Here is a 55,281-nt window from a genome sequence, read left to right on the forward strand (position 1 = left end):
GGCAAATGTGCTTCGGCCCGAAGCCATTCGTTATCTTAATGAGTTGGCCTCCAGGGACCGAAACCTTGAGAGTGCTGCCAACAAGACAAAGGGCACCAAATCCCGTGGTGCTCGCCAGGACCGCGGCACGGTTGCGGGACTTGCCATTAAGGATCTTCGTGGAAACCGCGAAAAGGTATTGAAAAGGCTGTTAGACGCAACCGCTGAGGAACAAGCCCGATTCATTTCGAAAACCAAGTTATGGGAAGCTCCTGACTGGCAGTTTCTCCGAGCGCCATCGGAAGAAGATCGCAACAATGGCGAGCGACCCATGGACCCAGTGGTTGCCAGCTTTTTCAATGATCTTCGGAAAGCCATTTCACCCAAGCCGCCGGCCAATATCCCTGAGATCAATCAGCTTTATGCCCGGTTAGTGCTCGGGCTCCGTGATACGTTCAATGAAATCCGAAAGCAAGATGAGCTGGTAGCTTCTTTGAAAAAAGGCGGTGAGATCTATGAGCTGGTCAGCTCAATAAAGCAGGAATGTCATGCGCAAGGCTGGCGGGTTAATCTGATTTTTGGTGAGAGTCTTTGGCGTCTGTCTCAAGATTCGGCAGATGCCGCCAACATGGTATTCCGATACGAATTTGATAAGGCGTTCCGTGACACCAAACAAAACACGGAATGGACAATCAAAGAAGCCATTCCGAGAACTGGGCGCGGCCCAGTCAGCAATGCTGACGAGGACGAAAACGAAGCCCTCGAAGATGATTCTCGCAAGACTGGAGCCATGCCGATGCTATCCCGGTTGGTTCGGGAGAATGCTGAAGATTACAGGGGTGGGTTTGATGTGTCAGAGGAAGATGTGATCCAAACATTTGGCTTCTCTGGCATTGAATATGGCAAGAGCATGAATCAGGCGGATCGCACGGCGTACCTGAACCATGCTTACGACTCTTTCCTCGATCTGAGCAAACTACTGAATGTCCCGCCCAAAGCTCTCAGTTTGGGTGGAACATTGGGATTGGCATTCGGTTCCAGGGGGCGCGGTGGAAAACGGGCCGCAGTTGCTCACTTTGAACCCGCTAACAATGCGATCAACCTGACCAGGATGAAGGGTGCCGGCTCCATGGCACATGAGTATGGGCACGCTTTGGCCAACTATTTCTATCGGATCTCTCGTGGAGTGCAGGGTTCCCGGGCACCTGGCGACATCACGAAATTGTTGGATAGCCAATTGGCGACAGAAGCCGTGTCTGCGGGACAACTCAGAGAGCCAGTCGCACAGGCTGTTGTTGAAGTGCTCAAGAGTCTCAAATACCGCGAACCAGACGACATAAAAGAACTGCCGGATTCATGGTTCGCACAAGGTGCGGTGCAAGCAGACCTGAAGGACGGCCGAAAGCTGGATAATCCTTATTGGTCTTCCATTGAAGAAATGTTCGCCCGGGCATTTGAAACCTATGTCCAGATTGCTTTGGAAGAGAAGTTCCCAGGGTTCCGGAACGACTTTCTTGTTCGTAGCGACAAACTGAACCATTGGGGCGATCAGCCTTATCTGGCCAAAGAGAAGGCCGAAAAGCAGCTCAAAGAATCGTATGAAAAGTACGGTTATATGCTCAGCGATATTCGCCAGAAAGTGTCCGAAGAGCTCGGAGAATCATCGGCGGTAGATGACAGGGTTAGCGAGATTCTGAAAGAGCGGGAAGCAGCGCATAGCGCGAAACGCAGAAGACAGCTTTACCCAAGTGGCTTCGAACGAGAAAACATGAAAAAAGCGTTCGATCGGCTCTTCGAAACATTGAAGCTCAAAGACATTGAGGTGCATCACGAACATCTCGGCCGGCAAGATATGCCAGTCATGTACAGTTCTGCCAGTGGCCTTGTTGAACGAATTGACGAGAAAGACCACCAGATATTGGCCGCGTGCGTGTTTCAGGAAGTAGCGCGAATGTGCGGTGAAAAGGTGCGTGTCCGTTGGCGTGATGAAATCCGTGACGAAGTAGGCGCCTTGGCGGCCGGGCGCTACATTTCGCAAACGAAGGCGGCAGATACGGTTAAAGGCGTTATTGAGATTTCATTGAGTGCGGGCTTGCATACCGCACACCACGAGGCATTCCACTTTGCGCAGGATCACCTTTTGCTTCGTGAAGAACAAACGATGCTGGACCGGTTCTTCGCGCGCGATGCGGAGCTAACACATCGGCTTATAAACGTCCTGGCAGAGCAGGGGCGCAATGATGCAGTAGCTATTGTTCAATGCGATCCGCGTGAAGCTCAGGCGTATGCTTACGAAGAGTGGGTGAAAGGAAATCTTGATGTCCGAATTGAGGAGCCGCCGGTTGGCGTTTTTGGCCGTATCAACAGCATCTTCACTCGTACAGTGAACCTATGCAGGAAAACCGGGTTCCGGACCCCAGAGCAGCTTTTCAAAGCATTCTATTCAGGAATGCTCAGGGAGCGCGAAGAGGAGCTTGCGGCGAAGCATAATCAATCGGACAGCAACAAGCAGCAATGGATAGACGCGACCCAACACACGGTACTCAATTCATGTGAAGACATAGACGCACTTTCCTCTAATCGAGAACTTGATTGGCCACATTCGTCCGCTCAGCTGCACTGAGGGAAGAATGACATGAGGAATGAAAAGTACGTGAAACAGAGTAAGCGTCTCTCTGCCGGAATCCTAGATAGTAATGTCGAATACCCGGAAATCTACTTGGATTGTCATTCCGGGCACATAGTGCTGATGGAGTTTGAGCGACTGATCGAAATAGCGGATCAGCTTTCGCCGACACTGCTGCAGGAGTATCGCGGGCAGGTTGAAGCCGACATTTCCAAAGAGGTGTCGGCCTGGGCCACTACTGAATTGATTGTTGCGAAATCGGCATGGGTTACCACAAACATGCTGCTGATAGGGTTTACGAACCTGATGGTGCAGCATGAGTTCGCCAACCGGATACGTCGGCTTGCGGAGCTCCTTGGCAGGTCCCGAACATTCCCTGGGGACCGGAGTCAGCGATGTGAAGATTGCAGCATTTCACGTATCAAGATCAATTATGTCAGCGTTACCAGACCGCGGTTGCTCCCGGTAACCGAGATGTCGAAGATCTTGCTGAACAAGCTGCAAATGGAAAAAGTGAAAACCTGGCGACTCTCGCATAACTTTGCATATGGCAAGCCATCCGAGCAATGGGTTCCCGTAAGCGCTATAAACACTGGAATGAACGTAGGTGGCCAGCAGGACGGTGTATTGCCAAATTATGGTGAAGCAGCAAAACAAGCGTTACGTCGGGTTTTCCGGGACTTGAAATTGAGTCTGCGAGTTATTCCCACCATCAACCCGATCACTCAAGAGTGGGTTAGCGTTTGCGTCAAAGGTGTGACATCAGAAGCGTTTTTTGATGCCTATGACCGTAGTTGTAACGAGGACTTTCCTACAATCTGCCGGCAGCTGGATATGGCGTGGGAAATGGATGTTGCACTGATACACCAGGCTCTTCATGAGCTCAAGCACGCTGAGCGAGGCATCGGGCCGACAACGAATGGATTTGTCATCCCGGTACGGGTACCCGTGTCTTTTGACTCTCTCCTGAACTGGTCGTATTTCAGACAAGACCTTGAGAAGGTTCTCCGCAGTTACTCACGTCGATTCACGCAGCGGCTGGTCCTGGTTATCAAGTCCTTGGATTCTTTACATGATCAACTCAGCCCGGCAAATGTGAAACGCCTGGCGCAATGGATGCCTGAGCTCAATGCGCAGTTTGGGATTACGTTTATGGCGCACTTTGCAAAGCCGGAGTTGTTTCGGCCGCATGGTTTTCACGCCTGTCTGCCATTTGTCGGGTACGAATTCAGTGACGAGCACCAGCATTCAAGGCTTCATGATGCCATTCAAGCCGCAATTGCAAGAACAAGCTCAGAACCTGAGAGTGTGCCAGTCACATTGGATGCTTCGTTCTCAGAGGAAGCAATCGAGACGGCGAAACGAAGTGGTACCGTATTCGTTGATAATGTGATTGCCGGGGAGCCGGAAGGCTTACAGCTTCGGACCTTGCTGCTCTTGGCAAATCAGATAGGGGCCAGAAACAGCGATCATGAGGTCATCGATGCTCGATCGCTGTTCTGCTGCGACGAAAACCGGGCCACCAAAGCAATGAACGACAAAAGAGGCTAGGTAAGGTATGGCTGACGAAAAACAGAAAAACTCCGGGAACGAAAAAGATCAGGTAGACCTTTTTTCAGCGATTATCAAAGGTGCCGAGGACAACAACGACGAATTCCTGGAGCTCACAGAACTACCAGATGACGTGGTGTTCGGTGGGGCGTCCGGCGAAGAACCTGTCGCGGAGGAAAAACAGACCGAAGCCAGTGGCAAGAGTGTTGAGGCGCCGGCGCAGCGCGCAAACGACACAAAAGCCACTGGCGCGAGCGCAAGCTCCGATTCGGCGACCAAGCCCCAAAACAGCGACAATGTAGTGAAGTTCACCAAGCCCGGGAAGGGGGCGGGAACCGGCCTGGCAGATACGAAAGCCTCAGCAGAACAACCGAAAGTTACACAGAACTCTCAACCGAAAAGCCGGGTAAAGGCGGAAGTCGCAGAGAAGGCAGCGGCTTTTCGTGCGGCTGCAGCAAAAGCGCCCTTGATTCGCGGTTGGGATGCAGGCCTGGTGAAATATGATGCGGCGCAAAAAAGGTTGGTGCCGGCCAACAAAGAGGCAGCAGTGGAGCTGTTGAAGAAGGGCAGCACGGTAAACATCAATGTGTTATACCCAGGACAGGCACAATGGTTGCCGGTTAAATTCGGACAAGACCCCAAGACCGGTGAAATCCGAATTGAACCCAATCACGATGAGAAGCCGCAAAAGTATCAGCCACTGACCGAGCTCCCAGAGCCGGATCGATTTCGGCTTTCGCCGACGACGACACCCATGCAGAAGTTCAGCTTGTCACCGGAAGTGGAAAGCGAACTTGCCTCAAAAATCGAAGAGTCGAATCGCAATCAAGATCCGTCGGTGTCTCCCTCCGCCGAAAACAAGAAACAGCAGGCGCATGACCCAAGCCAGTACACGCCGGGTACCCTTCTTGTAGGTTCGGCAATGAACATGGTCAGCTCCCTGCTAAAAGGCATCGTCGATCTGATAAAACGGTTGTTCAACCTGGGGACAAAAGTCGTCTCGAACCTCAAGGATCAACTGAAAGATCTAAGCAATAAGCGGAAGACGGTATTCCGCAATCCGATGATGGGACGAAAGAAACTGTTAGCAGGCGCTTATGAATCAATCGAAGCCAAGTCTAAAGCCTCTGTTGACGCATCCGGCGTGGACGGTGTGGCCGAAAAACTCAAACACCGGATTCAGCATGCAAACCAAGCATTGGCACAAGAGACGGATCTGATTTTTCAAGAGTTTGGTGACGCCTATCAACGAAGCACACGCATCCTTCACGAAGGCCTGGGAACCAACGAGGCTGGTGCCTCATTAATTCAGTCAAACAGTGACTTCCTGGAACGGTATGAGTCACGGAGCGATACTGACAAAATGAACGTAGAGAGTGGCATACGGGGAATAAAGCAGGCCACAAAGGTGCTTTCCCGGGGAGTCGTTGCCCTCACCACGGATGACAGGTTGGATTTGTTGACGGCCGAGCGGCGACAAGAACTTCTCCAAACAATAAGCGCAAGAATGACCGAACGCCCCAAGAGTAACGCTCTTGAAGAGTCTGCCCTAAAACATGCTGTTGACCCCAACAACCAGGACGCAGGACCACTTCAGGAAGCTCTGGCGCAGGATATGAAACCAGCGCAGGAAAGTGTTGCTGCAAAAATGCAAGAAGCCAGTGCTGAGGTGCTCGAACAGACTCTGTTGCAACAGATGCAACAGAATCAAGGGACAGAACAAAACAATGCCAGATATGGCGACAGGTTCTTTGGAGAAGGATTGACACCGCGGCCCGTATAAACGGGCCGCCGTGTTCGGTGGTCAGCTCAGCCGCCGGAACTGATCTGAAACTACCGGAAATGCCTTGCGGGCTTGACTGAGAGTGGGTTCACGAAGATGCCAGCAGGGGAGCCAGAGGCCATCGCCGACCTTTGTTAACTCAACCACCTCGGCAGCCACAATTTCGTTTGTCAGCTGGGCGTGCTCAATTGTGAACTCGTCCAGCTCACGCCCCATGGTTCGGGCAATGAGTTCGACATAGGGCTCCATGTGCCAGATCACGAAATCAAAAGCCACCTCGGACTGATCGAGGATTTTGCCTGCGCCCATGCCTACCGTGTTCAAATGCGAGCGAATTTCCTGACGGCTCAAACCTTTGTCGAAAAGCAACTCCTCGATAGTTGCTATCATCTCCAGCGAGTCGTAAAGAAGCTCATTGAGCGACTTTTCGTCCGGGAGGTATGAAAAGCACTCTTGATACTCGTCATCCGTAACACCCAGCCGGTTCAAGAATTTCCGGCTCAACAGTATGGGACGCAAGGCACGTATGCGCTCCAGGCGCCGCTTCCGATCAACCAGCAGCTTTACGTATTCCTCACGGGGAATGTCTTTTCGGTTTTGAACCGACCGCTTAATGAGCTTCAGCTTACGCCGCGTATGCTTGGGGGTGTCGTACCCACAGGCTTCCCAGTCTTTGTAATCCTGCTCTCGCACCACGGTGCACAGGTTTGAATCCATAGCTTTCCCTCCGGCTTATTGCGGCTCCTGTAACGTCTTTCCATGAGTCTGAAACGTAACCGGGCTTCTGAGAAGTCGCAGAAGCCCGCATCAAAAAAATGAGCCAGCCATTAATTGCGAGGATTTAACTCGCTTCGGACCGAATCAGGCTTTCATAGCCCGGGTCCGGGATGCCGGCATTGATCGCCAACTCACCATCAACATTCTCGAAAATGACCAATGGTGTGGTTGCGCGAACCATCGCCATAATGGCGGTATTTTTTACCACCGGTTCAAGGAATGGAACCAGGCGATCAACATTGGGCGCATTGTCAATCCGCGAGGTATATTCCTTATCCGTCATGACCGCATGAAGCATCTCCAGTGGCTTGCCGTTGTCTCGTTGAGTTTCGGCCAGGAGTGCGGCGGAGGCGGTGAGGCTGGAGCGGTTGTCGCTCTTCACGATAGCCGGAATCCAGTGAACCTCTAGCACACCACTGCGAATGCTGGGCTGGAGATCCTGGTAGTAGCGGTGACAAAACTCGCAATTCGGATCGAACATCACGTAGATGGCTTTCGGTGCGTTGCCCTGTTTGATCGACGGCAGCGTCTTGACCAGTTTCAGGTATTCATCGGCCTGCTCTTTTTGGCCGGCGAGATTGCGCAAAGCGGCGATGTCTGAGTCATTCTTGAGCATAGTGCGAACAGCCCGACTAAAGGAGCCGGTTTCTGCGACATCATCAAGAGACTCGATCACAAGGTCCTCTTCATCGCCGGAAGGTGCAGATGTCCCAGAGGCTTTCTTCTCACTGACCGGTCCTGGCGAGGCCACTGCCGAGCCGGGCACTTCCGGCGCGCTATCTGCGCGGCCGGAAGTCTGAGCTTGTGACGCCGCGCCCACCTCCGGCGCAGGAACAAGATCACCACCTGCAGATATATTCCCATCCTTCGCTCCGCTGCGCGGTAGCGCAGGTACAGAGAAGTCATCGTTGGTACCGGCCCGGGCACCAACGTCAGGGCCAGCCACGCCGAGCACCTCATTCAAACGCTCTACACTGTCCCGCGGCGCACGAGGGTCAACGGAAGGCTGACCAGTTGGCAACGTAAGCTGAGATCCCGGAAATCCGTGTTTGATCGGCGGCACGATCACCCCTGAAATGACGGTTTTGCCATCGCTCAATACGTATACGGACTGCATGTTCAGCACGCCGGGCACTTGGATAAATACCTCAGTCGTCCCTGCTGGCCCCTCCTTTTGACCCAGTATGGCTACCGATGGAAGCGTTGCTTGCACCGCACGGATAGCCACCTCCGGGGCTGGTGATGACAGTTCTGGCTCTTCGGCGGCGGATACGGGCAATACAACAGCACTCATTGCACTGACAAGCAAACCAGCTTTGAGCGCCCGTACCAGGCGGGATGATGGGCAAATCGAGATGCACATAACCAACTCCAAGGTCTCGAAGGAATACCTGAAAACCCGGCCAGAATAGCATTGCGGCAACCCCATGTGGGGAAGGGCGCACATTCGTGGTGGAAAACAGGTAGTGGTAACCCTCGGCTATGAATGAACGCGAGACCCCAAAGCGTAATTGCGCATGGGGTATGATAGGCCGCATCGACAACGTGTTATCGGATTGCTATGGCAGAGAACACTGTGAAGCGTAATTCATCATCCAAAGGGGCGGCCGCAAGAATAAGTTCCACTTCGGCTTCCAGGCAGAAGAATGCGACCAGTCTGAAACGAGCTGGAACAAAGCCTACTGCAACAGCAGGGCAGCAAAAAGCGGCCTCCAAGGCTAACGTAAAGAAACCAACGCCTAAGACGGCAGGGAAGGCGCCTGAGCAGACATCCATGATCTACGGGGCTGAAGCGCTGGCGGCGTTGACGGTGGCGGAATCCAAGCTATCCCGGTTCCAAGGCCGGGTCATCCTGATCCTTGTCATCTTTGCATTGGGGTTACTCTTTTGGAATGTCACATTACACGCCACTAAGCCAGAGCCTCGCTTGCTTGCCGTAACAAAGGACGGGCGGTACCAACCACTTCCTTTGCTCGATGAGCCGCTGGAATCGCGGCAAGTTCTCATGGATTGGGTTCGCCGAAACATTCCGGATCTGTACGACTGGAATTACGCCAATTTTGGCGCTGAGTTGAACAAGATGCGTGATTACGTCCAGCAAATCACTCTGGAAGAGTTTGCGGATGATCTGGAAGCTAGCGGCATTCTCTCCAAAGTTCAAAGTGAGTTTTTGATTCTCCGGGCGTCTATCACCAACGAGCCTCTGATTGTGAACGAAACCGTTATCAATGGTCGTCGCGTGTATGTCGTTGAGATCCCGATGAGGCTTGTTTACGACTCCGGTGATGTGAGCGCCGGCAAGCGCCGACAGATCAATCAGGACATCCTGTTTACGGCCTGGATTGTCAGGGCATCAATCTTGGAATATGACGCTGGCCTTATGCTTGCCAAGTATTCGGTCAAACCGATGTGAAGCAGAGGAAGTTATGAAGCAGTGGGCTACTGGTAAATGCTGGAGCGCGCAGATTGCTGCGGTAATGTCATTGTTAGTTCTGAGTCGGGGCATAAGTGCATCCCAGCAGACTGCTGGGGTTACGAAAGGCGAGAATCCCGCTGTCGTATCAGAAGTGAACCTATACCAGAACTCGGAGCCAAATCTTGATCCCAATATTGATCTCCGAAAATTGCCATCGGATATGGATTACCTATTTCCGCTAAAGCCGGATGAAATAAGAACCATTCGAGAAGCCGAACTTGAGAAACAAGAGGCAACGTATCAGCCGTTGCGGTCAGTTAAGCCTATTAGGGATTTTTTACAGATTAGCCGCAATGCTGACCAAATGCCCGAAATAAAAGTAACTCCGGATTACCCGTCAAGCGTGGTGTTTACCGATATAACCGGTGCGCCATGGCCCATTGCATACGTGGGTCAAACGGGCTCTCTAGCAGATGTTGAGAGACCTGAAGGTATTGAGAACGCCCTTGTTTTGTATGCAAAGAATCCTGCAGGGCAAAAATCGATCAGTGTTTACCTGGAAGGCATAACCTTGCCAATTACGCTTACCGTGTCTGGTCAGTCGTCCGAATATCATGCGCTGAAACATATTCGCATCAATGAACGGGGTCCCAATTCACCGAATGAAGAATTGCTGTTGGCGGCCAGCTCTCAATCCGCACCACAACTTAATCCTTTTGGGAATGATGAGGAAAACAGCGGTGATAGCCTGGACGAAGTATTGAATAAGCTGGCTTACAAGGTCACGCCTGATGGTTTTACCAAACTAAAAGCCTCCGATCCGTCGGTGGATGCCTGGATTGAGGACAGCAATCCTGAATACCTCTATGTGATGACGGATTATCGATTGGTCGCTCCGGCACCGAGGGCTGGCGGTCGCAGTGTACTCCCTCTGCAGGATGGAGTTCGAATTTACATCATTCCCCGAATAAATCCGGTGATGGTGCTTGATAGTGATGGCAGCCGGGTGTACCTGACGTTCAAGGAGTAGCGCATGTCGGAAACAAAGCAATCGGCGTTTCAGTATCTCCGTTCAAAGGAAGGTCGGCCGGCGTTCATTGGTGTTTTGATCAGCGCCGTTTTGGTGCCAGTTATTTTCTTTTATGCCTTCGAATATCTCTATGGTGATGATGCTCAACCACGCGAAGTAACAGAGGAACAGCGCCAGGCGGCAGGATCATCGGCGGTAAATGCGACAGGAAAAAAAGCGGAAGGCAAGCTGACTTCGCCAGATTTGACGCCAGAAGCCCGTGCCGCCTTGGAAGAATACAACCGCAAGGCGTATGAAGAAGGGCGCATGGGACAGCCTACGCCAGACGATGTTGTATACATCGATGTGGATGAGAACGGATTGCCTGTTGATCGTCAAAAAGAGTCACAAGCGTCAGACGTGGCTCCTGAACAGAATCCGGAGAGCGAAAACACCATGCCGGATCTTCCTGGTAATGATAGTGCGAGCGCACTCACCATTGGCAGGCCAGACCCCGGTGTTCGCCGAACCGTGGGTGAAAACGGCATCGATACCCGGATGGACGGGTTGACCAGAGAGCAACAAGAACAACGTCTGAACATGACCCCTGATCGCCTCAAATTGGCCTTGGCGGAGCATAAAGAATATCGGACGCGCCGGATGGATGCAGCGGTGCAACTTATCGACACGATGGGGCAGCCGCCGGCGATAGCGAGTTTGTCTTTTGCACGGGATAAAGGTGAGGGACGGCTACCCGAACCTGCCCGTGTCGAGCGCGTTGGCGGAAACACAGGAAACGGGGATACCAGATTTGTTGAAAGCGAAAAGTCGGGTTCCCATGGCGGTGTTTGCACATATCCCCTCGTGAAAGGCGGCGAAATCCGGTACGCAGTGTCCGACATTGCTTTGAACACTGACTTTCAGGGACCGGTGCGTGTCACCTTTCTTGATGGAAACCTCGCCCAGTATATCGGGCTCGGGAGCTTTGAACTCAACGAGCTTGGGGCACGCATGAAACTCAAGATTGAACGGATCTTCGACCTTGATGGGAATTCATACAACGTCAGCGGCTACGTGCTTGATCCAGAGACAACCCTTTGGGCGCTGGCAAGCGATGTGGATTACCACATCATTTATCGCTACGGAGGCTTTGGCCTTGGCACCATTATGAGTGCATTCCAGGTGCTTGCAGAAAACCGCGCAACCGTGACCGAGGTCACCAACCCCGACGGCGGTACGGTGACTCAAAACCGCGATCCAGATGGCAAACAGATTACCTGGACAATGATTGGCGAGTTCTCGGAACTCTTTGAAGAGGCGTTTCGGGACAACATCAATCGGCCGATTACTGTGACGCTGGACCCCAATGAAGAAGTGGCGGTCCTGTTTGAGGACACTGTTTGTGAGCTTGAAAGTGCTGCCAAAAAACGGCTCGAAGCTCGGGATTTCAGGTACTCAAAAGGCATTGGTGACCCGATTTCCTCTTCACGTTTCCAGTAATGATGGATGAATGAAGCCAGTTCCCCAAACTGAATGGCGTACAGAGTATCCTATACCGAGTTAGTTAAGGGTAGATGAGTTATGGCCGATAGAGACGACGATTTTCTCGATCATGGCGGTGAGGAATTCAACGCTGAATCCGATGAGTTTTCTATCCCCGAAGATTCGGATGATTTTCTGAGCGTTAGTCACGACGACCAGGATTTTATTCTGAGTGAAGATGACGTGGTGGATGAATCGTTTGAGGTTGAAGACCTTTCGCTGGAAACGGGCGGTGCGATCGAAGCTTCAGACTCTGTGCATGAAGAGCATGAGAGCGAAGTCGCCGAACATTATGACGATGACGATGTTGGCGATACTGATAGCAACGAAGGTCTTGGCTGGAAAGTATACGCGGCAGCCGCTGCTGTAGCGGTTTCGATCATTGGGGGTGCCTCGTACTACGCATTTAACCTTATGCCCGGCGGGCAAGCATCGGGTCAAACAGCTAGCGCAAACATGGTGGATATGACGGCAACTCGGGTTGAGCGGCCTCCTGTGCAAAATCAGGCGCCCGGTGATATGGGATTCAATGGCCAGTCGGCGGCGAATGCACCGGTGCCCGTAACCGCATTTCCAGGAGTTGGCGATAACGCTGATCAGCAAAATCAAACAGGTGTGGTCGGGCAGGGCGCCGAATCCATCTCTGTGAATACGTCATCAAACCCGAACAATGCGCAGGCGCCACAGAATCCTGAAATTCATCCGGTTGGAATCGCCGGTGGTTCAGGTGATTCAGGTATCGGTCAGTATGGCGAGGGCGGAAAGGGAAATGGGTCTATTGAAGTGCCCCCCTTTGTGCTTGATGACTCTGAAGATGCGGGAGCCGTCATCCAGGCTCCAATCAAGCACGCGAAAGAGCAGGAAGCTCGATACGCAGCCCTGATTGAGGACCAGCGCCGGGCCTTCGCGCTGCTGATGGAGGCGACCAAAGGGAACGGGCGCCAGATCGAAGAAATGCAGAACAAGTTGGATGCCTACCAATCTGAAACTCGGCGTGACGTGGAAAATCTTGATCGCCGGGTGAAGAAACTAGAGGAAATGATTAAGCAAGGGCCTGCCGTGACAAAGAAAGGCGAAACAAACAGCTCAGAAACGCAAGGTGTATTTGCGTCGGTGCCCAAATCTCCCGATGAGATCAAGACACTTCAAAGAACGCTCAACAAGCACGGGTACCGTGCCGGTCCGGTGGACGGGTTGCTGGGCAAGCAGACCCGAGCGGCTATCAAGCGTTTGCAGAAAGAACACGGATTGCCTGTAAACGGGTGGCTCAACCCGAAAACGCTGGCTGCACTGGAAAGCCCCAAAGACTATAGCGGCACTTACCCCAAAGAAACCGAAAACAGCAGCAAGGCGGCTACTAAGACTACCTGGTTTGTGCGAGGCGTAACGCCAACCAAAGCAGTGGTGTATCGCCCCGACGGGTTGTCGTTTGCGGTCAAAGTGGGGTCCGAAATCCCGGGTATGGGGCAGGTCACCAAGCTCGACACTGAAAAAGTGCATGTGGTGACAGCAAAAGGCGTGATTACGCGCCGATAACGGATAGCTGAGGCACTGCTGTGGGCGAAAATACGGTAGTCAATGCAATCGAGGCGTTTGCAGGAACCTTTATCGGGATCTTTCAAAGCCTCGCGCTTGAATTTGGCATCATTAACCAGTTCGTCATCTTTTTCATCCAGATCATGGGCTTTGTGATTTCGATCACCGGAATCATGCACTTGATCAAGATGAAAAAACCTGAGTATTCACAGAAATACACAGCGGAAAGTGCAGTCAAACGGCTTGCTGTAGGGCCAATTACGATCCTGATCGAAGGATTGATGCTGGATTTTTCGGAATCGGTTTTTGGTGATAACTACAGCACAAATGCGATACCCAAAGCGATGACCTATTCCGCACAGATTCAATCGGGTGGCGATCCAATGGCCGGGCTCCTTCTAGCCATTGTAGCCTTCCTCGTCCTGGTTGGATGGATTGCTGCCGGGCGAGCAATGGCCGCGTTCGCTCGATCGAGCGACCCCGGGCAAGACGGCTATGCGCTTACTAAAAGCGGATTCAGCCGGCTATTTGCAGCAATCATTCTTTGTTCATTTCAACATGTTATGGATGACCTGCTTGAAAGTGCTACCGGGACAAAGGGCGCATTTTCAAGTCAGCTGAATCTGTAACTCCAAAGTGATGGTAAAACCAACGAAAATTTGCAGGTGGAGTATGAAACGGAAAATGTCGGTAAAACGCAATCACGGCCTGAAAGAGCGCATTTCAATGCGGTGTCTGCAGCTCTATGCGGCGGTCATGTGCACGCTGGTTGTCCCGGCAACCGCTCACGCAAAGCTGTCGGACTGGGTTAAAAGTGTGGGTGAAGAAATCGCGACTTCCGCCCCAATCCTTGTTCTTATACTTTCAACAGCTGGTGTGCTTATTGGTGGTGGAAGCTGGCTCAGTATCATCCTCGCGAAAAAGAACAACCGTCCCGTTGAGTGGCAGTGGTGGGGTGTTGGCGGCGGCGCTGTATTGTTGATCTTCGTGCCATTTGTTATCGCAATTGCCGAATCGTTCTCCGGACAAAGCGCCGAAGCGGCAATGAAATCGGTACTGGGATAATGAAAACTCCGGCGCTATTTTCTAACCGTTTGGTTGAATCGCTGTTGCCGGAAGTGCTGGGGCGACGCTACCAGAGGATGGCGTTCAAACTGGCTCGTAAAGCCGGTCACCGATGTGAGGTGACCGGTTATCCCTACCCCCCCATTCCACCCCGGCCAGGGCAGCCAGAACCTGTGACACCGCTCATGATGGAGCCACGGGATTCGGATGCTCGTGGTCGCCCGTTGTCACCAAAAGAGATCCGAGCCCGACTGACTGAAGAAGGCGTGACTCCCACGACGGTGCGGGTGCTATGTCCGCTTGTATTCTGGTCGAGGCATGTAGACCTGGCAATCAAGTATGGGCGCGGAGAATTGATTTTCGCTCCCTGGATGACCCAGGGCGAGACCATCACTGTATTTCGGACACTGATGATTGCAAGTGTCCAGGCTGAGCACGAGCCCGATCATCCGGTCTATGAACAAGCGTCAGAGCTTCTTGATGCCGTTCGAACTCAGATGGGGAACCATGGCGTCCTTACGGAGGTTCTGGCGTTACCTGATGACACTAATTGGGATGCAGACGCTTGGCTTAACGCGGTTCGTCAATTGCCCAGTCGGGAGCGGCGCCTCTATGTTGAGCGTTTCGCCCGGCATTTGCGCTTGTGGCCAAACAAGCAGACCTTCTCGGAACTCGCTGGATATTGGGCAAACAATGCCCATGCTCCGGAAGCGTCAACAGATCCAGACTCCCGTGACAATCAGCCGACGGGTCGCTGGGTGCGTCGGTATTACCCAATTCTTCAAAACAGCCTGGAACAACCGAAGGGAAAGGCACCCAACCATCATTGAAAAATCTCCGCCCGGAACGGCGGACTTTCGTGCGCCCGGCCAGTCTGGAAGGCCTTCAGCAAGATGCGGCCCCAGGGTGCCGCTCGATCAACGTACATCCCCACAAACTACACATCACCCGGTTATCATTGTCTTAGATATTGTCGCATTGGCATCTCTAAACTGAAAAACAACCGGAGGACTTTGATGGGTGTGAAACGGGTGGCCATGATTATGGCCATGTTTGCCATCCTTGTCGGGTGTGGCAGTGGTGATAGCAAGGAGCCGGATCTTGGTTCTTCGACGGAAGCGCCTGTGCCGGAACCCGTGCCGGAACCACGGTTATTCAGCAATGGTCAACTGGCTGTCGAACCCACACTGGGAAGTGAAATCCCGGTTGGGACTTACCAGTACACCTCGATCAACCCTGATGGTGGCGATGAAACCATTGGCATTGCGCTGGTTAGCGATTCCGGCCGGATGGCTTTGGCCCTCACCAATCGCTTATCGTTCGCCCGGATTGCACTGGATGAGTCCAATCGGTTCGAGTCCCCGCTGGAAGATACGGACACGGCAATTGCCGAGAGTGGACTGACAATCAGCGGGCGCCGCGATAATGGTGTCCCGGAAGGCCAGAATCCTCGTATTTCCGGCACGTTTGTGAACAACGATTCACAGACAATCAGCCGCAATTATAAACTCGATCTGCAGGAGCCGGATTCCGATATTTTGGATCTGGATACGCTGGCAGGCACATTCTCAGGAACCGACAAAACCGGAATTGGAACGGTCTTCAGCATCGGCTCTGATGGCAGCCTGATCGGCTCTGGGACTGCGGGATGCGATTACGCCGGACAGATTCGGATTCCGGACGCCGGCCGGGATGTGTTTGAGGCATCCTTCGTAGCCAGCAATTGTGGGCCGACCGACTCCATTCCTGGCGCCTCCCGTGATGGGGCTTACTTCGCGCTGGGACGGCTGAACAATGCGACGAGAAGCATCACCCTGTTTGCCACCAACGGAAGCGTAGCGCTGAGGTTCACTGGCAACAGTACCGCCAGCGAGGATCAGGTTGTTGATGAAGAGGTTCCGCCTTATACGGCTGATGATTTCGATGTGGAGCCGACAATCGCAGCCAAGCTGGAATCGGGGGTGTATAGCTACGAGGACGTTCCCCTTGATACTGCTCCGGCCGTACTTGAAAGCGGTTTGCTGTTCGTCAGTGACACGGGCCGACTGGCGTTGGTTACGAACACCCGCCTGGCGGTTGCCCGGATTCGGGTCAACGATGTGGATACGTTTACGGATGATCTGATTCAGAGCCGGAATCCAGAAAGCACAGAGTCGCCCTCGGAAGCGGCCACGATTTTTGGCACGCCAAATAACAATGGTTCGAGCAGCAACTTCACGATTGCCGGTTCTTTGTTGAATGCCGAGGAAAAACTGGAAAACCGGTACCGTGCGGAACGTGATACAACCAACGATGCGACCTACAACAGCTCGCCTTTGACCGTTGCCGGGATCGCGGGCACCTACAGCGGCACCCGGAACCCTGGCGCAATCACCACGACGATTACCATCTCCACGACCGGCGAGGTTACCGGCTCGGACACCACAGGCTGCGCCTTCGTCGGGAACACAAACATCAATGATGGCAGAACCGGCATTGTGGAAATGCGGTTGACCGTCAGTAACTGCTCCGCCAGCACGATAAAGACCGGTGCTGAACGGAACGGAACCTATAACGGTGTTGGCGATGTCGTGCCTGGACTTCCGTCCACCTTGCGATTGGTGCTGGGCTCAACAACGAATGTTGAGTACCTGGAGTTGACTGAACAGTAATCACGAAGCAAACGAAACGAGGTGCAGATCATGCTGAAAAAGGGAGCAATCACCACATCCATCATTATCGCTGGAGCATTGGCGTCCTCGAACGCCGTGGCAGCTGAACCGGTCTTTTATACCGGACTGAATGCTGGCTGGAATGCAACAGAGTTTGAAGCCATGTACGAGGGAACAATCGGCGGAAACGGCGTCGTGACCAAGGAGACGGTCAGTGGTTCTGGTGCGGCATACAGTGGCGTAGTGGGTGTGAAATTCCCTATATCCACGGGCTACCTGGGCATGGAAGTGAACATCTCAGATAGCGGGGCAGAGTACGAGGCATCCGAGCATGTCAACGGCACCAAAACGCTTGATCAGACCATTTCGAGCGATCTGAGCTATGGCGTTTCCGGTATCCTTGCGTTCAATCTGAATGCACACAGCCAGCTCTATGGCATCGTGGGCTACCAACTGACCGATGTCGAGTCCAAGATTGCCTCTCGTGACCTGGGCACAGGCCAGGTAACAACCGATTCCAACAGCGACACCTTTGGCGGGGTACGTGTTGGCATTGGCCTGGAAACTGCCATTACCAGTAGCGTCAGTGCACGCCTGGAGTGGAAGCATACCCTGTATGACAGTGAAGAATTTGAGGTGGCCACGGCAGATGGCACTCTCGATGCGGAGCTTGAAGGGAACAGCAACCTGATCACGCTCGGCTTCATTGGTCACTTCTGATCGCGTAAACCCGATTGCACAATGCCAGGGGTGCGTTCGCGCCCCTGGCGTTCAGACACGAATCACATTCGGAATGCGGGTTCCTGGGAATCGCCCGGGAACAGATGGTCTTCCACCTCCGTTAATAGATCTGTGACTCTGCTCACCAGGTACGAATGGAACTTTGGCTGCGCCAACGTGCGCTGGTGGACATTGGCAGGCAAGAATCTCCCCATTTCGTCATGAAACGGTTTGCCGGCGATGATCTCTGGCAGCCGTGAAATCATGGCATCGAGTTTGCCCGGGTAGTCGTCAATCCGATAATCCATGATCTTGCGCTCGACCAGATCCGCATCTAGCTCGCAACCTCGTTGATTGGACAGCCAGGCCAGATCCCAAATATCCCGGTTGCGTACATAGCGCTCGGTCGCCGGAAGGGAGATCAGCTTATCCGCCATAATCTCGCTAGGGGTCTCAACCATAATCAACAGATCTTCGTAGCCATCGGGCAGGAAGTCGTAGTTGCGCATCAGCGGCCGTGCAGTTTTTGTGTGAGCGGGGATGTTGGCGACTTCGAGCTTGATCTTTTGCGAGGGCAGGTCAGGACGACCCGGGGCAGTCACGATCTTGATTTGCCATTTGTCGATCTTGAGCTCTGCATACTCCAGTTCTTTCCTGAGTGATGACGGCTCCTTAACGCTTACCTCTAAGCCGTATCGAGCGGAGAGATAGTCTTCCACGCACTGCTTCATCTCCGTCAGTTGGCGAGCAGAGAAATCGGCGCCGCCGGCAAAATCCAAATCCTCGCTGAATCGATTTGCGCCGTAGCACAGCCGAAGGGACGTGCCTCCCTGAAACACCAGGTCGTCCAGCAAGCCCTCCCGATCCAGTGCATACAGCAGGTCGTAGTGGATCAACTCTTTCTCAATTACGGGACGCATGTGTTGGAGCGAGTCGTCCTGCATGGCGCGATCAACCAGTGCGTTGAAATCAGCGGTGTCAATCTTCATGAGCGGCATCTTCCATCATTAAGTGAGTGTTGCGGCCAACGCGCTTGAGATCGCGGATGGCGGCAAGTTTGGTGGCCACCCGCAAGGGGCGGCCCCGGTCTTTCATCGAATTGAGGATCTCCGGCACCGGCCGTTTGGTATGGGTGAACTCAATGACGCCATACGGGGTTTGATACGTGCCTTTGCGACCGGTTGTCATAACCGTGAGGTGACCGACGGGGATCTGGGAAATAACCCCATATTCGGACAGCGCGGACTCCAGGCTCACGTAGTTGTACTCTCCGCGACGCAGGGTCTTAGCGATCAATTCAAGGGTATCCTGGCCCTTGTTCCTGGACAGAGCGTACAGGTAGACACCCTTGGTCGGGCGCTCCAGGATACCTCCGTCAACCAACCGCTTCAGCGTGGCGTCACGGCTTCTGGCAGTGTCTTCCGGAAAAACCTTCGCCATATCCCGGGCGGCAAACACATAGCGTCCGGCTTGGTCGAACATTGCCAGACGCTTGATGGCTTCGCTTTGTTTCATGCGCGCTCCAAGAAGTCGTTAATGGCATCAAAACGTGGTGTTGCTGTCCACATAATAAAGCGTGGGTATCAAAAAGTACATAGTTAAGTGTGGTTACTGTCCACTAGATAGGATGGGTACAAGCGGAGGCGAGAGAAGGAAGCAGAGCTGTGGGGTCGTAATTAAGTCGGTAACAACATAATAACGTTGGTAACTTACTAATAGAGTTGGTAACTCTTCCCGCTAGGCTTATCCGCACGCGCAACATAGCTACCCACCCCCAAGATTCCCATGAGTTGAGTGCCGGCATGCTCTGCCTGCTCAATCCCTTGTAAAGCACTCGCTCGAAATGTCACAAATCATCGTATAGCTTGTGTTCCACACAGAGGGTGGGAGTGCTATTGTGTGTCACATATTCGGTTATAACCTGATTTGAGCGAACAATGCCCATAGAGAGATTGTTTAACGAGAGCGATGTGCAGCGCCTCATCGACATGAATACAGCGCCACCTTTCGGCAAGCGCAATGCCGCATTGATAATGGGGGCACTGTACTGGGGATTGACGCCCTCGGAGGCCAGCTTGCTACGGCTGGAAGATGTAATGGACCAGTCTGGTGAATTTTTCCGGATCTGGACCCTACCAGCCAGCACTGCCTACAACGGCGAAGCCAGAGAACTGCATACTGAAGATCACGTATTGCCCTTTTTTGAGCGCTATATGAACTGGAGGTTGGGTGAGGAACTATGCTTGAGCAATCAGGCCTGGTACCGGGGATCAGACCCCAAAAGCGCCTTCTTCCTGAATGATCGTGGTGAGCCTTACAAGCTCTCGCCGCGCAAGAAGGGATCGACTGATTATCAACCAAGGGCAATGTCCGCCAAGCTAAAATCATTTATAGAGAAAGCGGGGATTGAGGGCGCAACTGTCGCCACATACCGTGATTCGTGGATTAAAGCCATGTACGACGCAGGCTGCCACCACAAAGACCTAATGAGGGTGTCTGGCATAAAACAGAAAGAGACCATCGACCGGAAGACGCGCCCGGCGGTCCAAGATTTGGAAAAGGTGTTCCGGGCGGTTTTCAGCCGCGTTCGCGTGACAGAATAGTGTGGTGAGGGAGAAAGGAGCATGGGCAAAGCAACTGAAATCTACAACCTGCACAAAGCCGAAATAAAAGCGATTGCCAGTCGTTATCCAGTGGCAAACATTCGGGTGTTCGGATCAGTTGTTCATGGGGATGATAACGACGCCAGCGATATTGATTTGCTGGTAGACGCGCTGCCAGAAGCCACCCTTTTCGACCTTGGTGGGCTCCAGGATGAGCTGGAAACCCTGCTAGGCGTGAAGGTCGACCTTCTGACTCCCGGTGACCTCCCAGGGCGATTCAGAGACACTGTGATCAGCGAGGCCAGGCCAGTATGAAAGAGCTAAGGACCGAAGATTACCTTGAGCACATAGTGGATTCCTCCGGGGATATTTTGAGCTTCACCAATGGATTCACCCTGGAGGCATTCAAGGCCGATCTGCGGACCCAGAAAGCCGTTGTAATGAGCATCATCGAGATTGGCGAAGCGGCTACGAAGATCGCGGCAAGTGATCCGGATTTTGTTGCCCAGAATGATGGCTTGCCCTGGTCGCAAATGCGGGGCATGAGGAACAGGATTGCTCACGGTTACTTCGATATCGACCTGGATATCGTCTGGCAGACCGTGGTCAGCGCAATACCTGCGCTGAACCAGCAGGCCGAAGACCTACTTAACGAATTGCGCGAGGGGTCGGAGCCTGGCCCTTCACCAAACTAATTGAATGGAATCCGTACCTAGAGGAATTGACGTGACAACCGCAACTAAAAAAGAACTCTTCCCGAGATTAAATAGTTACATGAAACCCATCCGTATTAGCAGACAGATATTGTGGCTGGGCCTATTCGGGTATTTGATGCTAATCCCCATTCTCGCTGAGCATAATGTCCTGCCACCCTTCTCGTTAACCTCACCCATTTGGCTGGCGGTGATTTTGAGCGTTACGGGTGACCTCGTAGCGTTGGTTTGGATTGGCAGCAACGGCGTGTATGGCGTGTTGCATGGTCCGCAGCGGGAATACAGGAATGCTTTGCAGCAGCTACCGAAAGCCGATCTTCTTAAAATGGCTGAACACTACCCGGAACTTTCTGAGTCCGAGCGTAGAAACCTCTGTCAAGTTCTTAACCAGAAGCACCCTGGGTGGACCGAGAAGGTTTCCGCAGACACACGGCTAGGTTTGTCCTGACGACGGGAAATGGGAAAACGGAGAAGTTCTATGTCTCGTGACTTCAAAATCATTCTGCTTCTGGCCGTAGCCCCTCTCCTTGCGTTCTGGGGGTGGCAGATTGGTTTCATTGGATCTCAGCTGGCACTTGGGGGGGCACCTGACCAGTTCGCGCTCCTTCCTGGCCACTGGGGATGGCACTTGGCCAGCCTGGTTTTGGTGGCGATAAAGTTCGTGGTCGCTATAGCGCTTCAGCCGCTTATCTGGGTGCAGGAATTTCTCAACAATGACGCCGGCAAACACCGAAACTGAATTATTGGAAACCGGCAGAACGCCAATAGACTGGTTGAGGTAAGGGAGAGCGACGTGAAAGACCCTTCGGTTATTTCCTTTCGAGCTGAGTGTGAGAAGGACTGGCTGGACCTCCAGAATGAATTGGATGCAGCCAGTATTAATTACACTGTGGCGGCTCAGGACGCAGATATGGGGGAGCCAGAAATTGAATTAGTGCTTGGCGATGGTTTCGGTATCGAGGACGTGTTTATTGCAATGACGAAGGTTCTTGATGGACACGTTATGTGCGATACGGTTCGCCCAATCCCACTGAGCGAAAACTCACTGATTCGCCGGTACAACTATAAGGAAATGCCCGACAACTGGATGGATGATGAGTAAGGCGACTAATTGGAATCCGATTAAGGAGAAATAAATGATTTCAAACCCGAAAACATCAGCCGATTTTGACAAGGAAATCGAGGCAACCCTCAGACGGGATGTAGACTCTGTGGTTATCGGTGGTGCTTTGCAGCGTCCCGCCAGCGCCTCGTTGATTGAAGACACCGGACATACCGTTCATATCGAAAGCGTTCGGATCACGCTCCCGCTGCTGAAGATTCAGCCTGTGCGAAACAGCTCGCCAGCTCGATACGAATACTACCGCAAATTGATTACCAGTCACCCCGGTTCGCAGTTACCGCGTTCAAAGGTCATCCGGCGTAGAAATTTCGGACACCTGGTCGCAATCAACATGCCGCCTGCTTAGTGATGGGAAATCGAAATCATGAACGATGAGATAACGCTGAACGGGCTTCAGGTAACCCATTTGAACGATGTCACTCAAGGGATGGTCGAGACCTCCCCGAAAATCTGCGGCAACTGGCGAAAATCATGGGTTATGCAACTTCGCCGCAAACCGGGCAGCTTTACATTACCCCGCGGTTTCCGCCTCAAGAAATCAAAGCCGAAGACTGAATACAGGTAATGGCAAATCGGGGGTTCCGGGGAAATGGTGGATTTACTCTTTTTTGTGATGACAGGGCTTATTAAGGCCATGGGTACTATTTTCTTCATGGCCCTGCCTTGGGTTGCGTGGCGCAAGGGATCTGGAATCCGCGTTCTCGCGTTGACGGTGATCGCTATTAGCGTTGCGGCTTTGCTCTGGTGGCCTTTCGCCTCTGGCGCGGAAGGGTTTGCGCAGATGTTCAGGCAAATGTGGTGGCTGTCTGTGATCTTCCTCGTTTGTGCCCCTCTGGGAGTGCTGGCGCACTATAGACGCGAAAAGCAGACGATCAACTAAGTTGGAATTCGATTAACGGAGCTTGATACATGAGTGAAATGAGAACGATCATCGGAAGCCTGCAACAGTCTGGCCTGATAGTCCAAGGGCTGACTCTGGATCAGATTGAAGAGCTGCTGAGCAACGATCAGCGGCCAGCCAAAGAGCAGTTCATTGCATTGATGGCTCAAGGTCGCGCCTATGGAATTTATTTATACCAGGACCAGGCTGGATTTGATCGTGATGAGTTCGCCCGGAAGCTGGGGGAAATTGGGTTCGGGAAAGATGAAGCAAAGGCAGTGATCGCGAACTTGCGACCAACGCCAACACCAGAGCTGTCTGCTCTGGGCGACCGTGACTGACATTGGAATGCGGAGGAAATCGCGGTGATTAAGCCAGACGATAGTGGAGTATCGATAATTTGTGGAAGCCTGCTGTTTATAGCAGCTCTTGCTTGGGTTCGGATAGATGATGCCGCCCCCTTATGGTTCCTGTTACTGCTGGCATGCGGTGGAACCTTTTTGGTCACCTATCCCCTTTTTACCCGGAACCTTATCGTAAAGGGTCTGATCGAACAGGGCGAAGATCCACAAGCGGTAAAGCAGCGCTGGAAGATCAACCTCGGTTTTATTCAGATCTAACCAACTTTTGATGGGAAACCGCGTAAACGAGGCGGCGCACCTGAAGGTGTCCGATGTGTTCTACCGCGATGGCGGGCTGAAAGAGGTATTTATAATACGAGGGGCCACGACTAAGACTGATCAGTACCGTCCCGGCTTTATCCTCGCAAAGCAGCACAGGGAGGCTCTTATAGCGTGGCGGGATCAAAGAGTGGCAGAGGGTGGATTCACTTCGTCGGATGGCTCCTATGGTGGTCTCGATCCCGATTCCGACCTTATCCTTGGTCGCAGAGGTAAGACCTGGAGGAGGCTAGCTTTCAACGATAAAAAGTACAAGACCAGTCGTGGAGAGGTAGTGAGCACCAAAGTCTGTGGCTCGCTTGAAAATCTCGTGAGAGAGCTGCTTAAAGGCGCTGGATTGAACTACGGTTCGAGCCATTCAGGTCGAAGGACTCTCGCCACCTGGCTTGATCGCAAAGGATATGACCTTGAGCTCATCCAATTGATATTGGGCCACCGGAATCCTGACATGACACTGGAGTACATCGACCCAGATCTACCGAGAATCAAGGCAGCGTTTCAGAACATTTGGGCTGGTGTTAAGCCTTCTGCATGACGGTTTCACAAAATATAACTGCTTACGACTAGACATATATGTCTAGTATGATAGAGTGAGGGCAACTAGACATATATGACTGGTCGAAAGATGACAGCTTTTCATCAGATTGCACGCGAGAAAGGCTGGACGCTCGTTGAAATAGGACAGCGATGGGGAGTAAGCGAACGGCAGATGAGCCGAGTTGCAAACAACCCAAGTCAGAAAGATCTCGATGCAGTGCGGGGGCTTCCCGCAAAGAACACATAGGAAAACGGTTGGAGAGTGGATATGAACGAAGACTTGCAGGCAACAACAGAAGATCTCATGGAGCGTGTTGAACAGATGAAGGCAAAGGAGAAGCGCTTTTTTGCCGGTCTTCTCGTTGCCATACCGTTTGGTGTGATTCTCTATCTCGTGTTGATGGCTTAACTGGAAACCGGGAGTTTCTGTCATGGCAAACTGCCCTATCAACGAGCAAACAGCGGACGGCTCTGTAGTCGGACGGTGTTATTTCCATCTCGCTGATGGCCACACGTGCCCTCGGCACGGGGATGTCTCTCCGGAGATCGATAAATTCGAGCGGGAAGGAAAGCTGACCCTAGAAAATAATCTCCGCAAGCGGCGTGGTGAGCCATTGCTGGGAATCAATGAGTGATGGGAAATCGAATCATTAAGGAAAATACAAATGGCGATTGATGATCTTGTTGCAGGGGCAGCCGATAAAGTTGAGATCATTGAGCACTCTACTGAGGCAGTAAAAGCGTTTACAAGGGATCTTGATACACACGGCAACACAAAGGTGGAGCTGACCCCCGTTCACCTTGAGGCACTTCAGCAAGGTAAGTGCATCGCGATTTACGATGGTGAATTTTCGACGTTCATAACCGCGCACATTTCAGAAAACTAAGATTGGAAACCGATTTTATGACCAACGAGCAGTTTCTATTGATGATGCTGGCCTTCGTCGCTCTCACTGGAGTGGTGCTGGCGATACATACCGCCAGACGGCTCGAAAAAACCAAGCGCTGTCTGCTTCAAATGAAGCACGACATCAAAAGTCATGCGATGGAAAAGAGAAAATCCCCTGAGCCGAAGGATTTGGTAGTTAGTGTAAATAAAGCGCTTGTGGCTGCTGGGCATAGCAGGCCTGACGCAACCGAAGGCTCCGCAACATGACAATGGGAATTCGGTCAGGGTTGCGGATTTTCCAACCCGTGAGAAGCTGGAAAGCACGTTGAAACAGATGAATGGAGAGATTGTAGATGGCCGATAAAGCACTGATCGAACAGCTCTGGGAAAGCGATGCAGCTTCAGCTTTGACGAATCAGGCGGCACGCGAAATTGAAAAGCTGGAAGCCCAGCTGCAACAGGCTATCAATGAACGTAATGAGGCCTGGTGCCAGCTTGAAGAAGCCGGAATCAAAATCCGTCCGTACGATGACAGCGCGGCATAGTTGGAAAACGCATGACCAAACAGAATGAAAGCTGCAATGATTCCAGACCCAATCCAGTGAAGGCCGTTGCAGAAATGGAGACCAGTGATTCGGTCTGGAAAGATCGAGCCACTGCGTTCATGGAGACACTCGTTCAGATCGACGACATTTCGTGGGCCGGGATGGCCAGGCAGACAGATAACAAGGATGCCTTGGACTTTGCTCGGCTCGGCCGCGATGGTCGCCGCAAACAGTTTGAGGCTGCTGCGAAGGCTAAGGCCAACCGGAAATAGGATGGGAAAATGTGACGCGGCGGTGTCAGACAAGATCATTAGCCACGTTGCTCAAACCAAAGACCGTAGCCAATTATTGCGAGAGGATAAGTCAGGATGCAGGAAAGACTCAAGCCAGAGGTAAATGATGAGCGATAAGTCGAATCCGAGAGAAGAGCTTCAGAACACCCTTGCGGACCTCCAAAGTTCCATTGGAGCAGAGCTTGCCGAACTCCAATCGGGCAATTTGCCGGCAGATCCTTACTCGGATTTCTATGACCAACAAGGAAAGGCGCTCTCTTCAGCTTCAGCACTGTACTCGCCACTTGCAGCTCACGACATTCAAGTGCTACTTGCAGTGGCCAAACATCGTAAACGTGAGCGCGGGGACAAGCAGGGTTATTCGCCTATACCAGATGTCGCAGAGACTGTTGGATTCTCAACCAAAGTGGTAGGAAAGGCGCTCAAGCGCTTCGAGGCAGAACAGCTTGTCATCCTCTCTTCCTGTCGGAACTGGGTAAAGCTGATCGACTCAGGTCTCAAGGTTGTCGATGACGTGATGCAACCCTGGCGAGAGGTGATCGAATTGCGTCAACAGGTATCAAAGCTCACATCAGTTCTTGAGGCGTTCCATATTGATGTCGATGCAGCGTGCGAAATGGTCAACACGCCCGAACACTTCTGGCTCCAAAGAGCCGGTTTGTATGGCGCAGCGTTGATGCAGTCCTTCGGAAAGCTCACCCCGGATATGCACAATGAGGATAGCTCTCCGCTAATGCATAAATGGCTTTGGGAACTACCAGGTTATACCTCGCCAGAAACAGGGGCAGCCGAGCGGCATCAGCACGATGTAAACGAAAGGCGACTTCAGCCTTTGATCAAATCAGACTGATATGGGAAAACGGGAGGGAAGGTATGCATGACGACAAAAGGTAGCGCTGATTCTATGAGGAACGCCCATGATCCCAATAAACCGTATTTTCCTTACTCAGATTGAGAGCGGAGATGAGTGGTATGCCACATAGCGAAGAACTACAAAGCAACATAGATGAGGTACTTCAAAATCAGGACTTTAAAACGGGAGCAGCGGAAGCTTTCGAACGGCTAGGACTCTCCAGTCTGGAGGATGTTCTTGGGCATGGGTTCCCATCGAATGCCGTATTTCTGGAGCATTCTCTTCAATTGGTAGGAGTGCTAGTTAAAGGGTTTGTCAATGGAGACAGTCGAATCGACTCGTTTCTCCATGATGCAATTAACGCTACGAACAGCGATTCGATGATTGCCCATTCACGGAGTTACCTAAAAATGCTGGTGCTACCAACTAAAAAGAAAGGAGAAGACCATGGAATTTGATATCAACTATTGAGTTTCAAGCGAACGACCAACACGAAAAAGATCGGGCAGAACGCATCAATCGTGAGGTTGGACGAATACTGATGCAGGTTGCTGATCGCACTAACGGCTATCTGGTTTGGTGCGACAAACCTCAATACGACAAACCTAGCGAATCCTGCGTTTTTAAACCCACACTTCTGATTCCTTTTGGTTACGCGAAATCAGTAGCAGGAAGGGATTACAAGCGATGGAAAGAACATCTTAACGGTTTGCTCGAAGCTGCATCTGAAGACTAATGGGAATCCGCCAGACAAATATTTGGCTTTGGGCGTAAGGTACAGCATTTAAATAAGGACCAACCGATGGCTCTAAAAAAAAAGTGGTATGTCAGGTTTATCCCTGGTGGTACCCGTGAATCCACTAAGGTCGTCACCAGTGAGCGCAGCCCAATGATTCGCTCTTTCGCACTTGACAATATTTCAGGCATAGAACAGAGCGGCTGGAGAGGATGGGTTGAAGACGAGGCTGGCCATCGAATTTATGAAACGGCTGCTGAAAAACGATCCAAAGACAAATTTGCTTGATTGGAAACCGAGAGGTCGAACGATGCATCACTCTTTGAAGAGTTCAATCCAGGGCGGCACGACCTGGCGACACAAGAAAACAGGCAAAGAAGTTTTTGTCCTGGAGACTCCCGACTCGAAATATGCTCGGGTTACGTTACGCCACGGTAGTGGCCGTGAGACTCGAAAAGAGCAGCACTACTTTCTTTACGAATACGAGCCAACGTAATGGGACTCCGGGGGATCGACAATGTTTTTAACAGATCGTGTTTCTGACCTCGAAAATCAGGTGCAGCTCTCCTGTGAATATCCCGGCCAGACACTGATGGTCGCTCTAGCGATCATACTAAACTACGACAACATGCAGAGCGCTCAGGACAAAGGCGCCGAATATTCGAACGCACTTGAGTGCAACATGGTGCCTGGCGCTGGTGATGCAGTCTGCATCGCACTTCATGAATTGGAAAAAGGTGTCAGCAAGGATTTAGACGCGAATCAGATGATCGCACAGTTGCATGCGCGCTGGAGCGAGTACGCTGGTCATCAGAAAAGCTACAAAGATCGTGTTGAATCGGGGATAAAGAAGGCAATGCCATTCGAGGCGGAGTTCAGATCGCGATGGGATCTGTGGAAGTCTCGCTCCCAGTTGGGTATGAGCGCGGCTGGCAAAGTCTTCAGCTAAACAATGGAGATATCGAAGATGGCCGATAAAGCACTGATCGAACGATGGGGCTGGATCTGGCACGATCGGAAGACGGTTCAAATGGGCTCCACAGCGCAACTCTGCCCACGGCGTTAGGGTTGCTGAAATTACGCTCAAGAAAGCCTTTGCGGGGCTCAGAATCGGTGAGACAGCCGCATTCGGGACTCTTTTGCTGAGTTAGGTGCCACATAGGCGAGGCCCGGAGCCAGAGCATTAATGAAATCAGTGCCAATCGGGTGTCACTCACTCACGCACGCTCAGGAACAACTTGTGAGAACAGCATAGCTATGTATATCTGCTTTTTTGAAGGTGAATCAATGGGGCGGCGGTTTGACGATCCTGCCGAGATGGGGGCTGCGGTCGCTGAATTTCTGCACTCGAATCCGGGTAAGCACGTAAAAACTGAACTTTACATCTGATTGGAATTCGGATTATGGACAAATTGAACGAAATCGCGCTTGCCCACTATGGCAAATTACTGGTCTTCGGTGGCGGCCTGGTGATGATGCCCTCTCTTTTCGAGCTGCAAAATGGATCACCAGTCGCACCTGAACCCTGGATCGGCATGATCTGGCTGACGGGTTGTACCATTTGCGGAACCGGCATCGTCTTCTGGAAGAAGTCTGTTTCTGGTTATTAACAGCATTGGAATTCGAACTGATGCGCGTTAACCAAGCTACCAAAAAACTGCTGATCGCCTTATTGCTTGTTATCACTGGCATTGCAGTCGCATTGTATGGTGGCTGGAGGATGGATAAAGCAGTAATGGCAACACGCCACTTACCAACAGTTGGGATCGGCCTTTGTATTGTGACGGCCGGGACAGTTGCGTTTTTTCGGTCACTTAGTGGCCAAGGGAAAAACTAACAAAGAATTGGAATTCGGCAAACTTCGAGCATCACGACAACACCTAACATGGGAAATCGACAATGAAATCCCGAAAGAACAGGCAATGGCCTGACAAACGTAATGGGAATTCGGTATGGCCGAACTAAGCAATGATGAAGCTGCCTTTCTAAAGGGTGTGTTGTTTGCTCTGTCGCAAATAGATCCTCGCTCTACTGAATACCGTGCAATTGTGCTTCAGGCCGGAGGGTTCGACTTACTGCGATCAGTCGCTGAAGAATACGATAGCGAGCACCTGGAGCGTGCCATCGAGGATGAACGGAAATAGCTGGAGGCCGATATGACAGTTAGATCTGACACGAACACACCGCCACCACATCCTCTGTTTTTCGTGGGAATGCTGGCAATCCCGTTGAGTTTTATCTGGGGACCGATATTGATCCTGGCACCCTGCTGTTTGGGATGGTGGGCGCTCAAAATTGAAAAACCGAGACTGCTATCACGTCATGAAGCTGAGGTTGAGGGAGAGAGTATTGACCTGGGGAAGCACAAATATCCGTTGTCTGACTGTTCAATGACAAAGCCACGATTCTTCCCGTTCCAATATGGACTGCCTCAAGTGAGGCAGTTGGCAACCCTACAGCACATGGACAGCGGGACAACCCAGCAGTTCTGGATCATCACCAGACCATTTGGACGAACCACACTGCACCCAATCACTGAAGATTAAGATGGGAATCCGCTATGGAGGAAAAGATGCAAGAAAAGCAGGTTACCAATCCCGGATCTTTGGTGGTTGCGAAAGCACTATCTCTTATATCTGTTGTGGTCGCCTGCTTGTCAGGGCTTCACCAAATATTTGAGTGGACCTTTTTCGATGCTGAGATTGTGGACCAGGTGTTCGGGGCCAGCCTTGTCCTAATGCTGATTGCCATGGCATTTAATGGTCATGCATATCACCAGGATGATTAACAAACATTGGAAACCGGAAACCCGAGATTATGAGCAGGACGATTGATTTGAAACACATGCAGCGGCGTCAGCTTAACGATGTGGCTCAAGGGCCTGTTGAGACCTCACCGAATGTTTGTGGCAACTGGCGAAAATCTTACGTGATGCGTTTGAGACGTATGCCTGGCAAGTCGAGATTGCCTCGCGGTTTTCGAAACCCTGTTTCAAGACCAACAGCCGAATTCGTCTAAGCAGAGACGATAACGGGCAACGCGGACGGTTGGTTCCTGACGATTTCTCGTGGCCATCGCCCCCCGATAGCTCGTGGCAGTGGGTTGTCTGTGTTTACCCCGATGGCCTGTGTGATGTCGACCTTGTTCATCCGGTCAGTCGCAGATTTTGGTCAGAGGATAATGGTTTTATCGATCTACCCGACCTGGACCATTGGTGGTTCGAGAATATGGGCTTCACGATCATGAGAATGAGTCCGGCGATGAAAGTGCGTGAGGACCAGTCTAACCCCCATCTATCATCGGTGAAGTAGCGAGAACATGGGAAAACGGGGAGGCTTAATAATGGATCAACTAAAGAATCAGGGTAACGATCAACAGATATACCGCGTAGTCACTTGGTGGCTTATTGGTCTTGCATGTTTTGGCTTTGGTGGCGGAGTGGTAGCACCTTTGACCACCGAAGACCTGATGCTCGATATCGGTTACGGAATCCTAGTGGCGAGGATAGTGCATGGTTTTATCCTGGGAACAATCCTCGGCGTTTCGATCTCGGCCCTATTGCTTGGGTTTAGCGCCCTCTGGGTTAGCGTTAAGCGCTACAACCCCGGCGCCGCCTCTTTCGGTGCAATGCTTATTGGGGGTGCCTTGATGCTTGGATTTGAGCGGCTTTTAGAGCCCGCACCAAACACTGTCGCTGATGCGTTTGAACAGATGGGCCATGATATTGCTGCACTGCCAGTTCACACATTAGCGCTGGTACTCGCTGCCCTTGCCGTTGAGGGCCTGGCCTTCGCATGGCATAGGTACCGGCATCACGAACAGCAATAGTCCGCGCTCATCACAGAGCAGCCTAATATTGGGAATCGGGGCGTGGACAGACGATGGGTGAATCAATGACTTCGATTACTGGAACAATCAACCCGGATCTTTACGCTGCTTGGCGACCGGGGCTGAGAGTTGTGGCACTTCTTGTTCTGGCTGGCGCTGGGCTGGTCATCGTTTCGGGGACGGGGAGCTTTGTGTTGCTGGTGATGCCTTGGCAGGCCCGACAGTCGGTGGAAAATCGCATCGAAATTACGATTCGAAGCAACGAGCTCGAAGCCATTGGGCGCGGTCGTAATTCTGAGGTTTCGCAGCGTCAGTGCGCGAGTAACGACAAGCTGTTCAGCAGTGATTTAAATCTGGTTGAAAATCCTCTTCACTTGAGAGAAGAGGTGGAAACATTGCTGTATTCGCTGGAGCTTCGATTCAAGCCTTTGGCTGAGCCATCGACCAACCATTACTGAATATTGGAAACCGGTTTATGTTGGAAAGAATTACTAAACGTGGTCTCTGGATCATCATCGCAGTTCTTTTGGCCGCGCAGGCTCTGGATCTGCTCGCTTCAGGTATGAATTATTTCGTGGGTGATAGCGAGGCCAGTTTTATTCCGTTGCTGTTATCCCCGCTGGCTCTGGCAGCGTCGTGTGTCTGGATGGTAGCTGCGCTTCGCCGGAAAGAACCGTTCATCAAATGATTGGAAATCGACTATGAAACCTTCTTGCGAGTTATCAGGCGAACAAATCGCCTCCCGATTGGTAGGGCTGATGCGAAGCAGCAACGACTCCAGTCCGTTCATGGAGCGCTATGCCGACTGTTTAGAGAAAGCGGCAGAGCTGGATGATCTTTCGTTTGTGCGAATGGGTCGGGAAGCAGAAGCTTTTGAAGAAGGTTTCAGGCATTTCGTTGCAGGGTTCCCTGGTGCACCGGCAGTGACCGTTCCGGAGGGCGAGCTTTTCGATATGGGTGTCTTCCTGGCGCGTGTCAATCGGGAGCTGCGAAAAGCACTTTTGAAGGGCTGGGCCGCTGCGATCAGGGCGAAGGCTCATCAGTAACAACATGGGAATCCGACCGAGGTAACTATGACAGATAAATTCCGCGGAGATTTAGAGAATGACGATTCCGGAGAGATTGAGCAACTGCGCTCCCAGGCAGCCGAGCTTGAAAATAAGTCAACTACCGCCCGCGCCCGCATGTTCTGGGCTTTGAATGTCGCTCTCCTTTCACTGATCGGCCAAGGTCTGACCGGCAACTGGGAAACGCTTGCAGCGAGCACTGTATTGCTATTCCTGATGGGAATTGGCACTGACTATTACACTGAGAAACGACTCTGGAGCTTTTCTTTCTTTAGGGATTCGGTGAATTGCTTGGTGAGTGGCTGGAAGGCCCGACTGCGCCCAAAGTCAGCCACTGAGTGATGGGAATCCGACTTTTATGTCTAATCCGAGAGTTCTAGCGATAGGTTTTGCGATTCTCGGCCTCCTACTGGCTTACGCCGGATACAGCGGGGCGAGCGAGCATTACGGAAATTTTGAAGCCCTCTTGTTGGCGTGCCCTGGCCTGGGGATGACCTTGGCAGGCATTGGTGTCTACGTCATCAAGGCAGGCGGGTAGATTTTTACGACCCCACAAGAGCGGGTCCAAGGGTAGAGAGACAACATCTTTGGCATCTTCCCGGCCCTAAAGAGCGGTTAAATCATTCTGCGGCCTCTTGATCGCTTTCGGCGCGCTCAACCAGATCGACGACCTCGATGCACTGGGCCATGGGCAACCAAAGAGTGAGGGAGTCGTTACTGTCAGCGTCGAGCGGAACAAACCCCATCTTTTCGTAGAAACGTTTTGCGTTGTCGTTCTTTGCGTCAACAACACATCCCACACCTCCTACCGACAGGGAAGCAGCTACAATCTGACAGAGCGCACTTATGACAAGGAACTTGCCAACACCTTGCCCCTGGACCGACAAAGACACGCCAAGCCTTGCCAGCCTGATTGCTGGCGGACACTCCCCCAGGCGCTTACCGATCGAATGGCCTTGCGGAAACTCCATGCTGCAGGGGACTAGGGTGTAGAACCCCAAAATCTCGGAGGGATTGTTCTCGCGATCAACAAGGACATAGGTGCGGGCGGTCAATCTTTGATGCTTTTGCCGGGCGACGCTGGTAAGAAATGTATTCAAAGCGGGATCGCCGCAATCGAACTTGCGGCGATTATGGCGTTTTTCTAGTTCTTGAATCTCCAAATCCATTAGCAAAACTCCGATATTGAAGCGCGGCCGCTCGAAGCGAAGGGCTCAATGGCTGAGGATTGTCCAGCATGTCCAACATGCGGTTGGCCGCCTCTTGGCTTACTACCACTTGCGCCGCCCGCTTTTCCACCTTGCGCGCCTCTTTGGTCGCAGCATACAGCAGAAACTGGTTGACACTTCGCCCTGACAGCTCTGCAGCTCGCGCAATAAGTTTATGGGAATCCTCGTCGGGCCTGACAACCAGGCGAGGGTCTTTTGCTGTTTTTACTGATGTAGTTTTCATAATCTCCTGCGGGTCTGGATCGAACAGGGTAGAAATCCAGGCACCCTCCTAACTTGAGAAACATTGGATGGCCAGAGTTTTCCGGAGTACCGGCGCTGACCTCATCTTGATTCTTCTATCGGACATCCGGATTGCAGCATTCCCTATCCGTGGTGCCATTCTGGCACCTGGCTATGGGCGTGTCAATTTTGGTGCCAAACTGGCACCAAAGCTATCAGGCAGAGGAGATTCGACATCCTGATGGTGCGCGACCGAACGGAGCGCACCCATGCCCAGCCTGCCTCGCAGGCGGGGCATCGAGAGCATTGCTCCCATCACGCCGGCGCAACGCGCAGGCGCCTAAAAGCACCGCGCTCGTTAGCTTGCACGCTTGCGAGCGGTCCTCTTCGGCGAAGGAGGGGCAGGCTTGCCATCAAGGTCATCGAGAAACTTCGAACCACACTTCGGCGAACGCGCCTCATGCACCCATAGTGGCTGCCCCGTCTTGCGGTTTTTCACCAGCTTGACGGTGCCACCACAACCTTCGCATTTAGCAGTCACTTTCGGCTCGGGCATTCCGGGGGAGCCATCATTGTCGGGGAAAAAAGTAATGCCACAGCTCGTCGCATGTTCGCGATTTTTGTGAGCCCAGTACGGGCCTTTGTCTTTGGAGCGGGAGTAACGACGTACCAGTAGCTCGTTGCAGTTGGGGCAGGGCGAAGTCACTTCCGGTGGCGGAAGAACGGGCGCATCCTTGTCATCGTTCAGGTACTGTACACAACCGTCGGCATCATGCGGGTCGCGATGCACCCAATAGGCGGAGGGTGACTTTGAGCCTTTGCCCTTTGATGCACGAAACTTCTGTATCACGGGCTTTTGACAACCTGGGCATCGACCTGTGAGCGCAAGTGATTCGGCAACAAGGCGGTTCTCAATGTCGTCCAGCAACTGATCCTGAACCGGTTTGACAAGATTCATATACGACATCTTTCCTTGGGAAATCTTGTCAAGCGAGGCTTCGATGGCGCGCGTATAGGTATAGGATAAAAAGCTGAACTCGCGCAGTGCGTCCACAATGTAATACCCGTGTTTCCCTGGAACAAAATTAGGAGACTTGGCGCGACTTTCAGCGAGCGGCTGGATGTAGCCCCGGCCTTTGATGTTCTCCATGATGGTGGCGTATGTGGAAGGCCGGCCAATACCTTTCGCCTCCATCGCTTTTATCAAGGATTGCTCGTTGTATCTGGGGGGTGGCTCGGTAGTTTTTTGCGACTCGGTTACTGACCCATCGAATATCGCTCCTTTGTCCAATTTCGGTAGCGGGTTGTCTTTGGTCGATGGCTTTTCCAGCGTTGCATACGCCCGCCAGCCTTCTTCCTGAACGACTTTGCCTTTTGTGTGGTATTGAGGATGGCGCGGTTTGCTCTCTACATCCGGGATGGTGCGCTCGGAGACGAACACATACTCGGTGACGGAATCCACGCCATTAGGCATGACAGAGAGCATAGCCCTTTCCCGTATCAGCCGATAAAGCGACTTCTCTGCGTCGGTTTGGCCCAGCGCTTCCTGCTCAATATGAGTGGGGCGAATCGCCTCATGGGCTTCTTGGGCATCCGACTTACCTTTGAAGGTCGCCACTTTGTCCGCTACCGGCAGTTGGTTCTGCCGGAGGTATGCCTGAATCTTTTGAATGCCTTCTTCGGACAGGTTTGGGGAATCGGTTCGATGGTATGTAATGGCGCCTTGTTCAAACAGAGATTGCGCCAGGGACATGACCTCTTTGGCAGAAAAACCGAAAATCTTGCCCGCGGCATTTTGAAGCTCGACGGTCGTGAACGGAGGTTTTGGTTTAACCGCTGATGGTTTGACCTCAGCTTTGACGAGTTTCACTTTTTGAGGGCCAAGGAAAGGCTTTGCATCGGAGGCCAGCCACAGGCGTTCTCCCTCTTTGAGAAACGGTCTTTGGTCAAGGGTTGCGGTGAATTGCGGGTGTCCGGCGAGCCTAAGATTGCACACGAAGTAATCACGCGGCGTAAAGTTTTTAATCTCACGCTCGCGATCGACAACGAATCGAACGGCTACGGATTGCACCCGCCCGGCACTAAGATTGACGTTTGCTTTTTGAGATAGCGCCGGGGATACCTGATAACCAATCAGGCGATCAAGCACCCGGCGAGCCTCTTGGGCTGCGACCAGATGCAGATTAATTCTCCCTGGATTGGCAAGAGCTTTTTTGATTGCCGGGGCTGTAATTTCGTGATAACTCACCCGCTTTACGGTATCCGGAAGATTCAGCGTTTTCTGCAAATGCCATGCAATAGCCTCTCCCTCACGATCCGGGTCCGTAGCAAGTACCACTTCATCCGATTGCTTGGCAAGACGCTTGAGGTTCGTCACAACATCCTGTTTGCCTGGCGAAATCTCATACGACGGCCGCAAGGTCACCAGGTCAACGCCAAGCTCCTTGACCGGAAGATCCCGCATATGGCCAACACTGGCCGCCACCCGATACGACGGGCCGAGAATTTCCTGAATTTTCTTTGCTTTTGCAGGTGATTCAACGATTACCAAAGTCTGACCCATATCAGCAACCTCCGAATAAACGCGGTTCCCCAAAACAGCACAGGGGCTAGTGTAGAATGACCCAAACCATTGGGGTCAGTTTAACTGAGCAAAGTGAGCTTCATGTATGAAAGCGGTAAAACGACTGGGATTAATCAGTGCATCAGCGGCATCGCTCATGATGGCAATCGCGCCCACTCATGCAGCGCTCGAAATCAAGAAGAGCAAAGGGCCGGACCCGGCAAAGCAAGAGGCGGTCTTCGACACGTCCGAGTTTTCGACCTGGGTCGATAACACCTACAAAAGCGTCGTCACTTATGGGGTAGTCCCCAACCTGCAAAAAAGCCCTACCTATGGGGATGTGATGCCCCTTTCGGATGCGCTGAAAATCCTTGCTCCGGATAACTGGAAAGTATTTCGAGCTCGGGATCTGGATCTGGAAGGCAAATCGGTAGTCAGCTGGGATCTAAAAGAGGCAACCTGGGTCGATGCGTTGGCGAATCTGGGTGAGCGGCATGGCTTCCAGTTTCACATTGATTTCAACCGGAAAGAGATTTTCGTTAAGAACGGCCGGAAGCTGATCTTCGATCGCCCGGTTCAGCTGGGTATTGAGGAAACCTATCCATCTGCAACCGCCGGGCGTGTGTTCGACAAGGATGTGAATCTTGCCGAGGTTGATAATCGCGAAATCGTATCCGCCAAGAGTTTTGTTGACCTCAATGATGACAACCCGGATGAGAGCGTTTTCACCCTGAAAAAAGGGGAAAGCGCCCGAAAAGTTATGGAAGACCTGGCTCTGATTTTTGGATATGAGGACTTCTATTGGTTGATCGACGATCAGGAAGTTGACCAGACCCGCACATTTGTTGGTGATGCCACCCAAATTATGGGTCAGGTTGTCACTCAGTTCTATGGCCGCCTGTGCTTGTACGAAGTGGACAAAGTGGCCGCTGTTTTCCCGAAGAATATGGAGTGTCCCACTGATGAGCAAAAGTAAGCGCTTTATGGCAATTGCCGTTGGCTTGATGGCGTGTGTTCCGGGAACCGGTATTCATGCGGATTCACTGGATAAGCCGGCGGTGGAGAAGATCGAGGCCCCGTTTCCAGTTGAGTTCACCAGTGCCGGGAACCTGTTTGAAGAAGCACCTATGGCGCGGTTCGATGAGCCGATGAGGTACGAAATCAAAAAGGGCGAAAAGCTCCGTGAAGCCATGACTCGCTGGACGAAGAAAGCGGGATACGAACTGGTCTGGCAGCCCGGCCCCGAGGACGGGGATATCGTGTTCGCAGCCAGCATGAGTTTCACGGACAGCTTTGAGAAGGCAGCAGATGCATTCTTCGAAATTGTCCGCACACAGACCAAGTTCGATGGAAAACTCCACAGTAATAAGGTGTTGCGCGTCTTCGTTGCGAATGCCAAGAAATAGTAGGTGGTGAACCTCCATGAAGAAACTACTCCTAGCAACTGCAACAAGCGTTTTTCTGGCCGGTTGTGCCGCCTGGTTTCCAGAAACCAAGGCAGATCGGGAACCCCATTACCCTACGGTGGCTGACCTTCAAAGTCGGCTCGTCGCCCTTGAGCAACAAGCTGCCAGGGAGGCGAGTTTCAAATCCGATCAGCCTTGGTTGGTCAAACAGGAGGTGAAGGAATATCCGCGGTATCCGTACCTTGATGACCAGCAGATTACGATCAGCCAGTTTGGGAAAACACTACCTGAAATGGTTGGACGGTTGGCGGAACAGCTGAACGTCAATATCCATTTGGCGGCCGATCTCTATATGGATAAAGGTGAAGACAGCCGACGCAGTGACGCGGAACGAATGGACAATCGTAGTAGTAGAACAGGTCAGCCAGCTTCCATTGAGCAGCCGAAAATCGTGGATACCGCCAGTGTAATGACGCTGTTCGGCGGGGCTTTCGGTGGTGATGGTGAGCGCTTTGGCAACCCGTTGAAGACGCGAATCAGCGTGGTCAGTCAAGGCGGTAGTGCCTCGGCATTGCTGGATAACATTGCGGCCCAGCTTGGGATCAGTTGGCGCTACGATGAAACCCGAAATCAGGTGACGTTCTACCGGCTGGCCCAAGAGACTTTCCAGGTCTTTTTCCCGGGCGTTGCGGACGCCGCAGTCGAATTGGGGCGTAGTGGGGATCGTGATGCGGTCATTCGCCAGCAAGCATCTTTCGAGAACGAAAGCGGCTCCTGGGATGAAATTGCTGAAGGAGTACAAGCGTTGTTGTCACCGCTGGGCAAGGCAACCCTCGTGAAAGGAACGGGAAGCCTCGTGGTGATCGATACACCGGAAATCCTGGAATCCGTCTCGGAATATGTAAAGAGCATCAACGACATCTATGGTCGGCAGGTCTATCTGCAGATCCGAACCGCCAGTGCCACGGTTGAGAGCACCAACGATTTCAATATCACCTGGAACAACATATTGAACACGGTCAACAACGGCCAATTCCAGATTGGAACAAACAGTGCCGAAGTGGCTACTCAAGCGTTGCCAAATGTATTTAATGTCATCCGCACAAGCACAGGGGCCAATCTTGCACTGGAACTGCTCGCCACAGAATTTGAAAGCACTGAGATTAACGAGCAGGCGGTGACTACGCTGAGCAATCAGCCTACCAGCCTGAAAGTCCTGACAGAAACCGGATATATCAGCGGTATTTCGCAGCAGGATTCTACTACCAGCTCGGATAACGTGGTGTCAGATGTACAGACGGATACGGTGAACATCGGCTTCGATGCAACGCTGGTTCCCCGTGTGGTTTCGGACTCCCGGTTGCAGCTTCAGGTGGCCTTAGAGCTGTCCAGCAATCTCACTTTGGTGAACTTCGACTCAACTATCGTGCAGACGCCGACCCGAGATCGAAATTCGGTGGTTCAGAGGGCATGGCTGAGAAATGGCGAAACCTGGGTGATCGCTGCGTTCTCCAGTGAGAAGCAATCCAACCAGGAAAGCGGTACGGGTTCTGCGAAGTTGTGGGGTCTTGGTGGTGGAACTAGCAAGAGTAAGTCCAAGCAAGTGCTGTTGGTAATGATCACCCCGCACATTCAGGACGGAGTGTTCTAATGAGGCTGATTCAATTCGAGGATCAACCGGGTTTTGCGAAGAACGTGGCTGTTGGCCTGGAATGGATGACGACCAACACCAAAGAGTTTAAGAACATCCGAAAGGCGCTGGGCTCCCAAAACAAAGAGTGGTTGACGCTTGCCAGTAGCAATCCCAGCACCAAGGAAATGCTGAATTACGGTGTAGTGGACCGAGGTGCGCTGCCACAAGGTAGCTGCGTATCGCTGGCGGCCTGGCTTGCCTTGTCGTTTCGGCAAGGCGCCATATTGGCGGTTGAAGAGGTTGAGGACAAGCAGGAAGGCCTTTCCAAATATTGGATGTGCCTGATAAACGACGGTCAGGTGCTGGCGGGTACCGACATTCTTGAGGATGACTGGGATACCGTTGAAGAGTTTGCACTGGGCAGCGTTGAGGCACTTGGCGATGAGCAGCTCGGTTATGTGGGAAATGCCGCCAATCGGTTGAGCTTTGTAAGTGCGGAGGCGGAGCACCCGAATCTTGCGGATGTCCTGGATCGGGCTGCCTTTCGAAAAGCGCGATTTCGAGGCGGTGAAAATAGTGGAGCCAGAAATAGGGTTGCGTTTTTCGGTTTGATTGTGTTGGTCGTTGGCAGCGTTGGCTGGTACGGGATGAATGCTTATCTGGATGCCAAAAACATTGAGAGTCAGCAGCAACGAAATCGTGAAAATCAAATCGAGCGGGCACGCGAAGAGTATCAAAACATTCTCAATGACCTGGGCGGAATGGCGCAGGCAGGACCGACGATCCGGACAATGTGGAAATCGGTGCTGTTTCCGACAGAAACCCGAATTGGCGGATGGGAGTTGGAGGCTATCGAATGTGCTGAGAAGGACTGCCAGATTCAGTACAAAAACACTGATCTGACTCTGCCTGAAAAGCTCCAAACACGTTTGGATGGATTCTGCGATTCGCTGACGATCGATGCGGAAGGCATCGTTGGAATTTGCGCCAAAGGATATGAGGATACACCGATCGCACATCTCGGCGAACTCCCTATTGTCACCGATGAACAAATTATTGACGTGCTACTGACGAAGGCTGATCTGGATCGCCTTCTAGCGGGATTTATGACCTTAGCGCGGATGGCTCAGGGCAGTGCGTATGCCATCAATTCGGCGGTCGAGTATCCATTTCGAGGCAGTCGTTGGTTGCCGGATGCACGGGTGTTTCGTCAGGGGGAGTGGTCGCTGGTTGTCCCGGTTAAATACATTGATTCCATCGGCATTCTGTTTGATCAATTCCGCGGAGTTGCCGTATCGACGCTATCACTGAATTGGAATTCGCGAATGGTGGAACTTCGTGGCATCTACGTGACAGGTGAGGAAATCAGCAATGAAGGGTAAGCAAGTAATGATAAACGCCGGGCGCTTTGGAACGTACTGGGCTGGTGTGGCAATGGTGTTCGTGATGTCCAGTAGCGCCGTGCTGGCGGACACTATTGGTGAAGAAATACAGCGTCAAAAGCGGCTGGCGGAGCTGGATCACACCATTAATGTCAACGAACGATTGCTGGAAATCAAGAAGCAAGAAAGCGAATTTCGCGCGCTGAGACAAGAAGAGCGTAAACCAGCACAGGCAAGTAACACCGAGGGCAATTGGGCACCGAATGCACCAGGGCGCAATGGCAATGTTCAGGTTCAGTATTTTGGGCAACAGCCTATGGAGAACGCAGGTGGCATTCAGCGCCGACAGCTGAATCCTGACGGAACACTTGCCGAAGAGATCAAAACACCTGAGCAGATTCAGCGAGAAAAGGCGCTGGAAGTATTGGAAATGGCATCAGTGCGGGAAGCGTTTCCCGTTAAAGGTGAAGACGGATTGGTAGCAATTGTGGAACTCAGCGATCGGGTTGTTGAAGTCCGCAAGGGAAATCAAATTGGTGGCTGGGTAGTGACCAACGTCGCGCTCGACCGAGTGGAATTTAGTCACTCCGATATTGGTGAAACCAAGACAATTTATCGGGCTCGTTAAACGGTGTGAGGAAGGATTATGGCAATCACCAACCGTAAACCTCTGGGCGCCGTACTCGTTGAAAAAGGACTGATCAGCCGAAAGACGCTTGAACAGGCGCTGAAAAAACAGAAGGATCTGGCGGCTGAAGGTAAGCCTGTCCAGCTCGGAAAGTTGCTTGTGATGGCCAGAAAAGTAACCGAGCAGGACATCGAAGACGCTCTGAACGATCAGAAAAGAATCCGGGCTTATGTTCTCCAGAGTCGTTCAGATGTGGAAGAGCTGTATGGTCAACTGATCGTTCAAAAGTCCAGCGGTCCCAATCAGCCCTATTTTGTCGATGAAGGCTATCAGAGTCAGATTGCGGTAGCCCAAAATGGGAAAGGGCATCCATTTATTCTGGTCACCGAAGAATTCGGTGCAAACTACAAAAACGTGGTGATGGATGTTCGAGCCCGGGTACTGAAAGCCTACACCACCGATACAGGAAAGCCCATTGCACCAAAACTCATCCAGGTGACACCGGATTTGTTGGAACTGTATCGGGCACCTGATGATTCTAAGAAAAGCTCAGGCCCGCAGACTGAGTACGAAAAAGAGTTCGAACACCTGATCAAAGAAGCCTACAAGGCTGGAGCCAGTGACCTGCATTTCTTCCGGGAGCCTGACGTTTGCACGGTACGTCTGCGTGTTCATGGCGCGATGCGAACGTATGCCGAATGGAATGGAGAGAAAGCAGATAAAGTGCTTCAGGTTGGGTTTCAGACCGAAGGCAGTGGATCAAAGTACGCCGGATGGGATAAGAAGATTCGTCAACGGGTGCGGATCAAAATCAAGTTCAACCAGCACATCACTCTGACCTGCCGGTATGAGCACGCACCGGGCGACGACGGCGCTTTTCATGCCTGTATCCGGATTCAGGCAAATGACAAACGTGAAGTCCGGCAGCTTATTGACCTGACCGAATGCGGTTTGACGCAAGCACAAGCGGATGCCCTGGAAGCGGCAGTCTCCGAGCCATCGGGCATGGTGATCCTGTCTGGCCCGACAGGATCAGGTAAATCCACCACACTTGCGGCTTTGGTCAAGTACATCAACCGGAACAACGATGTCAACGTCCTTACGGTCGAATCGCCAATTGAACGGGAGCTCCCTGCGTTTCAGACCAGTGTGTCAGATGATGAAGACGGTAACCGGAATGAGTTTGCCAGCGCCATCAAATCGATGCTGCGCCGCGATCCTGATGTGTGCATGGTAGGGGAAATTCGTGACGAAATGTCAGCTGCTGCCGCTGCGTCGGGTGTTCAAACCGGGCACACACTTCTGACCACCGTTCACGCTCAATCCGCCATTGAGATCGTGGAGCGCCTGACCAGCCCTGCTATGAAAATTCCTGTCGAAACGGTCAGCTCACCATCGTTCTTGAACGCTTTGGTGTTCCAGATGCTCCTGCCGGTCCTGGATGACAAATCCAAGATTCGCCTGACCCCTGAAAATATTGACCAGTTCATGGATCAGAAGCAGAAAGCACGGTTCTTGAAGTTGTTCCCCGATTATGAGCACAAGAGGATTTGCGTAGCGGGAAGCTCGGAAGAGCACCCAGAAGGACTCGCTGGAATGACGCTCTGTGCAGAAGTGGTCATTCCGGACGATACGATGCGAGAGCACTTCCGAGCAAAGGATCTGACGGCTGCGCTCAGATATTGGCGAGCCAAGGGGGTCGCCGAACCAAACGACCTGCAGAAACGCCTTAACGGTTTTACGGCGGCAGATCATGCAATTTCGAAAGTGGAAGCAGGGATGATTGATCCACGAGACCTTGAAGCCTATTTCGGTCACCTGGATCGCCTTGCACAAAAGCGGGAAGAAGTCGGGAATTGGGAAACAAACACCAACATGGAGGCTGCCTAAATGCAGGGTGTCGATGATTTGAATGTGCTTGGGCGGCTGATTAACCGGGTTAATGGAGATGGAAGAAAACTCGGTGCACAGGAACGGATCGATTTCTATGGATTCCTGCGCGCACTGGTTGAAAACGGAAAAGACATCCAAGGTGCCTGCGGAGATGTAGCGCGCTCCTTAGAGCGTCAGGCCAGCGAGACCTTATTGGGTGCAGGCCAGCTAAAGCGAGCGGCACAGCTCTATCGATATATTGAGGCGGAACAAAAGCTGGGTAATGCGCTCCATGTCTCATTGGCAGGCCGGGTACCTGATACGGAGGTCATGATGCTCTTGGCCGGCGCGGAAGGGGACATCACCAAGGGGCTGAAGTCCGCGCAGGTTGCAGCGCGTCGTAGCAACGAAATCAAGAAGGCCATTGCAAAGGCTATTTCCTATCCGGCGTTCCTGAGTCTTGGCGTGGTCGCGGCAATGGACTGGATTGGCAGCAACCTGATGCAAACACTGACGCTGCTAAAACCCCTATCGCAGTGGACCGGTATGGAAGCGGCGGTGTATTGGGTAACGACAAACGTCGCGACGTGGGCACCGTTGGCGCTTGTGTGCCTGCTTGTGCTTGTCGGGGTGTCGGGCTTAATTCACATGAAGTTCATTGGGCCTGGGCGTGAGGCGATTGCGGGCATCCCCCCGCTCAACATTTTTCGGCGTTTAACGGCGACTACCTTCCTAAGCACACTGTCATCCCTCGTATTGGCCGGAACGACGTTCCAGAATGGCCTGACTTTGATGCGCCGGTATACCAGAAGCGAATATCTCAGATATTACCTGGACGAAGCGATTCGGCGCATGAAATCCGGCCTGGCATCAGAAGGTGCAGGTAAAGCGATTGCCTCTAAGTTATTCACCCCGTGGATCATGGTCAAACTGGACATCTATTCCCGCGGCACAACCGAAGAGTTTACGCGGCACATGGATGAAATTGCGGAAGATGCCCAGAACGAAGCGGTAGAGTCGCTGCAAAAACTCAGCCGTGCGTTGAACATCCTGTGTCTGGCTGTGATTGCCGGTACGGTCATGGTGACCGTTGTCACGCTCTTTGGTGTTATTGGATCAATTCGCTCGGGCCTCGGTTAGCGTTGCAAAAACGCGACAATCGAACATGAATTGCGGGCAAACGTATGGAGGCAGTTTCCCACATTAGGTAGTGTAGAACGGTATCATGTGAATACCTTCCTCTGCGTCACAGGGGGAGTAATAAAGCAGCCTTTATCGACCAGATTCGATGACTGATGAAGGCGTATGCTCAGGAATAGGTATTCACGAGGAGAAATACTGAAAATGAAACACACAATCTATGGTGGCCGGGTAAAAGGTTTTACCTTGATCGAAGCCCTGCTTGTGCTCGGGATCTTCGCAGTGGCCATCGCGTTTCTTGCGCCGATTGCAATCAGTGAAAGTGCGTCTCAGCGTGCCAAGAGCGAAGGTCAGATCATCGCAGCGATCGGTAAGAAGATCCAGTCAATCTATGATCGACCTGCATCCTATGCAGGGCTCACTACTACGCGCGCTAACCAGCTCAATGTATTCCCCGAAAGCATGGGTGATCCGGCAGTCAACTCCTTTGGCGCGCAAGTAGCCGTACAGACTCCACCTGACAATCCCAAGACTCCGACGGCAAACGGTGCGCGTCAATTTCAGATCGACTGGCCTGGCGTTACGGCAGATGTGTGTTCGGAACTTGCGAGCGACCCCCTTGGCGCGATTGGTGTCGATGTCGATGGGGTGGAAGTCTACAACCGTGGGGTAAGCGATGTTGATATTGGCGCGATCGCCGCGAATTGCGAAGACGGCGTAACGGTTTCATTTATTTTCGGTAAGAACTGACGCCGGTGCAGGAGGTGCCGGCCGTTTCTCAGGCCGGCAATCCGATTGACATCGAGACGGCAATAAGCATGAGACACGCAAAGGGAAGAATCAGAGGCTTACGGCACCAGAGTGGTTTCACTCTCGTCGAGGCCATTTTTGCGTCGGTTATTGCGTTAGGCGTAATTGTTGCACTGACCACCGTTATGCAGGAGGCGAGCGATGCCCGAGAGCAGTCGAAAAGAGGCGCATGGCTGGCCCAGTACATTAACGGTGTGGCTGCATTTATGGCAGCGCAGGGCGCTGTCGCACCAGCAAATCTGACCCGAAACGGAACCGATTGGCTCAAGTCTGTTGATTGTGGTGGGTTGCAACCTGCAGACAATTACTTCCTTCCTTGTGAAATTCCCAATGACTTCAACGGTATCTATGGTCTTGGTCAGCCCCAAGTGGTGTTTGACTGGTCTGAACCGAGAGTGCCGGAAGCAGCCATATCATTCGGAGTGGTCCTCTCTGATGATGGCAACCCAGACCCATATACTGCGTCGGTATTGGCGCAGGAGATCAATGCCCGACTGAATCTGGACGGGTATCAGTTTGCGGAAGCGTTCATCGTTGATCCGGCAGTGGTCAATGGCGCCGCTGTGGCCGCCGAACTTCAACAAGCCAACCTGCGCGCTTTTGTCGATCTTGCCATTGAGAGCACGACGTTCGTTCGCATTGATGGCAACAGCATTATGCGCGGCGCCCTGATTAGTGAAAACGACAGCTGGGCGATGATTACCAGGGATGAAAACGGCGTGGAGAACGCTGAACCGGTGGAGCCCACGGCATCACTAAACGTCAACGATACCTATATCCGATCAGTGGACGCCTGGGCTTCGGAAACCCACGAGCTGGCGGAAGAAGCGTACCGGGTGGCGATTCGGGCACCGCTGTTTGTCTCCAATGTGCGTTCGGGCACGACCATTAGCAAACCGACTTGTCCGTCCCCTCTGGTGGAACGAGTGTCTGCGGTTCCTGCCGGGTTCGTAGGCGGGCCTGCGCCAAATGATCCGAGATACATTGCCGGCGCAAGAACACGAGTTGTTGATAACGGGGCGACCTACTCGATTTTCCTGGACTTGCTATATGACGGCGAATCCGACTTCCAAACCGTACCAGCCCCTCCGGACCCGGCCAGCAACATGGGGTTGGTAAACGTGACGATCAAGTGCTCAGACCCTTGATTGGGGCTGGGCACATTTGGTTTGAGAAATGTGCAGATGAGACAAGTCGGAGGCCAGAGATGACCTGCAAACTTCGCAAGATAGCGGCAGCGGCTTTAATGGCGGCGCTCTGTTCGAATTCGGCAGTTGCCGATGAAGAAGCGGCTCAGAAGTTCATTACTCAGTATGAAAGGGGACAATCTGTCAATGGGCCAGTTGTTAATGTGAGCCGGCAGCCGCTTTGGAACGATGAGGATATGGTCGGGGCAGGTATCGCCGAACAGGTGACAGGAGCCATGCCGATTGAGGTGAGCCACACCGAAATCGGGGGGGCAAATATTGTAGCCGCAAGCGGTCTCAAAACAGTAATGGAGCGGTTAAAGGAAGAAGCCGAATTCCGCGAATTGCTTGAGCGCGTGCAGAATGAAGGCGCCCTTGGGGATGTGGACTATGGGCACAAGGGGCATCTGAAGGATCTGCAAGAACGAGCTGCACAGCTTGAATTGTTGTTGATTTCGGAACAGTGAACAGGAAGAAGCCATGAAATACGGGAACCTCGTTATTGCTTGCCTGGCGGTCGTTGGGATTGCGTCAGTGCTGAGCCCGGCAACGAAAGCCGAAGATCAAACAACGGCAACGCGAACGAAACCCTGGGAAGTTGTTGACCTTTCCCAGGGCTCAGTCGGCGGAACCGGCCTCCTCAAGGAACAGAGCGTCGGCACAATCGATGGTGGTTCCCTTCAATCAACCTGGGAGGGGATTAAAGGAAGTCCCCAATATCAGAACATCAAGGCGTTGGTTGAGAACAATGAGCAGATCCTGATGACCATGGAGAGCCGGATTTCTGCGCTTGAGAACCAGCCCCCGAGAAATACGGAAGTCTGGGTCGAAGAGCCTCCTACGATTACTGGGGGGGGAACATCATCAAATATGGAAAGGACTATCTGGGAGCCTCCGTTTACGGATCAAACCAGTGATTTTACCCAAACTGCACTTATTACTGAATCACGTTCCAATCCGGTTGAGATTTATGAATACAACACACTGACTGGCGAGCGGCGCCTGAAGGATTCGTACACGGAAGAAAAAGTTGTTGAATACACTGTGGTACGAGATGTGTCAGTACAAGTACAAGAAGAGGAAGTAACTGAGCAGAAGGAAGTCACTACATATTTAGGCACATATACGACAGATGTGCCAGTTAAAGAAAACTGCACTTACGACCCTCCGCGATCTACTGTGGATGAAGATAAGTTCTACGTGGCGCAAGAAACCTGTGATTATTTGACAAAAGTAACAGTTATTGCCAAGGCGGAAGATAAAGATTATACCGAAGAGTGTACCAGCCCCCTTGGAATATGTATCAACCCATGGGTTGAAATCGGCAGAAAAGAGAGCACAGTCTGGCAGAAAAAGACTGCGTCGGCATACGTACAGGGAACAAGATCTCTTGAGCCTGAATGTAGATTGAGCTACGGGAAAGACACAGCGATATGGGCCATTGAATTCCAGCCATACCAGCCGGATATTATTATGGGAATCAACCCAGCGAGGTGGCATAGCGTAATCAAGTGGCAAGCGCATTATGATACGTATTATCCGGATACAGCAAATTATGATTACACGGTACGTTCGCAAGATTACTTTGGAAAAAAATATGACATAGTTGGTGGCTATCAGTATTTTACGACGTCACCAGGGCCTGTTCCAACTAAAGAAAACCCGCATATAGCAGCAGATGGTACTCGTTACTGGGCGAAAGGTGATCCTGTCATATGGGAGCGTGTCGAATGTAATGGACCGCCTAATGGTACCCAGTATTGCGGAGCTGCGACTACGGTGTACTACGAAGTTTGTCGCCAGAAATAATAAGCTTTAAAAATTGTTTATTGGATTATAAATCAGTTGGCATTGGACATGAAAACGAATAAAAGGGCACTAAGTATTTCAGGGGCATTCCTGTTGTTGCTGAGTATGCCCACATTGGCATTGCCAGAAGATGATCGATTTTTGACCAGTTATGATAAGCGAGTTGAAGAGCTGGGACAGCGTATCAAAATCTGGAACTCGCCTAGAGTTCAAAGCGATACTGTTCGGTCAATCCAAGGGCTGGAGAAAGACCAAGGCTCCGTAGGATTGGCGCTGGAAGGGACCTCTTTGGAAGCGTTCGTCGAGCGGCTCCGGGAGGCTCCCGAGTTCCAGGCGTTTGAGAGCCAGGTTGGAACAACCAGCCAGGGACTGTCCTCATTGGATAATCTGGTCACCACTCTCGAAAATTCGAGCGTTTGGGAATTGATGGAGCCGGTTTTTGGTGAATGGGTGGTAACATCAACCTCCGGGAGCGCAGAGTGGTCGCCACCCTCATCAGTTGCACTACCCAACAAAATAACCGTGCAGACCAAGGACGGTACGGCAACCAAAGAGCGAATGGTCGAGATATACGAAAAGAACAAGAAGACAGGTGAGAAGCGATTGGTTGAAAGTTATGTCCAGTCAGCCACTCAGTATGAGTTTGATCGCAGAAGTATTACGGCCGGTATAAACCCTGATAATCCAGAACAGCCTATTGATTCAAACGGCTGGACAAACTGGGAAATGATTGGCGAACCTTATGATTATAAAGAGCTTTTACCAAAGAGATCCGATATATGGTCTGGAATGCCATTCAATCAAATTCAGCCTTACAAAGTAAAGGAGGAAGCGTACAAATTTATTTATAAAGATGTTCCTGATGGCGATTATCAATTTATTGAGACAGCAACTCAATCGCAGGTCAAAGAATTATACGAATCAGTTCGCCTAACAGGCACAAAACCTCTGCCTGGTAATGGATGCTATTATGACCCAGAATTAGGTAAAAACACCTATAAAGTATGGGCGAAAAGTAGAGGCTTTGGGGCCGAATACATTGAAACGATTGTAAAAGATAATCCTAGATTTGTAGCGAAAACTTTTTACTCAACGAATAACAGCTCTGGCAATAACCACATCATTACGGACTTCTATTTTGATGGAGTCCCTATCCATGAAACGCCAGAAGACAGCGGCTGCAGTATCGTATGCCTATATTCGATTGAGGAGTTAAACCCAATGAAAACCTGGTATGGCGCGACGGATAAGGGGATTTCCGGCCAGCCTGATCCGGAGAACATTCTTCCGTTAAGAACAGCTCGAAATGGAAGTGGTAGTGGTAGCAGCAATATGGTAGATACCAATGTTGTATTGGTAGGTGACCTGCCATTTATTTGGGATGGGGGCCGTAAAGAGTTCTATTTGGGCCGAAAAATGAAAGAGGATGTAGTGACAAAGGAATCCTGGTCTGGCGGCTCAACATGGAAAGAATATACACGGGAGTATGAAGTCTGCATGAGAAATCGTTGATCTTAGCTAGAATTCAAAGCACAGAAAACGAAAAGCCAACCTGACGGTTGGCTTTTTTTGTGGATTTACAGATACGTTGTGATAGCATTCGATATACCCGTTTTCCGCAAAGAGGGAATGCAAAGATGGCAAAGATCAACGATTATTATCAGAAGAAACAGCTGATGGAGCAGTTGGCTGCCGAGTTGGAGAAGCTCGAACAGGACCAGGCACTCAAACAAGACCTTGAATTCGAGAACAAAGTTCTCGATCTGATGAAAGAGTATGACAAAGAGGCCGGCGATGTCGTACAGATCCTAGCGGCCATCGATCCGTCAATTGGCGTACAGCATGGAGCGGGTTCCGGGCGCCCTAAGCGCCCAATGAAAACCTATCGCAACCCCCATACCGGTGAAGTCGTGAAAACCCGGGGGGGTAACCATAAGACGCTGAATGAATGGCGCAAGCAATACGGGAAAGAGGTGGTTCAGGGTTGGCTGGAAGGCTAACCAAACGGATCACGCTCAAGAACACAGCCGGATGTTCCGGCTGTGTGAGACTCAGATTTGCACTTCCACATCAAGACCTGGGCCTACCGTAACGGAATCCAGGTCGATCGCATCCAGGTTGAATACGGTCATGAATTTGGCCGCGCCAACCGTCGTGGACACGTCATATGCGATGGCTACGACATCCTTATAGGGTTCCAGCTCAACCAGCTTGTCGAGATAGTGCATGTTGTCAGATGGTTGGCGAGGAAACTTCTCCGGCGGAAGGCCATCCTCAGCTAGCCATCGGTTCCAGTGTTTGTTCACGTCGTCCATGAGCTCAGCTGATGCCCGGGCGGGAAGGTTGAGAAAGCGACTCTCCTTGAGGTCCGCCAATTTCAATTTATTGGGATTCCACTTCCCGATGCCGACTTTAAAGGAAACGATGGCAAGCGAATCTTGCTTCGTCATGCTCTGCATGGTCGCCCGGAGCACGTTTGCAGAACCACGGTGACCATACATAACCGTTATGCCTTTTTCCGGCAGCTTCAAATCGGGTTTTTGACAGAAATCCGGGTCGCCAAGGACAAGAGGATCAGGGACCTTCCCCCGAAAACGGTGAACGCTTATAGCGCCAATCTGACTGCTATGGAGATCGTTTGTAGGCGTAGACACAGAATCACGGTACTCCGCTTTTGTATAGGCTCAAAACAGGGTTGCCTAAATTATAAGGCAGAACCAGCGCGTTCGTTGATAGCTCTCCTTGCGCGAGCGCCTGCATTTAATGGACTTCCCATATTGAACCACAAACAACGGTCCAGAGAAACGAAAGTATTACCCCGCACGAAACTGGATTCAGGAGCGAGGCGTCAAACTTTCCTCATCGGGTATAGAGATATAAACTATAGTGACAGAGAGAAATTTTGTGACCAGCCAGTGGCACAAAGGTGTTGGGTCAATACGCTCATATTGGCGAGAAAAGTTTGCATAGGTATCAGAATATGACTCGGAAGGGCAGGAAAGTAGCAGTAAAAAAACGTCGCTTCAATGGCGATGTGAAAGACCCCAAGACGCCGATTGACGGGACATCGATTGGGGTACTCCAAGAGTTTTTGGCCGCACAGTCTCCGCTGAGCAATGCAGAAGCCCGGGCCATGGCGCTGACCAATATGGATGTAGCTTTTCTGCTCAACATCCAGGCCCAACAACTGCCAGGCCTGCGCAATGCGCCTTCGTCGCTGCATGTTACCGACCGACGCATTAACCGCAAGGTGCCAGCAGAGAAAGCGGACCGGAAGCAGGGACAAAGCCTCAAGTGCATTCGCCCATACCATGCCATCTTGATCCGTTTGTTTCTCAGGCATCCTGAATACGCCTCAATTATTCCGCCGCGTCCCGCGGATCAGGAAATTTATGAGTTGATTCAACCTTTTATGCGAATGCCGGAACACCCGCTGAATCCGCCAGAAAAGGACACGGCTCGCTGGTTTGCGTTGTACTTTGGTCGCTCAGTAGCCACGTCGTACAAAATGCTCAGGTCGAAATCCATGGCCAGCCAGAGAGAAAACAGTCGGCCGGTGGTTCAGATTCAAACATTGATCGCTTTACGGTTTGCCAAAGAGTTCCGGGAATTGTACGAGCATTATTGGCAGACCCACATTCCGGATAGCAAAAGAAACCGGTCGATGTACCGCCCTCAGGCGTGGTCATGGGATGTGTTGCTTGAGCGAGACAGCCTCACGTCATGGATGAACCAGAAACTCTATATCCAGTTTGTTACAGAGCTTTATGAGCGCTGGTTGGCGTGGTGGGATTACAAATTCATGCAAACTCTAGAACTGGAAGCGATCTCCCGAAGTACCACGCTACAGGAGGTCATGAATGCCGGCAATTGGGCGGCAAAAGGGCCGGCAAGCCCGCCACAATCGCAGCAGGCGGTTCCAATCACCGGGGCGCCGGGCGGCCTGCTTGCGAATTTTCGAGCGCTGACAGGGCTGTCCAGCTCGGAGATGGTGTGGGTTCTCGGGATTTCACCGAAAACCTATTTCAGATTTCGCAAGCAGCACGATACGCATATTGACCCATCTGTGAGCATCCTGGTGCGCCACTTTTACCTGAACCCGGAAGACCTGGAACTGTTTGTTCCATCGATCCCAAAGGGCGACGAGTTGTACCAGATTATGACTGAAATTGACCCGACACTTGAGCGAAAACACCTGGGGGTGTTTTTCGGGTGCGGCACGATCGCCGGATACAACATGAGCCGGCCGGACGCGCATGTGCCGAATTTCGCCCGGAGGGCAGCATCACTGATTGTTCGCTATCGAAAAGAGTCCGACCAGATCTACTGGGACATCCGAGATGCGGTCGAACGTGAGGCCAAGTCCCGGAACATTAAGTTGGATCAGCTCTGGAAAAATGGATCATGGAACGAAAACGCTGATCAGGATGAGCAGGAGATGGAGGACAGCTGATGATCCAGCACCTGAATATCGACGATGAACTCGAAGAAATCATTATCCCGAAAAGCTGGGAAACCATTGGTGCGGCCAGTCAGCTTGCGCTTCTGGATACCGAAGCGGATACGCCCGACCTTACTGAGGCTGACCGGGAGCAGCTATGCCAGGGTGTGCTTGGGGATCTCAGGCGCACGTTCCGGGAAATCTGTGAACAAGCGACGCGGGTACGCGAGCGCGTTATGGCCGATGGCCTGAAAGGCTATCCGGCCATCATGGCTCGGCCGCTTGCGGACGATGAAAACTCCGCCAGAGCGATAGCGACGGCGGCGTTACAGGATTTCTTCTTCCATGACGGTCAGGACGTAAAGGAAACGACGGTATACACCGGTGCAATTGCCTGCTCCCGAGAAACGCTCGGCGCCTTGCTCGAACTGAATCGCCGGAAGGACTGCTTTAAAAAGGGAATGAAGCGCCTTCGAGTGTTGTTGACGGATCATCAGGCTCGGACAGAGATGGAGAAGATCTATAGCGCTTTGTTGCCAGAGGCTCCAGTCAATGTTTCGCGAAAAGAGGCGGGGGCTATGGTTCGCAACTGCATACACCGGAGATTAAATATCCGGCAGCTCGAACGAGCAGTGCCGGTGGTACCTGTATGCCCCGACCGGATTCGCTGGAAGCATACGATTGTGCCTTCGACGCTGAGAATCAGCCGTCACGCTCTTATCGAAGTCCTCGAATCGCGTCAAAACACGGACATTCAGGCGCGATTTGACCTTGAAACGGTTGCCGGATGCGCTGACCCTGAATTTCAATGGAAGAAAGGGGAGAATGAAGACTGTCGGATAGCAGTGTACTGCCGCTCTGCGGTAGCGGATAACGACGAAAAATGGGACATCAAGAATCTTAGTTTTAAGGGCCGTGTTCCGGTGTTTTATCTGGCACCAGCTTTGGCGATGTACATCCCGAAGCCCAAGCCGAGAAAGAACGCTTCGGCAAAGAACCGAAAACCAGAACTGGTCTTCCAGCATGATTTGGATCAACGCCATGAAAGAACCGGGACAACCTTGAAAGAGAGCTTCTTGATGTCGATGGATGTCCGCCGGTATCGAAAATATGCCGAGTCGGCAGGTGCGTCAGTAGTGCAACGATAAGGCGCCTATCACTGAAAAAGTGCGTCAAGTGTGCGTTCTATCTGCCCGCCTTCAGAATGTGTGTGTCCGGCAAGTATTGGTCGAGCCGAATCAATCATGTCGCCCAGGGCTTGTTCCCAGTTTGCTGCATTCAACGGATCGAGGGTGCCAGAGAAGATGCCGTAGTAGTCGAGCACCAGACGATACGCCTTCAGCTCGTTATAGGGGCGCTTCACCCGGGCGGGGCGATGGTCTGCAGCGGGGTGTGGTCGCGCAGGCTCTTGTCGGGATAGAACGGAACGCCTGCAGGATGGGGCGTTGAAGCCGATCAGTAGCATGTCGAAGACCACTAGCAGCTCCACCTTGCGCAGCGCCTTGTCCTGATGTTCCGGTAGTTCGGACTGGACCGGGATCAGAAACTCGTTGAGCAGCTTTTTGTGCTTTGCCTCGCCGAAGTAGAGCGCCTTCACCGCGTCCAGGTCGGTCGTCCTTGGGCGCTTCGGAGATCACCGCCATCACGGTCTCGTCCCCCTGCCGCGCTCGCAGGGCCTCGGTGTAGAGCTGCACCGTCTCCTTGTCCTTGCAGACCAGTATCGCCTTGAAGCCGTTGGGTCGCACGTGCTCGTTGAAGTGGGCTACCACATCGTCGGCGATCTGCTCGATGTGCTTGGGCAGTTTCAGCAGTACATCCAGGGTGGGGACTGGCTCACCAGCTTGTTCTGTTCCGCGTCGTCCAGGCGGCCGAATTCCCGCTTGAAGGCGAGATCCAGTTTCTTACCGTACAGTTGCCAGTCGGTCACCCGTGGCTGCCATTGGATCGGCTTGACGGTGCCGTGGTCCTTCTCGATAAGGGTGCCGGCAAGAGCAAGGACGGCCATGCCGTCCGCGCTATCCATCCCCGCCCTGAACGGCGGGGCTTTCTGCACCACCCGGCAAAGCCAAACAGCGAGGCCCCGTCCACCGCCACCCGTATATAGGTGCCCAGCTTCCGCTCCTGGGTGTGGTGCGCCTCGTCGGCCATGACGATGACGTTTGGGCGCTGTTTGGTGATGTGCTTGGGCATCCCCTCGAACAGGTGCTCGGTGGTGAAGATCACCCCGTGATAATCGCCAGCGAGCTTCGCTTCCAGATCCTTTTTGCTGGCCGCCAGATGCACATTTTCAGTGCCGGTGGCCATCAGTTCGCGGTCTATCTGGTCGCCGAGCTGTTCCCGGTCTACCAGCAGGATCACCGTGGGCTGGTTGAGCTTCGGGTCCTCCCACAGGCTGGCAGGATCATGTTGATGCGTGAGATGTTGTAGGTGGCGACGTTGGACTCCTGCCCGTGCAGGAACAGCTGGCGCACGTCGCCGCCGTGGAGCAACAGGCCGCCAGAGCAGCTGGCCCAGTCGCAGATGCTCATACCCTCTTTCGGCTCCACAGCGTCTTGGA

General features: G+C 52.3%; 69 protein-coding genes (1 of these 69 running past the window's edge). 57 read left to right on the plus strand and 12 right to left on the minus strand.

Annotated features, from left to right (window positions below; translation table 11 throughout):
• The 3 genes in view from BTO32_RS15230 to BTO32_RS15240 are tightly spaced (at most 12 nt apart) and all read left to right on the plus strand, a layout consistent with a single transcriptional unit that may run on beyond the window.
• Window positions 1–2,602 carry the 3' end of an LPD1 domain-containing protein gene (locus BTO32_RS15230; protein ID WP_139339093.1) on the plus strand. The gene continues 3,092 nt to the left of window position 1, outside the view, so 2,602 of the gene's 5,694 nt are visible here — the last part of the coding sequence; its start codon lies beyond the left edge, outside the window; its stop codon occupies window positions 2,600–2,602.
• Window positions 2,603–2,614: 12 nt separating this feature from the next.
• Entirely contained in the window at window positions 2,615–4,156 is a 1,542-nt protein-coding gene (locus BTO32_RS15235) for a hypothetical protein (RefSeq protein ID WP_076725505.1), read from the plus strand.
• Between the two features lie 7 nt (window positions 4,157–4,163).
• Window positions 4,164–5,939 (plus strand): hypothetical protein, encoded by a 1,776-nt coding sequence (locus BTO32_RS15240; protein ID WP_076725506.1) that lies wholly within the window; start codon window positions 4,164–4,166, stop codon window positions 5,937–5,939.
• Window positions 5,940–5,960: 21 nt separating this feature from the next.
• Here the strand turns inward: BTO32_RS15240 and BTO32_RS15245 are convergent, their stop codons facing one another.
• Window positions 5,961–6,656, minus strand: a complete 696-nt coding sequence (locus BTO32_RS15245; RefSeq protein ID WP_076725507.1) for a hypothetical protein — start codon at window positions 6,654–6,656, stop codon at window positions 5,961–5,963.
• Window positions 6,657–6,780: 124 nt separating this feature from the next.
• Window positions 6,781–8,079 (minus strand): hypothetical protein, encoded by a 1,299-nt coding sequence (locus BTO32_RS15250; RefSeq protein ID WP_139339094.1) that lies wholly within the window; start codon window positions 8,077–8,079, stop codon window positions 6,781–6,783.
• Between the two features lie 198 nt (window positions 8,080–8,277).
• Between BTO32_RS15250 and BTO32_RS15255 the strand changes: the two genes are divergently transcribed.
• The 9 genes from BTO32_RS15255 to BTO32_RS15295 all read left to right on the plus strand — a co-directional run bounded on the left by BTO32_RS15255 (window position 8,278) and on the right by BTO32_RS15295 (window position 17,655).
• Window positions 8,278–9,129, plus strand: a complete 852-nt coding sequence (locus BTO32_RS15255) for a DotI/IcmL family type IV secretion protein (protein WP_245820358.1) — start codon at window positions 8,278–8,280, stop codon at window positions 9,127–9,129.
• 13 nt (window positions 9,130–9,142) lie between these two features.
• Window positions 9,143–10,162, plus strand: coding sequence for a DotH/IcmK family type IV secretion protein (locus BTO32_RS15260; RefSeq protein ID WP_245820359.1), 1,020 nt, complete (start codon window positions 9,143–9,145; stop codon window positions 10,160–10,162).
• Window positions 10,163–10,165: 3 nt separating this feature from the next.
• Window positions 10,166–11,641: a DotG/IcmE/VirB10 family type IV secretion system protein gene (locus BTO32_RS15265; protein WP_076725511.1), complete on the plus strand. Its 1,476-nt coding sequence runs from the start codon at window positions 10,166–10,168 to the stop codon at window positions 11,639–11,641.
• An 81-nt stretch (window positions 11,642–11,722) separates the two neighbouring features.
• The gene (locus BTO32_RS17930; RefSeq protein WP_076725512.1) at window positions 11,723–13,219 is read left to right on the plus strand and encodes a peptidoglycan-binding domain-containing protein; all 1,497 of its coding nucleotides are present in this window, start codon (window positions 11,723–11,725) and stop codon (window positions 13,217–13,219) included.
• Window positions 13,220–13,239: 20 nt separating this feature from the next.
• Window positions 13,240–13,848: a hypothetical protein gene (locus tag BTO32_RS15275; RefSeq protein WP_076725513.1), complete on the plus strand. Its 609-nt coding sequence runs from the start codon at window positions 13,240–13,242 to the stop codon at window positions 13,846–13,848.
• A gap of 43 nt (window positions 13,849–13,891) precedes the next feature.
• Entirely contained in the window at window positions 13,892–14,284 is a 393-nt protein-coding gene (locus tag BTO32_RS15280) for a DUF6750 family protein (protein ID WP_139339095.1), read from the plus strand.
• Entirely contained in the window at window positions 14,284–15,114 is an 831-nt protein-coding gene (locus BTO32_RS15285; RefSeq protein ID WP_076725514.1) for a hypothetical protein, read from the plus strand. The genes BTO32_RS15280 and BTO32_RS15285 overlap by 1 nt, the downstream gene beginning before the upstream one ends.
• A 186-nt stretch (window positions 15,115–15,300) precedes the next feature.
• Window positions 15,301–16,935, plus strand: coding sequence for a hypothetical protein (locus BTO32_RS15290; RefSeq protein WP_076725515.1), 1,635 nt, complete (start codon window positions 15,301–15,303; stop codon window positions 16,933–16,935).
• Window positions 16,936–16,965: 30 nt separating this feature from the next.
• Window positions 16,966–17,655 carry an outer membrane protein gene (locus BTO32_RS15295; RefSeq protein WP_076725588.1) on the plus strand — a complete coding sequence of 230 codons (690 nt, stop codon included), beginning with the start codon at window positions 16,966–16,968 and terminating at the stop codon, window positions 17,653–17,655.
• 62 nt (window positions 17,656–17,717) lie between these two features.
• On the opposite strand, the gene BTO32_RS15300 is transcribed toward BTO32_RS15295, so the two are convergent.
• Window positions 17,718–18,644 (minus strand): nucleotidyl transferase AbiEii/AbiGii toxin family protein, encoded by a 927-nt coding sequence (locus BTO32_RS15300; RefSeq protein WP_076725589.1) that lies wholly within the window; start codon window positions 18,642–18,644, stop codon window positions 17,718–17,720.
• Window positions 18,634–19,170, minus strand: a complete 537-nt coding sequence (gene abiEi, locus BTO32_RS15305) for a type IV toxin-antitoxin system AbiEi family antitoxin (protein WP_076725516.1) — start codon at window positions 19,168–19,170, stop codon at window positions 18,634–18,636. The genes BTO32_RS15300 and abiEi overlap by 11 nt, the downstream gene beginning before the upstream one ends.
• A gap of 455 nt (window positions 19,171–19,625) precedes the next feature.
• Here abiEi and BTO32_RS15310 point away from each other — a divergent pair, with 455 nt between their 5' ends.
• The 30 genes from BTO32_RS15310 to BTO32_RS15425 all read left to right on the plus strand — a co-directional run bounded on the left by BTO32_RS15310 (window position 19,626) and on the right by BTO32_RS15425 (window position 32,744).
• Window positions 19,626–20,258: a site-specific integrase gene (locus BTO32_RS15310; protein ID WP_245820360.1), complete on the plus strand. Its 633-nt coding sequence runs from the start codon at window positions 19,626–19,628 to the stop codon at window positions 20,256–20,258.
• 21 nt (window positions 20,259–20,279) lie between these two features.
• The gene (locus tag BTO32_RS15315) at window positions 20,280–20,573 is read left to right on the plus strand and encodes a nucleotidyltransferase family protein (protein ID WP_076725518.1); all 294 of its coding nucleotides are present in this window, start codon (window positions 20,280–20,282) and stop codon (window positions 20,571–20,573) included.
• A complete protein-coding gene (locus BTO32_RS15320; protein ID WP_076725519.1) occupies window positions 20,570–20,953 on the plus strand; it encodes a HepT-like ribonuclease domain-containing protein in 384 nt (127 codons plus the stop codon). The genes BTO32_RS15315 and BTO32_RS15320 overlap by 4 nt, the downstream gene beginning before the upstream one ends.
• 31 nt (window positions 20,954–20,984) lie before the next feature.
• The gene (locus tag BTO32_RS15325; RefSeq protein WP_139339096.1) at window positions 20,985–21,419 is read left to right on the plus strand and encodes a hypothetical protein; all 435 of its coding nucleotides are present in this window, start codon (window positions 20,985–20,987) and stop codon (window positions 21,417–21,419) included.
• 30 nt (window positions 21,420–21,449) lie between these two features.
• Window positions 21,450–21,710: a hypothetical protein gene (locus BTO32_RS15330; RefSeq protein WP_076725521.1), complete on the plus strand. Its 261-nt coding sequence runs from the start codon at window positions 21,450–21,452 to the stop codon at window positions 21,708–21,710.
• A 54-nt stretch (window positions 21,711–21,764) separates the two neighbouring features.
• Window positions 21,765–22,073, plus strand: coding sequence for a hypothetical protein (locus BTO32_RS15335; RefSeq protein WP_076725522.1), 309 nt, complete (start codon window positions 21,765–21,767; stop codon window positions 22,071–22,073).
• Window positions 22,074–22,107: 34 nt separating this feature from the next.
• Window positions 22,108–22,440 carry a hypothetical protein gene (locus BTO32_RS17795; protein WP_139339097.1) on the plus strand — a complete coding sequence of 111 codons (333 nt, stop codon included), beginning with the start codon at window positions 22,108–22,110 and terminating at the stop codon, window positions 22,438–22,440.
• Between the two features lie 18 nt (window positions 22,441–22,458).
• The gene (locus BTO32_RS17800) at window positions 22,459–22,659 is read left to right on the plus strand and encodes a hypothetical protein (protein ID WP_139339098.1); all 201 of its coding nucleotides are present in this window, start codon (window positions 22,459–22,461) and stop codon (window positions 22,657–22,659) included.
• Window positions 22,660–22,683: 24 nt separating this feature from the next.
• Window positions 22,684–22,974 (plus strand): hypothetical protein, encoded by a 291-nt coding sequence (locus BTO32_RS15340; RefSeq protein ID WP_076725523.1) that lies wholly within the window; start codon window positions 22,684–22,686, stop codon window positions 22,972–22,974.
• A 29-nt stretch (window positions 22,975–23,003) separates the two neighbouring features.
• Window positions 23,004–23,315 (plus strand): hypothetical protein, encoded by a 312-nt coding sequence (locus tag BTO32_RS15345; protein WP_076725524.1) that lies wholly within the window; start codon window positions 23,004–23,006, stop codon window positions 23,313–23,315.
• Between the two features lie 24 nt (window positions 23,316–23,339).
• On the plus strand, window positions 23,340–23,594 hold the full coding sequence (locus BTO32_RS15350) for a hypothetical protein (protein WP_076725525.1): 255 nt from the start codon (window positions 23,340–23,342) through the stop codon (window positions 23,592–23,594).
• Between the two features lie 10 nt (window positions 23,595–23,604).
• Window positions 23,605–24,189 (plus strand): tyrosine-type recombinase/integrase, encoded by a 585-nt coding sequence (locus BTO32_RS15355; protein WP_076725526.1) that lies wholly within the window; start codon window positions 23,605–23,607, stop codon window positions 24,187–24,189.
• 270 nt (window positions 24,190–24,459) lie between these two features.
• Window positions 24,460–24,600, plus strand: a complete 141-nt coding sequence (locus BTO32_RS17935; protein WP_175618676.1) for a hypothetical protein — start codon at window positions 24,460–24,462, stop codon at window positions 24,598–24,600.
• Window positions 24,601–24,856: 256 nt separating this feature from the next.
• Window positions 24,857–25,078 carry a hypothetical protein gene (locus tag BTO32_RS15360; protein WP_076725527.1) on the plus strand — a complete coding sequence of 74 codons (222 nt, stop codon included), beginning with the start codon at window positions 24,857–24,859 and terminating at the stop codon, window positions 25,076–25,078.
• A gap of 17 nt (window positions 25,079–25,095) precedes the next feature.
• Complete coding sequence (locus tag BTO32_RS15365; RefSeq protein ID WP_139339099.1) at window positions 25,096–25,347, plus strand: hypothetical protein; 252 nt, start codon at window positions 25,096–25,098, stop codon at window positions 25,345–25,347.
• An 86-nt stretch (window positions 25,348–25,433) separates the two neighbouring features.
• Window positions 25,434–25,625: a hypothetical protein gene (locus tag BTO32_RS15370; RefSeq protein WP_076725529.1), complete on the plus strand. Its 192-nt coding sequence runs from the start codon at window positions 25,434–25,436 to the stop codon at window positions 25,623–25,625.
• A gap of 11 nt (window positions 25,626–25,636) precedes the next feature.
• Window positions 25,637–25,897, plus strand: a complete 261-nt coding sequence (locus tag BTO32_RS15375; protein ID WP_139339100.1) for a hypothetical protein — start codon at window positions 25,637–25,639, stop codon at window positions 25,895–25,897.
• 127 nt (window positions 25,898–26,024) lie between these two features.
• Window positions 26,025–26,768: a hypothetical protein gene (locus tag BTO32_RS15380; RefSeq protein WP_139339101.1), complete on the plus strand. Its 744-nt coding sequence runs from the start codon at window positions 26,025–26,027 to the stop codon at window positions 26,766–26,768.
• Window positions 26,769–26,890: 122 nt separating this feature from the next.
• Window positions 26,891–27,229: a hypothetical protein gene (locus BTO32_RS17805; protein WP_139339102.1), complete on the plus strand. Its 339-nt coding sequence runs from the start codon at window positions 26,891–26,893 to the stop codon at window positions 27,227–27,229.
• Window positions 27,226–27,507: a hypothetical protein gene (locus BTO32_RS17810; protein WP_175618677.1), complete on the plus strand. Its 282-nt coding sequence runs from the start codon at window positions 27,226–27,228 to the stop codon at window positions 27,505–27,507. The genes BTO32_RS17805 and BTO32_RS17810 overlap by 4 nt, the downstream gene beginning before the upstream one ends.
• A 66-nt stretch (window positions 27,508–27,573) precedes the next feature.
• Complete coding sequence (locus tag BTO32_RS17815) at window positions 27,574–27,795, plus strand: hypothetical protein (protein ID WP_139339104.1); 222 nt, start codon at window positions 27,574–27,576, stop codon at window positions 27,793–27,795.
• 229 nt (window positions 27,796–28,024) lie between these two features.
• Window positions 28,025–28,456, plus strand: coding sequence for a hypothetical protein (locus BTO32_RS15385; RefSeq protein ID WP_076725532.1), 432 nt, complete (start codon window positions 28,025–28,027; stop codon window positions 28,454–28,456).
• A 454-nt stretch (window positions 28,457–28,910) separates the two neighbouring features.
• Window positions 28,911–29,117 carry a hypothetical protein gene (locus BTO32_RS15390; RefSeq protein ID WP_076725533.1) on the plus strand — a complete coding sequence of 69 codons (207 nt, stop codon included), beginning with the start codon at window positions 28,911–28,913 and terminating at the stop codon, window positions 29,115–29,117.
• 342 nt (window positions 29,118–29,459) lie between these two features.
• A complete protein-coding gene (locus BTO32_RS15395; RefSeq protein WP_076725534.1) occupies window positions 29,460–29,651 on the plus strand; it encodes a hypothetical protein in 192 nt (63 codons plus the stop codon).
• A gap of 416 nt (window positions 29,652–30,067) precedes the next feature.
• The gene (locus BTO32_RS15400) at window positions 30,068–30,295 is read left to right on the plus strand and encodes a hypothetical protein (protein ID WP_076725535.1); all 228 of its coding nucleotides are present in this window, start codon (window positions 30,068–30,070) and stop codon (window positions 30,293–30,295) included.
• 554 nt (window positions 30,296–30,849) lie between these two features.
• On the plus strand, window positions 30,850–31,335 hold the full coding sequence (locus BTO32_RS15405) for a hypothetical protein (protein ID WP_076725536.1): 486 nt from the start codon (window positions 30,850–30,852) through the stop codon (window positions 31,333–31,335).
• A gap of 65 nt (window positions 31,336–31,400) precedes the next feature.
• Window positions 31,401–31,793, plus strand: a complete 393-nt coding sequence (locus tag BTO32_RS15410) for a hypothetical protein (protein WP_139339105.1) — start codon at window positions 31,401–31,403, stop codon at window positions 31,791–31,793.
• 17 nt (window positions 31,794–31,810) lie between these two features.
• Window positions 31,811–32,023, plus strand: coding sequence for a hypothetical protein (locus tag BTO32_RS15415; protein ID WP_076725538.1), 213 nt, complete (start codon window positions 31,811–31,813; stop codon window positions 32,021–32,023).
• Between the two features lie 13 nt (window positions 32,024–32,036).
• On the plus strand, window positions 32,037–32,381 hold the full coding sequence (locus BTO32_RS15420; RefSeq protein WP_076725539.1) for a hypothetical protein: 345 nt from the start codon (window positions 32,037–32,039) through the stop codon (window positions 32,379–32,381).
• Window positions 32,382–32,408: 27 nt separating this feature from the next.
• A complete protein-coding gene (locus BTO32_RS15425; RefSeq protein WP_076725540.1) occupies window positions 32,409–32,744 on the plus strand; it encodes a hypothetical protein in 336 nt (111 codons plus the stop codon).
• 278 nt (window positions 32,745–33,022) lie between these two features.
• Here BTO32_RS15425 and BTO32_RS15435 read toward each other — a convergent pair whose 3' ends face one another.
• From BTO32_RS15435 to topA, 3 genes are all read right to left on the minus strand, one after another.
• Window positions 33,023–33,571 (minus strand): GNAT family N-acetyltransferase, encoded by a 549-nt coding sequence (locus tag BTO32_RS15435; RefSeq protein ID WP_076725542.1) that lies wholly within the window; start codon window positions 33,569–33,571, stop codon window positions 33,023–33,025.
• Window positions 33,534–33,854: a type II toxin-antitoxin system TacA family antitoxin gene (locus BTO32_RS15440; protein WP_076725544.1), complete on the minus strand. Its 321-nt coding sequence runs from the start codon at window positions 33,852–33,854 to the stop codon at window positions 33,534–33,536. The genes BTO32_RS15435 and BTO32_RS15440 overlap by 38 nt, the downstream gene beginning before the upstream one ends.
• 357 nt (window positions 33,855–34,211) lie before the next feature.
• Window positions 34,212–36,416: a type I DNA topoisomerase gene (gene topA, locus BTO32_RS15445; protein ID WP_076725546.1), complete on the minus strand. Its 2,205-nt coding sequence runs from the start codon at window positions 36,414–36,416 to the stop codon at window positions 34,212–34,214.
• A gap of 106 nt (window positions 36,417–36,522) precedes the next feature.
• Between topA and BTO32_RS15450 the strand changes: the two genes are divergently transcribed.
• From BTO32_RS15450 to BTO32_RS15500, 13 genes are all read left to right on the plus strand, one after another.
• Entirely contained in the window at window positions 36,523–37,392 is an 870-nt protein-coding gene (locus BTO32_RS15450; RefSeq protein ID WP_076725549.1) for a hypothetical protein, read from the plus strand.
• Window positions 37,379–37,822, plus strand: a complete 444-nt coding sequence (locus tag BTO32_RS15455) for a TcpQ domain-containing protein (RefSeq protein ID WP_076725550.1) — start codon at window positions 37,379–37,381, stop codon at window positions 37,820–37,822. Before BTO32_RS15450 ends, BTO32_RS15455 begins: the two co-directional genes overlap by 14 nt.
• 16 nt (window positions 37,823–37,838) lie before the next feature.
• Entirely contained in the window at window positions 37,839–39,473 is a 1,635-nt protein-coding gene (locus BTO32_RS15460; protein ID WP_076725551.1) for a type II secretory pathway protein, read from the plus strand.
• Complete coding sequence (gene pilO2, locus BTO32_RS15465) at window positions 39,473–40,837, plus strand: type 4b pilus protein PilO2 (RefSeq protein ID WP_076725552.1); 1,365 nt, start codon at window positions 39,473–39,475, stop codon at window positions 40,835–40,837. Before BTO32_RS15460 ends, pilO2 begins: the two co-directional genes overlap by 1 nt.
• Complete coding sequence (locus BTO32_RS15470; RefSeq protein WP_076725553.1) at window positions 40,827–41,465, plus strand: hypothetical protein; 639 nt, start codon at window positions 40,827–40,829, stop codon at window positions 41,463–41,465. Before pilO2 ends, BTO32_RS15470 begins: the two co-directional genes overlap by 11 nt.
• A gap of 18 nt (window positions 41,466–41,483) precedes the next feature.
• On the plus strand, window positions 41,484–43,355 hold the full coding sequence (locus BTO32_RS15475) for a GspE/PulE family protein (protein ID WP_076725554.1): 1,872 nt from the start codon (window positions 41,484–41,486) through the stop codon (window positions 43,353–43,355).
• The gene (locus BTO32_RS15480) at window positions 43,356–44,477 is read left to right on the plus strand and encodes a type II secretion system F family protein (protein WP_084206877.1); all 1,122 of its coding nucleotides are present in this window, start codon (window positions 43,356–43,358) and stop codon (window positions 44,475–44,477) included.
• A gap of 204 nt (window positions 44,478–44,681) precedes the next feature.
• Window positions 44,682–45,227 (plus strand): type 4 pilus major pilin, encoded by a 546-nt coding sequence (locus tag BTO32_RS15485; protein ID WP_076725555.1) that lies wholly within the window; start codon window positions 44,682–44,684, stop codon window positions 45,225–45,227.
• A 68-nt stretch (window positions 45,228–45,295) separates the two neighbouring features.
• The gene (locus BTO32_RS15490) at window positions 45,296–46,435 is read left to right on the plus strand and encodes a type II secretion system protein (protein WP_245820362.1); all 1,140 of its coding nucleotides are present in this window, start codon (window positions 45,296–45,298) and stop codon (window positions 46,433–46,435) included.
• 59 nt (window positions 46,436–46,494) lie between these two features.
• The gene (locus tag BTO32_RS15495; RefSeq protein WP_076725556.1) at window positions 46,495–46,941 is read left to right on the plus strand and encodes a hypothetical protein; all 447 of its coding nucleotides are present in this window, start codon (window positions 46,495–46,497) and stop codon (window positions 46,939–46,941) included.
• A 13-nt stretch (window positions 46,942–46,954) separates the two neighbouring features.
• Complete coding sequence (locus BTO32_RS17820) at window positions 46,955–48,283, plus strand: hypothetical protein (protein WP_139339107.1); 1,329 nt, start codon at window positions 46,955–46,957, stop codon at window positions 48,281–48,283.
• Window positions 48,284–48,331: 48 nt separating this feature from the next.
• Window positions 48,332–49,795 (plus strand): hypothetical protein, encoded by a 1,464-nt coding sequence (locus BTO32_RS17825; protein ID WP_139339109.1) that lies wholly within the window; start codon window positions 48,332–48,334, stop codon window positions 49,793–49,795.
• A gap of 125 nt (window positions 49,796–49,920) precedes the next feature.
• Window positions 49,921–50,283: a histone-like nucleoid-structuring protein, MvaT/MvaU family gene (locus tag BTO32_RS15500; RefSeq protein ID WP_076725557.1), complete on the plus strand. Its 363-nt coding sequence runs from the start codon at window positions 49,921–49,923 to the stop codon at window positions 50,281–50,283.
• Window positions 50,284–50,334: 51 nt separating this feature from the next.
• Here the strand turns inward: BTO32_RS15500 and BTO32_RS15505 are convergent, their stop codons facing one another.
• A complete protein-coding gene (locus BTO32_RS15505; protein WP_245820363.1) occupies window positions 50,335–50,814 on the minus strand; it encodes a hypothetical protein in 480 nt (159 codons plus the stop codon).
• 449 nt (window positions 50,815–51,263) lie between these two features.
• Here BTO32_RS15505 and BTO32_RS15510 point away from each other — a divergent pair, with 449 nt between their 5' ends.
• A complete protein-coding gene (locus BTO32_RS15510) occupies window positions 51,264–52,736 on the plus strand; it encodes a hypothetical protein (protein ID WP_076725561.1) in 1,473 nt (490 codons plus the stop codon).
• On the plus strand, window positions 52,736–53,872 hold the full coding sequence (locus tag BTO32_RS15515; RefSeq protein WP_076725563.1) for a hypothetical protein: 1,137 nt from the start codon (window positions 52,736–52,738) through the stop codon (window positions 53,870–53,872). The genes BTO32_RS15510 and BTO32_RS15515 overlap by 1 nt, the downstream gene beginning before the upstream one ends.
• Window positions 53,873–53,880: 8 nt before the next feature.
• Here the strand turns inward: BTO32_RS15515 and BTO32_RS18000 are convergent, their stop codons facing one another.
• The 4 genes from BTO32_RS18000 to BTO32_RS18240 all read right to left on the minus strand — a co-directional run bounded on the left by BTO32_RS18000 (window position 53,881) and on the right by BTO32_RS18240 (window position 55,270).
• Window positions 53,881–54,321 carry a hypothetical protein gene (locus tag BTO32_RS18000; RefSeq protein ID WP_076725564.1) on the minus strand — a complete coding sequence of 147 codons (441 nt, stop codon included), beginning with the start codon at window positions 54,319–54,321 and terminating at the stop codon, window positions 53,881–53,883.
• Between the two features lie 207 nt (window positions 54,322–54,528).
• Entirely contained in the window at window positions 54,529–54,651 is a 123-nt protein-coding gene (locus BTO32_RS18235) for a hypothetical protein (RefSeq protein WP_281251533.1), read from the minus strand.
• The gene (locus BTO32_RS18005; RefSeq protein ID WP_217697034.1) at window positions 54,648–55,082 is read right to left on the minus strand and encodes a hypothetical protein; all 435 of its coding nucleotides are present in this window, start codon (window positions 55,080–55,082) and stop codon (window positions 54,648–54,650) included. Before BTO32_RS18005 ends, BTO32_RS18235 begins: the two co-directional genes overlap by 4 nt.
• Window positions 55,079–55,270, minus strand: coding sequence for an N-6 DNA methylase (locus BTO32_RS18240; RefSeq protein ID WP_281251534.1), 192 nt, complete (start codon window positions 55,268–55,270; stop codon window positions 55,079–55,081). Before BTO32_RS18240 ends, BTO32_RS18005 begins: the two co-directional genes overlap by 4 nt.
• Window positions 55,271–55,281: the final 11 nt, after the last annotated feature.

Source organism: Marinobacter lutaoensis, from assembly GCF_001981305.1.
Lineage (GTDB): Bacteria > Pseudomonadota > Gammaproteobacteria > Pseudomonadales > Oleiphilaceae > Marinobacter > Marinobacter lutaoensis.

Bases quoted from the DNA above. Each gene is read 5' to 3' on its own strand.
- BTO32_RS15300 (WP_076725589.1), bottom strand. From the start codon at position 18,644: ATGAAGATTGACACCGCTGATTTCAACGCACTGGTTGATCGCGCCATG.
- BTO32_RS15400 (WP_076725535.1), top strand. From the start codon at position 30,068: ATGGAGGAAAAGATGCAAGAAAAGCAGGTTACCAATCCCGGATCTTTG.
- BTO32_RS17815 (WP_139339104.1), top strand. From the start codon at position 27,574: ATGGCTCTAAAAAAAAAGTGGTATGTCAGGTTTATCCCTGGTGGTACC.
- BTO32_RS15285 (WP_076725514.1), top strand. From the start codon at position 14,284: ATGAAAACTCCGGCGCTATTTTCTAACCGTTTGGTTGAATCGCTGTTG.
- BTO32_RS15260 (WP_245820359.1), top strand. From the start codon at position 9,143: ATGAAGCAGTGGGCTACTGGTAAATGCTGGAGCGCGCAGATTGCTGCG.
- BTO32_RS15345 (WP_076725524.1), top strand. From the start codon at position 23,004: ATGAGTGAAATGAGAACGATCATCGGAAGCCTGCAACAGTCTGGCCTG.
- BTO32_RS15360 (WP_076725527.1), top strand. From the start codon at position 24,857: ATGGCGATTGATGATCTTGTTGCAGGGGCAGCCGATAAAGTTGAGATC.
- pilO2 (WP_076725552.1), top strand. From the start codon at position 39,473: ATGAGGCTGATTCAATTCGAGGATCAACCGGGTTTTGCGAAGAACGTG.
- BTO32_RS15380 (WP_139339101.1), top strand. From the start codon at position 26,025: ATGAGCGATAAGTCGAATCCGAGAGAAGAGCTTCAGAACACCCTTGCG.
- topA (WP_076725546.1), bottom strand. From the start codon at position 36,416: ATGGGTCAGACTTTGGTAATCGTTGAATCACCTGCAAAAGCAAAGAAA.
- BTO32_RS15375 (WP_139339100.1), top strand. From the start codon at position 25,637: ATGACCAAACAGAATGAAAGCTGCAATGATTCCAGACCCAATCCAGTG.
- BTO32_RS15470 (WP_076725553.1), top strand. From the start codon at position 40,827: ATGAAGGGTAAGCAAGTAATGATAAACGCCGGGCGCTTTGGAACGTAC.
- BTO32_RS15390 (WP_076725533.1), top strand. From the start codon at position 28,911: ATGGACAAATTGAACGAAATCGCGCTTGCCCACTATGGCAAATTACTG.
- BTO32_RS15235 (WP_076725505.1), top strand. From the start codon at position 2,615: ATGAGGAATGAAAAGTACGTGAAACAGAGTAAGCGTCTCTCTGCCGGA.
- BTO32_RS15245 (WP_076725507.1), bottom strand. From the start codon at position 6,656: ATGGATTCAAACCTGTGCACCGTGGTGCGAGAGCAGGATTACAAAGAC.
- BTO32_RS15460 (WP_076725551.1), top strand. From the start codon at position 37,839: ATGAAGAAACTACTCCTAGCAACTGCAACAAGCGTTTTTCTGGCCGGT.
- BTO32_RS15500 (WP_076725557.1), top strand. From the start codon at position 49,921: ATGGCAAAGATCAACGATTATTATCAGAAGAAACAGCTGATGGAGCAG.
- BTO32_RS15255 (WP_245820358.1), top strand. From the start codon at position 8,278: ATGGCAGAGAACACTGTGAAGCGTAATTCATCATCCAAAGGGGCGGCC.
- BTO32_RS15330 (WP_076725521.1), top strand. From the start codon at position 21,450: ATGTCTCGTGACTTCAAAATCATTCTGCTTCTGGCCGTAGCCCCTCTC.
- BTO32_RS15405 (WP_076725536.1), top strand. From the start codon at position 30,850: ATGGATCAACTAAAGAATCAGGGTAACGATCAACAGATATACCGCGTA.
- abiEi (WP_076725516.1), bottom strand. From the start codon at position 19,170: ATGAAACAAAGCGAAGCCATCAAGCGTCTGGCAATGTTCGACCAAGCC.
- BTO32_RS15280 (WP_139339095.1), top strand. From the start codon at position 13,892: ATGAAACGGAAAATGTCGGTAAAACGCAATCACGGCCTGAAAGAGCGC.
- BTO32_RS15290 (WP_076725515.1), top strand. From the start codon at position 15,301: ATGGGTGTGAAACGGGTGGCCATGATTATGGCCATGTTTGCCATCCTT.
- BTO32_RS15320 (WP_076725519.1), top strand. From the start codon at position 20,570: ATGAAAGAGCTAAGGACCGAAGATTACCTTGAGCACATAGTGGATTCC.
- BTO32_RS15340 (WP_076725523.1), top strand. From the start codon at position 22,684: ATGGTGGATTTACTCTTTTTTGTGATGACAGGGCTTATTAAGGCCATG.
- BTO32_RS15385 (WP_076725532.1), top strand. From the start codon at position 28,025: ATGTTTTTAACAGATCGTGTTTCTGACCTCGAAAATCAGGTGCAGCTC.
- BTO32_RS15410 (WP_139339105.1), top strand. From the start codon at position 31,401: ATGACTTCGATTACTGGAACAATCAACCCGGATCTTTACGCTGCTTGG.
- BTO32_RS15440 (WP_076725544.1), bottom strand. From the start codon at position 33,854: ATGAAAACTACATCAGTAAAAACAGCAAAAGACCCTCGCCTGGTTGTC.
- BTO32_RS15265 (WP_076725511.1), top strand. From the start codon at position 10,166: ATGTCGGAAACAAAGCAATCGGCGTTTCAGTATCTCCGTTCAAAGGAA.
- BTO32_RS15450 (WP_076725549.1), top strand. From the start codon at position 36,523: ATGAAAGCGGTAAAACGACTGGGATTAATCAGTGCATCAGCGGCATCG.
- BTO32_RS15420 (WP_076725539.1), top strand. From the start codon at position 32,037: ATGAAACCTTCTTGCGAGTTATCAGGCGAACAAATCGCCTCCCGATTG.
- BTO32_RS15475 (WP_076725554.1), top strand. From the start codon at position 41,484: ATGGCAATCACCAACCGTAAACCTCTGGGCGCCGTACTCGTTGAAAAA.
- BTO32_RS15435 (WP_076725542.1), bottom strand. From the start codon at position 33,571: ATGGATTTGGAGATTCAAGAACTAGAAAAACGCCATAATCGCCGCAAG.
- BTO32_RS15395 (WP_076725534.1), top strand. From the start codon at position 29,460: ATGGCCGAACTAAGCAATGATGAAGCTGCCTTTCTAAAGGGTGTGTTG.
- BTO32_RS17930 (WP_076725512.1), top strand. From the start codon at position 11,723: ATGGCCGATAGAGACGACGATTTTCTCGATCATGGCGGTGAGGAATTC.
- BTO32_RS15425 (WP_076725540.1), top strand. From the start codon at position 32,409: ATGACAGATAAATTCCGCGGAGATTTAGAGAATGACGATTCCGGAGAG.
- BTO32_RS17800 (WP_139339098.1), top strand. From the start codon at position 22,459: ATGAACGATGAGATAACGCTGAACGGGCTTCAGGTAACCCATTTGAAC.
- BTO32_RS15370 (WP_076725529.1), top strand. From the start codon at position 25,434: ATGGCCGATAAAGCACTGATCGAACAGCTCTGGGAAAGCGATGCAGCT.
- BTO32_RS15480 (WP_084206877.1), top strand. From the start codon at position 43,356: ATGCAGGGTGTCGATGATTTGAATGTGCTTGGGCGGCTGATTAACCGG.
- BTO32_RS15315 (WP_076725518.1), top strand. From the start codon at position 20,280: ATGGGCAAAGCAACTGAAATCTACAACCTGCACAAAGCCGAAATAAAA.
- BTO32_RS15455 (WP_076725550.1), top strand. From the start codon at position 37,379: ATGAGCAAAAGTAAGCGCTTTATGGCAATTGCCGTTGGCTTGATGGCG.
- BTO32_RS17795 (WP_139339097.1), top strand. From the start codon at position 22,108: ATGATTTCAAACCCGAAAACATCAGCCGATTTTGACAAGGAAATCGAG.
- BTO32_RS17825 (WP_139339109.1), top strand. From the start codon at position 48,332: ATGAAAACGAATAAAAGGGCACTAAGTATTTCAGGGGCATTCCTGTTG.
- BTO32_RS15415 (WP_076725538.1), top strand. From the start codon at position 31,811: ATGTTGGAAAGAATTACTAAACGTGGTCTCTGGATCATCATCGCAGTT.
- BTO32_RS15490 (WP_245820362.1), top strand. From the start codon at position 45,296: ATGAGACACGCAAAGGGAAGAATCAGAGGCTTACGGCACCAGAGTGGT.
- BTO32_RS15355 (WP_076725526.1), top strand. From the start codon at position 23,605: ATGGGAAACCGCGTAAACGAGGCGGCGCACCTGAAGGTGTCCGATGTG.
- BTO32_RS17820 (WP_139339107.1), top strand. From the start codon at position 46,955: ATGAAATACGGGAACCTCGTTATTGCTTGCCTGGCGGTCGTTGGGATT.
- BTO32_RS15365 (WP_139339099.1), top strand. From the start codon at position 25,096: ATGACCAACGAGCAGTTTCTATTGATGATGCTGGCCTTCGTCGCTCTC.
- BTO32_RS15295 (WP_076725588.1), top strand. From the start codon at position 16,966: ATGCTGAAAAAGGGAGCAATCACCACATCCATCATTATCGCTGGAGCA.
- BTO32_RS17805 (WP_139339102.1), top strand. From the start codon at position 26,891: ATGCCACATAGCGAAGAACTACAAAGCAACATAGATGAGGTACTTCAA.
- BTO32_RS15515 (WP_076725563.1), top strand. From the start codon at position 52,736: ATGATCCAGCACCTGAATATCGACGATGAACTCGAAGAAATCATTATC.
- BTO32_RS15485 (WP_076725555.1), top strand. From the start codon at position 44,682: ATGAAACACACAATCTATGGTGGCCGGGTAAAAGGTTTTACCTTGATC.
- BTO32_RS17935 (WP_175618676.1), top strand. From the start codon at position 24,460: ATGAACGAAGACTTGCAGGCAACAACAGAAGATCTCATGGAGCGTGTT.
- BTO32_RS15240 (WP_076725506.1), top strand. From the start codon at position 4,164: ATGGCTGACGAAAAACAGAAAAACTCCGGGAACGAAAAAGATCAGGTA.
- BTO32_RS15250 (WP_139339094.1), bottom strand. From the start codon at position 8,079: ATGTGCATCTCGATTTGCCCATCATCCCGCCTGGTACGGGCGCTCAAA.
- BTO32_RS15495 (WP_076725556.1), top strand. From the start codon at position 46,495: ATGACCTGCAAACTTCGCAAGATAGCGGCAGCGGCTTTAATGGCGGCG.
- BTO32_RS15510 (WP_076725561.1), top strand. From the start codon at position 51,264: ATGACTCGGAAGGGCAGGAAAGTAGCAGTAAAAAAACGTCGCTTCAAT.